This window comes from Nocardia sp. NPDC052112 (genome assembly GCF_040680135.1).
GTDB lineage: Bacteria > Actinomycetota > Actinomycetes > Mycobacteriales > Mycobacteriaceae > Nocardia.
On sequence record NZ_JBFAWD010000006.1, the window covers coordinates 415872 to 471915 of the forward strand.

Annotated in this window: 55 protein-coding genes and 1 pseudogene (2 of these 56 only partly in view); 18 read left to right on the forward strand and 38 right to left on the reverse strand. The window is 65.7% G+C overall.

What is annotated here, in order from left to right:
• On the forward strand, positions 1 to 403 hold the end of the coding sequence (locus AB0L58_RS14670) for an acyl-CoA desaturase (RefSeq protein WP_364386545.1). The gene continues 761 nt to the left of window position 1, outside the view; the window shows 403 of its 1164 coding nt (coding positions 762–1164); its start codon lies off the left edge, out of view; the stop codon is at positions 401 to 403.
• Here the strand turns inward: AB0L58_RS14670 and AB0L58_RS14675 are convergent.
• The 3 genes from AB0L58_RS14675 to AB0L58_RS14685 all read right to left on the reverse strand — a co-directional run bounded on the left by AB0L58_RS14675 (position 353) and on the right by AB0L58_RS14685 (position 4768).
• Positions 353 to 1672 (reverse strand): tetratricopeptide repeat protein, encoded by a 1320-nt coding sequence (locus AB0L58_RS14675; protein WP_364386547.1) that lies wholly within the window; start codon positions 1670 to 1672, stop codon positions 353 to 355. The two genes, AB0L58_RS14670 and AB0L58_RS14675, sit on opposite strands and share 51 nt — an antisense overlap.
• Positions 1673 to 1753: 81 nt before the next feature.
• Positions 1754 to 3394 carry a DUF4331 domain-containing protein gene (locus tag AB0L58_RS14680; RefSeq protein WP_364386549.1) on the reverse strand — a complete coding sequence of 547 codons (1641 nt, stop codon included), beginning with the start codon at positions 3392 to 3394 and terminating at the stop codon, positions 1754 to 1756.
• 237 nt (positions 3395 to 3631) lie between these two features.
• Positions 3632 to 4768, reverse strand: coding sequence for a LuxR C-terminal-related transcriptional regulator (locus AB0L58_RS14685; protein ID WP_364386551.1), 1137 nt, complete (start codon positions 4766 to 4768; stop codon positions 3632 to 3634).
• A 278-nt stretch (positions 4769 to 5046) separates the two neighbouring features.
• On the opposite strand from AB0L58_RS14685, the gene AB0L58_RS14690 reads away from it, so the two are divergent.
• Complete coding sequence (locus tag AB0L58_RS14690) at positions 5047 to 7260, forward strand: glycoside hydrolase domain-containing protein (RefSeq protein WP_364386553.1); 2214 nt, start codon at positions 5047 to 5049, stop codon at positions 7258 to 7260.
• 15 nt (positions 7261 to 7275) lie between these two features.
• Here AB0L58_RS14690 and AB0L58_RS14695 read toward each other — a convergent pair whose 3' ends face one another.
• A complete protein-coding gene (locus AB0L58_RS14695) occupies positions 7276 to 8160 on the reverse strand; it encodes an alpha/beta fold hydrolase (RefSeq protein ID WP_364386555.1) in 885 nt (294 codons plus the stop codon).
• A gap of 123 nt (positions 8161 to 8283) precedes the next feature.
• On the opposite strand from AB0L58_RS14695, the gene AB0L58_RS14700 reads away from it, so the two are divergent.
• On the forward strand, positions 8284 to 9255 hold the full coding sequence (locus tag AB0L58_RS14700; RefSeq protein WP_364386557.1) for a PHB depolymerase family esterase: 972 nt from the start codon (positions 8284 to 8286) through the stop codon (positions 9253 to 9255).
• Positions 9256 to 9426: 171 nt separating this feature from the next.
• Positions 9427 to 10890 carry a TIGR00366 family protein gene (locus AB0L58_RS14705; RefSeq protein ID WP_364386559.1) on the forward strand — a complete coding sequence of 488 codons (1464 nt, stop codon included), beginning with the start codon at positions 9427 to 9429 and terminating at the stop codon, positions 10888 to 10890.
• 197 nt (positions 10891 to 11087) lie between these two features.
• On the opposite strand, the gene AB0L58_RS14710 is transcribed toward AB0L58_RS14705, so the two are convergent.
• Positions 11088 to 11999 carry an SDR family NAD(P)-dependent oxidoreductase gene (locus AB0L58_RS14710; RefSeq protein WP_364386561.1) on the reverse strand — a complete coding sequence of 304 codons (912 nt, stop codon included), beginning with the start codon at positions 11997 to 11999 and terminating at the stop codon, positions 11088 to 11090.
• Between the two features lie 177 nt (positions 12000 to 12176).
• On the opposite strand from AB0L58_RS14710, the gene AB0L58_RS14715 reads away from it, so the two are divergent.
• Both AB0L58_RS14715 and AB0L58_RS14720 read left to right on the forward strand, forming a co-directional pair.
• A complete protein-coding gene (locus AB0L58_RS14715; RefSeq protein WP_364386563.1) occupies positions 12177 to 13526 on the forward strand; it encodes a hypothetical protein in 1350 nt (449 codons plus the stop codon).
• Positions 13523 to 14986: an acyl-CoA reductase gene (locus AB0L58_RS14720; protein ID WP_364386565.1), complete on the forward strand. Its 1464-nt coding sequence runs from the start codon at positions 13523 to 13525 to the stop codon at positions 14984 to 14986. The genes AB0L58_RS14715 and AB0L58_RS14720 overlap by 4 nt, the downstream gene beginning before the upstream one ends.
• Positions 14987 to 15042: 56 nt before the next feature.
• On the opposite strand, the gene AB0L58_RS14725 is transcribed toward AB0L58_RS14720, so the two are convergent.
• The 17 genes from AB0L58_RS14725 to AB0L58_RS14805 all read right to left on the reverse strand — a co-directional run bounded on the left by AB0L58_RS14725 (position 15043) and on the right by AB0L58_RS14805 (position 30861).
• The gene (locus AB0L58_RS14725; RefSeq protein WP_364386567.1) at positions 15043 to 15783 is read right to left on the reverse strand and encodes a DUF6390 family protein; all 741 of its coding nucleotides are present in this window, start codon (positions 15781 to 15783) and stop codon (positions 15043 to 15045) included.
• Positions 15783 to 16868, reverse strand: coding sequence for a HoxN/HupN/NixA family nickel/cobalt transporter (locus AB0L58_RS14730; RefSeq protein WP_364386695.1), 1086 nt, complete (start codon positions 16866 to 16868; stop codon positions 15783 to 15785). The genes AB0L58_RS14725 and AB0L58_RS14730 overlap by 1 nt, the downstream gene beginning before the upstream one ends.
• A 68-nt stretch (positions 16869 to 16936) precedes the next feature.
• Entirely contained in the window at positions 16937 to 18025 is a 1089-nt protein-coding gene (hypE, locus tag AB0L58_RS14735) for a hydrogenase expression/formation protein HypE (RefSeq protein WP_364386569.1), read from the reverse strand.
• Positions 18018 to 19130, reverse strand: a complete 1113-nt coding sequence (hypD, locus tag AB0L58_RS14740) for a hydrogenase formation protein HypD (protein WP_364386571.1) — start codon at positions 19128 to 19130, stop codon at positions 18018 to 18020. Before hypD ends, hypE begins: the two co-directional genes overlap by 8 nt.
• Positions 19127 to 19492, reverse strand: coding sequence for a HypC/HybG/HupF family hydrogenase formation chaperone (locus AB0L58_RS14745; protein ID WP_364386573.1), 366 nt, complete (start codon positions 19490 to 19492; stop codon positions 19127 to 19129). Before AB0L58_RS14745 ends, hypD begins: the two co-directional genes overlap by 4 nt.
• A gap of 16 nt (positions 19493 to 19508) precedes the next feature.
• On the reverse strand, positions 19509 to 21809 hold the full coding sequence (hypF, locus tag AB0L58_RS14750) for a carbamoyltransferase HypF (RefSeq protein ID WP_364386575.1): 2301 nt from the start codon (positions 21807 to 21809) through the stop codon (positions 19509 to 19511).
• Entirely contained in the window at positions 21806 to 22051 is a 246-nt protein-coding gene (locus AB0L58_RS14755; protein WP_364386697.1) for a HypC/HybG/HupF family hydrogenase formation chaperone, read from the reverse strand. The genes hypF and AB0L58_RS14755 overlap by 4 nt, the downstream gene beginning before the upstream one ends.
• Before the next feature lie 2 nt (positions 22052 to 22053).
• On the reverse strand, positions 22054 to 22527 hold the full coding sequence (locus AB0L58_RS14760; RefSeq protein WP_364386577.1) for a hydrogenase maturation protease: 474 nt from the start codon (positions 22525 to 22527) through the stop codon (positions 22054 to 22056).
• A gap of 134 nt (positions 22528 to 22661) precedes the next feature.
• Positions 22662 to 23963, reverse strand: a complete 1302-nt coding sequence (locus AB0L58_RS14765; RefSeq protein WP_364386579.1) for a hypothetical protein — start codon at positions 23961 to 23963, stop codon at positions 22662 to 22664.
• Positions 23960 to 24604, reverse strand: coding sequence for a DUF6084 family protein (locus tag AB0L58_RS14770; protein WP_364386581.1), 645 nt, complete (start codon positions 24602 to 24604; stop codon positions 23960 to 23962). The genes AB0L58_RS14765 and AB0L58_RS14770 overlap by 4 nt, the downstream gene beginning before the upstream one ends.
• A complete protein-coding gene (locus tag AB0L58_RS14775; RefSeq protein WP_364386699.1) occupies positions 24604 to 25221 on the reverse strand; it encodes a DUF5947 family protein in 618 nt (205 codons plus the stop codon). Before AB0L58_RS14775 ends, AB0L58_RS14770 begins: the two co-directional genes overlap by 1 nt.
• An 8-nt stretch (positions 25222 to 25229) precedes the next feature.
• Positions 25230 to 26141: a NifU family protein gene (locus tag AB0L58_RS14780; protein ID WP_364386583.1), complete on the reverse strand. Its 912-nt coding sequence runs from the start codon at positions 26139 to 26141 to the stop codon at positions 25230 to 25232.
• A 29-nt stretch (positions 26142 to 26170) separates the two neighbouring features.
• On the reverse strand, positions 26171 to 27967 hold the full coding sequence (locus tag AB0L58_RS14785) for a nickel-dependent hydrogenase large subunit (RefSeq protein ID WP_364386585.1): 1797 nt from the start codon (positions 27965 to 27967) through the stop codon (positions 26171 to 26173).
• Between the two features lie 12 nt (positions 27968 to 27979).
• Entirely contained in the window at positions 27980 to 29035 is a 1056-nt protein-coding gene (locus tag AB0L58_RS14790) for a hydrogenase expression protein HypE (protein ID WP_364386587.1), read from the reverse strand.
• 112 nt (positions 29036 to 29147) lie between these two features.
• Positions 29148 to 29948, reverse strand: a complete 801-nt coding sequence (gene hypB, locus AB0L58_RS14795; protein ID WP_364386589.1) for a hydrogenase nickel incorporation protein HypB — start codon at positions 29946 to 29948, stop codon at positions 29148 to 29150.
• Positions 29906 to 30280, reverse strand: a complete 375-nt coding sequence (locus AB0L58_RS14800; RefSeq protein ID WP_364386701.1) for a hydrogenase maturation nickel metallochaperone HypA — start codon at positions 30278 to 30280, stop codon at positions 29906 to 29908. Before AB0L58_RS14800 ends, hypB begins: the two co-directional genes overlap by 43 nt.
• Positions 30281 to 30381: 101 nt before the next feature.
• Entirely contained in the window at positions 30382 to 30861 is a 480-nt protein-coding gene (locus tag AB0L58_RS14805; protein WP_364386591.1) for a hypothetical protein, read from the reverse strand.
• Positions 30862 to 31242: 381 nt separating this feature from the next.
• Between AB0L58_RS14805 and AB0L58_RS14810 the strand changes: the two genes are divergently transcribed.
• Positions 31243 to 31938: a TetR/AcrR family transcriptional regulator gene (locus AB0L58_RS14810; RefSeq protein WP_364386593.1), complete on the forward strand. Its 696-nt coding sequence runs from the start codon at positions 31243 to 31245 to the stop codon at positions 31936 to 31938.
• A gap of 111 nt (positions 31939 to 32049) precedes the next feature.
• Here the strand turns inward: AB0L58_RS14810 and AB0L58_RS14815 are convergent, their stop codons facing one another.
• Positions 32050 to 32205: a hypothetical protein gene (locus tag AB0L58_RS14815; RefSeq protein WP_364386595.1), complete on the reverse strand. Its 156-nt coding sequence runs from the start codon at positions 32203 to 32205 to the stop codon at positions 32050 to 32052.
• A 15-nt stretch (positions 32206 to 32220) separates the two neighbouring features.
• Between AB0L58_RS14815 and AB0L58_RS14820 the strand changes: the two genes are divergently transcribed.
• Positions 32221 to 32301 (forward strand): hypothetical protein, encoded by an 81-nt coding sequence (locus tag AB0L58_RS14820; protein ID WP_364386703.1) that lies wholly within the window; start codon positions 32221 to 32223, stop codon positions 32299 to 32301.
• Positions 32302 to 32304: 3 nt separating this feature from the next.
• Positions 32305 to 33105, forward strand: a complete 801-nt coding sequence (locus AB0L58_RS14825; RefSeq protein ID WP_364386597.1) for a crotonase/enoyl-CoA hydratase family protein — start codon at positions 32305 to 32307, stop codon at positions 33103 to 33105.
• Between the two features lie 68 nt (positions 33106 to 33173).
• Here AB0L58_RS14825 and AB0L58_RS14830 read toward each other — a convergent pair whose 3' ends face one another.
• Both AB0L58_RS14830 and AB0L58_RS14835 read right to left on the reverse strand, forming a co-directional pair.
• Positions 33174 to 34346 (reverse strand): lipase family protein, encoded by a 1173-nt coding sequence (locus tag AB0L58_RS14830; RefSeq protein WP_364386599.1) that lies wholly within the window; start codon positions 34344 to 34346, stop codon positions 33174 to 33176.
• A gap of 151 nt (positions 34347 to 34497) precedes the next feature.
• The gene (locus AB0L58_RS14835; protein ID WP_364386601.1) at positions 34498 to 36090 is read right to left on the reverse strand and encodes a GH1 family beta-glucosidase; all 1593 of its coding nucleotides are present in this window, start codon (positions 36088 to 36090) and stop codon (positions 34498 to 34500) included.
• 454 nt (positions 36091 to 36544) lie between these two features.
• Between AB0L58_RS14835 and AB0L58_RS14840 the strand changes: the two genes are divergently transcribed.
• Complete coding sequence (locus AB0L58_RS14840; protein WP_364386603.1) at positions 36545 to 37177, forward strand: TMEM175 family protein; 633 nt, start codon at positions 36545 to 36547, stop codon at positions 37175 to 37177.
• Positions 37178 to 37237: 60 nt separating this feature from the next.
• Complete coding sequence (locus AB0L58_RS14845; RefSeq protein ID WP_364386605.1) at positions 37238 to 38128, forward strand: DUF427 domain-containing protein; 891 nt, start codon at positions 37238 to 37240, stop codon at positions 38126 to 38128.
• A gap of 48 nt (positions 38129 to 38176) precedes the next feature.
• Here AB0L58_RS14845 and AB0L58_RS14850 read toward each other — a convergent pair whose 3' ends face one another.
• The 4 genes from AB0L58_RS14850 to AB0L58_RS14865 form a co-directional block, all read right to left on the reverse strand.
• The gene (locus tag AB0L58_RS14850) at positions 38177 to 39874 is read right to left on the reverse strand and encodes an MOSC and FAD-binding oxidoreductase domain-containing protein (RefSeq protein ID WP_364386607.1); all 1698 of its coding nucleotides are present in this window, start codon (positions 39872 to 39874) and stop codon (positions 38177 to 38179) included.
• 219 nt (positions 39875 to 40093) lie between these two features.
• Positions 40094 to 41092, reverse strand: coding sequence for a hypothetical protein (locus AB0L58_RS14855; RefSeq protein WP_364386609.1), 999 nt, complete (start codon positions 41090 to 41092; stop codon positions 40094 to 40096).
• Between the two features lie 2 nt (positions 41093 to 41094).
• Positions 41095 to 42099 carry a hypothetical protein gene (locus AB0L58_RS14860; RefSeq protein WP_364386611.1) on the reverse strand — a complete coding sequence of 335 codons (1005 nt, stop codon included), beginning with the start codon at positions 42097 to 42099 and terminating at the stop codon, positions 41095 to 41097.
• 387 nt (positions 42100 to 42486) lie between these two features.
• Positions 42487 to 42939 (reverse strand): CBS domain-containing protein, encoded by a 453-nt coding sequence (locus tag AB0L58_RS14865; RefSeq protein ID WP_364386613.1) that lies wholly within the window; start codon positions 42937 to 42939, stop codon positions 42487 to 42489.
• 228 nt (positions 42940 to 43167) lie between these two features.
• Here AB0L58_RS14865 and AB0L58_RS14870 point away from each other — a divergent pair, with 228 nt between their 5' ends.
• Both AB0L58_RS14870 and AB0L58_RS14875 read left to right on the forward strand, forming a co-directional pair.
• Positions 43168 to 43935 carry a sigma 54 modulation/S30EA ribosomal C-terminal domain-containing protein gene (locus tag AB0L58_RS14870; RefSeq protein WP_364386615.1) on the forward strand — a complete coding sequence of 256 codons (768 nt, stop codon included), beginning with the start codon at positions 43168 to 43170 and terminating at the stop codon, positions 43933 to 43935.
• Positions 43932 to 44375, forward strand: a complete 444-nt coding sequence (locus AB0L58_RS14875) for a pyridoxamine 5'-phosphate oxidase family protein (protein WP_364386617.1) — start codon at positions 43932 to 43934, stop codon at positions 44373 to 44375. Before AB0L58_RS14870 ends, AB0L58_RS14875 begins: the two co-directional genes overlap by 4 nt.
• Here the strand turns inward: AB0L58_RS14875 and AB0L58_RS14880 are convergent.
• The 4 genes from AB0L58_RS14880 to AB0L58_RS14895 form a co-directional block, all read right to left on the reverse strand.
• On the reverse strand, positions 44372 to 44497 hold the full coding sequence (locus AB0L58_RS14880; protein WP_364386619.1) for a hypothetical protein: 126 nt from the start codon (positions 44495 to 44497) through the stop codon (positions 44372 to 44374). The genes AB0L58_RS14875 and AB0L58_RS14880 overlap by 4 nt on opposite strands.
• Entirely contained in the window at positions 44494 to 44967 is a 474-nt protein-coding gene (locus tag AB0L58_RS14885; protein WP_364386621.1) for a GNAT family N-acetyltransferase, read from the reverse strand. The genes AB0L58_RS14880 and AB0L58_RS14885 overlap by 4 nt, the downstream gene beginning before the upstream one ends.
• A gap of 310 nt (positions 44968 to 45277) precedes the next feature.
• Positions 45278 to 47017 carry a GAF domain-containing protein gene (locus AB0L58_RS14890; protein ID WP_364386623.1) on the reverse strand — a complete coding sequence of 580 codons (1740 nt, stop codon included), beginning with the start codon at positions 47015 to 47017 and terminating at the stop codon, positions 45278 to 45280.
• 37 nt (positions 47018 to 47054) lie between these two features.
• Positions 47055 to 47360: a hypothetical protein gene (locus tag AB0L58_RS14895; protein WP_364386625.1), complete on the reverse strand. Its 306-nt coding sequence runs from the start codon at positions 47358 to 47360 to the stop codon at positions 47055 to 47057.
• A gap of 128 nt (positions 47361 to 47488) precedes the next feature.
• On the opposite strand from AB0L58_RS14895, the gene AB0L58_RS14900 reads away from it, so the two are divergent.
• Entirely contained in the window at positions 47489 to 48376 is an 888-nt protein-coding gene (locus tag AB0L58_RS14900) for an NAD(P)H nitroreductase (RefSeq protein WP_364386627.1), read from the forward strand.
• A gap of 30 nt (positions 48377 to 48406) precedes the next feature.
• Here AB0L58_RS14900 and AB0L58_RS14905 read toward each other — a convergent pair whose 3' ends face one another.
• Positions 48407 to 48796, reverse strand: a complete 390-nt coding sequence (locus AB0L58_RS14905) for a DUF302 domain-containing protein (RefSeq protein WP_364386705.1) — start codon at positions 48794 to 48796, stop codon at positions 48407 to 48409.
• 30 nt (positions 48797 to 48826) lie between these two features.
• Positions 48827 to 49282, reverse strand: a pseudogene (locus AB0L58_RS14910) (GyrI-like domain-containing protein); the annotation flags it as partial.
• Positions 49283 to 49756: 474 nt separating this feature from the next.
• Between AB0L58_RS14910 and AB0L58_RS14915 the strand changes: the two are divergent.
• Positions 49757 to 50659, forward strand: a complete 903-nt coding sequence (locus tag AB0L58_RS14915; RefSeq protein ID WP_364386629.1) for a universal stress protein — start codon at positions 49757 to 49759, stop codon at positions 50657 to 50659.
• Between the two features lie 37 nt (positions 50660 to 50696).
• Here the strand turns inward: AB0L58_RS14915 and AB0L58_RS14920 are convergent, their stop codons facing one another.
• Positions 50697 to 53177 carry an ATP-binding protein gene (locus AB0L58_RS14920; RefSeq protein WP_364386631.1) on the reverse strand — a complete coding sequence of 827 codons (2481 nt, stop codon included), beginning with the start codon at positions 53175 to 53177 and terminating at the stop codon, positions 50697 to 50699.
• Positions 53178 to 53388: 211 nt separating this feature from the next.
• Here AB0L58_RS14920 and AB0L58_RS14925 point away from each other — a divergent pair, with 211 nt between their 5' ends.
• Together AB0L58_RS14925 and AB0L58_RS14930 are read left to right on the forward strand one after the other, a co-directional pair.
• Complete coding sequence (locus AB0L58_RS14925) at positions 53389 to 53682, forward strand: hypothetical protein (RefSeq protein WP_364386633.1); 294 nt, start codon at positions 53389 to 53391, stop codon at positions 53680 to 53682.
• Positions 53683 to 53918: 236 nt separating this feature from the next.
• Positions 53919 to 54239, forward strand: coding sequence for a hypothetical protein (locus tag AB0L58_RS14930; protein ID WP_364386635.1), 321 nt, complete (start codon positions 53919 to 53921; stop codon positions 54237 to 54239).
• Positions 54240 to 54296: 57 nt separating this feature from the next.
• On the opposite strand, the gene AB0L58_RS14935 is transcribed toward AB0L58_RS14930, so the two are convergent.
• Positions 54297 to 54851 carry a flavodoxin domain-containing protein gene (locus tag AB0L58_RS14935; protein WP_364386637.1) on the reverse strand — a complete coding sequence of 185 codons (555 nt, stop codon included), beginning with the start codon at positions 54849 to 54851 and terminating at the stop codon, positions 54297 to 54299.
• Between the two features lie 100 nt (positions 54852 to 54951).
• Positions 54952 to 55716: a DUF2267 domain-containing protein gene (locus AB0L58_RS14940; protein ID WP_364386639.1), complete on the reverse strand. Its 765-nt coding sequence runs from the start codon at positions 55714 to 55716 to the stop codon at positions 54952 to 54954.
• A gap of 181 nt (positions 55717 to 55897) precedes the next feature.
• Here AB0L58_RS14940 and AB0L58_RS14945 point away from each other — a divergent pair, with 181 nt between their 5' ends.
• Positions 55898 to 56044, forward strand: partial view of a wax ester/triacylglycerol synthase family O-acyltransferase gene (locus tag AB0L58_RS14945; RefSeq protein ID WP_364386641.1) — the beginning only. 1200 nt of this gene lie beyond the right edge of the window; only the first 147 of its 1347 coding nucleotides appear in the window; it begins with the start codon at positions 55898 to 55900; its stop codon lies beyond the right edge, outside the window.

Sequence of the window (56044 nt, forward strand, 5' to 3'; positions counted from 1 at the left end):
GAATCCCGGTTCAACCGACTTCCTACGTCGTCAAGTGCTCACATCCCGCAATGTCCACGGCGGGTGGCTGACCGATGCTGCCCTCGGCGGTCTGAACTACCAGATCGAACACCACCTTTTCCCGACCATGCCCCGGCCCAACCTGCGCCGAGCCCAACCGCTGGTCGCCGCATTCTGTGCTGAAATCGGTGTTCCCTATTGCCAGACAAGCCTTCTCGGCTCATATACCCAAGCGCTGCGTCACCTGCACACCGTCGGTCGGCTCGCCGGTCCGGATGCGAACCGACCACCCGGTGCGACTCGCGAAGCCTTGCGTGACACCGAGATCGGGGCGCTGGTGGCCCCGATCGATTCATCGGGCACCGAGCACCGCGAGGGCTTGTCGGGCACGGGGAGCGTGTAAGGGCGAGAAGTGCGGGTTGATTCGGAGCGCGTCGGCCAGTGCGGTGGCCGCCTGATCGGCCTCACCCAGCGCCGCGAGAATCATGCCGCGATGGTAGGCGAGAGTGGCGCTGCGCCAGCCCAGCGATGCCGCCCGGTCGGCGTAACCGATCGCCTCGGCATCGCGGCCCGCCTTGTGCAGCGACCAAGCGAGCACATCGGATGTGATGACACTTTGTCTGCGGTCGAACTCCAGTTGTGCCAGTCGCACCGCCTCGACGGGATCGCCGTGTTCGGCAGCGAGCTGAGCAGCGTCCACGTAGTCGGTGGCGCCCTGAGCTTCGAGTCGACGGAACTGGTCGGACACCTCCCGATACTTGGCGGCCGCCTGGTCGGGTCCGCCTGCCGCATCGAATAGTTCGCCCAACTCGATCAGGTATTCGGGTAGCGGCGCACGGTCGATCAGCGCGGTGTACTGGGCAATGGCTTGTTCGAGCTCGCCGCGGGCGGCATAGGTCTTGGCCATGCCCTGCTGCAGCGCCGCGTTGTGCGGGTTCGCCAGCAGACCGAGCTGATATTGGTTCTGGGCCTCGTCGAGGTCTCCGGTGTTGAATCCGAGCTCGCCGAGGTGGTAGCGGCAGAAGGCGATCTGGTCAGCGGTGTTCGCCGCGGCGAGCGCCATCTGCAGCGCGTGCCGGGCATCGTCGGTGCGACCGTGCAGTTCCAGGTCGTAGGCGGCGCGGGTGAATGCCGGCACACCTGGGCGCAGGTCGAGCATCCGCTGCACGGCCGCGGTCGCGGCATCGGCATCGCCGAGTTGGGTCAGCGCATCGATCAGGACGCCATAGACGTCGGCGCTGTCCGGTCGCACCGCGAGAGCTTGTTCGCCGTAGCGGCGCGCCGCCGTGAACTCGTGCCGGGCATTGGCGAGTGCACCGAGTCCGATCAGCGCCGCGGCATTGCCATCGGGCTGCAACTGCAGCGATCGCTCCAACGCCCGCTGCGCCTCGCCGTAGTTCTCGGGATTGCCGGTCACCCGGGCGAGCTCGACGTAGGAGGCACCCAGACCGGCCCAGCCGATCGCATTGCCGGGTACTCGGTCGAGTTGTCTTCTGGTCTGGGTGATCTGCGTGATCAACGGGTCGCTCGGATCGGTATGGACCGGCCCCGCCGTGGACGAATTGTCGGGCAGTAGTGCCGTCGTCCCCAGTGCGGCGGCGATCAACCCGGCCAGGACGACGAGCAGGATAAGCAAAGGTTTGCGCAAGATACGAGAACGAAGATCGGACATCACAAGTCCTTCGGGCATCGAGGTGAAGAAGGTAAATGATCGTGCCGGTGGCGGGACCGATCCCGCCACCGGCACGAGATGTCAGGCGCTCGGAGGTGGACCGGACGCCGCGGTGCGGCGCGCCCGACGGCGGATCAGCAGCCAGGCGCCGCCCACGACCACCGCACCCGCACCGACACCAGCCGCGATCAGCAGCACCGAAGACGTGCGGTCGGCATCGTCGGTTTGCGCCACCGTGACGGCCGCGTTGCTGGTCGCGGCCGTCGCCGTGGCCTTGGCCGTGTTCTTACCCGGCGACGGCAGCGCGACGTAGGGGAAACTGTCGGAGAACGATGCGTCGTTGGCATCGACTTTGTCCCCGGCAGCCAGCGCGTCGACCGGCTTACCGGTCTGCGCCGCGCCCACCATGGCCTGAAGCGCGATATCGACGACGTCGTCGCTCAGCCGCCGACCGTTGGGGAATCCCTGGAGATCACCGCCGATCACGCCGAGCCGATTCGGCTTCGCCGTGCTCGGCACCGACATATTCAGGCGCAACATCTCCGATGGCTGGAACGCCGCGGCCTGAGCGTCGGCATTCAGGATCTGCGAGTTCAGGTCGGCCTGAATCGGCGGCGTGCTGCGGTCCAGCGTCGGTGCCTTCTTCGCGATCCCGGTGAGGAAGATTTCCACGAGGTCGTTGCGCGGCGTCGCGGGCGCGGGCACCTTGTAGAGCGACTCGATCAGTTTCGGCAGCTCGGGATCGGTGACCCGTTGCACGACCTCGGGAATCGTCGCATCCTTGCTCGGCGACAGCCCGTTGAATGCGTCCTTCAAGCCGACGGGGACGACAACTTCATTGACGAGAGGGTTGCCCAGGCGCGACACCTGGACGAACTCACCAACCGATGACGCGGCACCCGGGCTCAGTTGCAGCGAGCGGCGCTCGGTGTCGCTCCACACCCCGATCACCGGATTGCGCGCCGGGTCGCTGCGCAGCGCGAGGTCGCGCTTCGGCACCTGCAGGACAACGGTGTTGACGTTGTATCCGGCCAGGGTGTCGGTACCTACCTCGGACAGGTCACCACCATAGAGCAGGTCGAATACGCGCAGATCGAGGAAGAAGGGATCCTCCGCACTCCCGACATACACCGAGCCGCCGCCCGGCAAAGCGGTGGTCGCCTGCTTGCGGAGCTGACCGTAGTCCGGCATCGAGGCCGGACCGGTGAAGGACGGAGCCGCCTGGCCGTGCGCGATCGGCCGCCAGTCGTTCACGCCGTGGCTGACCGACACCGCGTAGTTCTGACGGAACAGCAGGTTCTCGTCGTTCAGTCCGGTGACCGGACCATTGTTGTAGAGGAAGGTGCTGCCGCCGCGCCGATCATCGGTCGTGAAGGTGACTCGATAGGTGATGTCGGGCTTTCCATTTCCGTCGTTATCGATATTGATGTCGTAGTTGGCTTCGGTGGCCCAGGGGTAGAAGTTCGGGCCGCCGTTGGGTTCCTGCAATCCGAACCAATTGGCGACGATCGTCACCGTATCGGGGTTGTCGGGGCTGACGAACGAATAGACGTCGGTGTTGTCCACCGCCGGATCGGCGGCGACCAAGGGGGCCTCGCGGTGGCTCGAGGCGCCTGCGGGCGGCAGTGCGGGGCCGCCCACAGTGCTCAGCGCGATGACGCCGACACCCACGAGAATGCCGGCGGCCCGGCATCGAGAGCCGCGGCGGAGTAGACGGGACATGAGTTTTCCTTCGACAAGTTCGATGATGCTGCGCCGGGGGCGCGGTCGGACACGGCTCGAAAGGTGTATTGGCAAGCAAGGCAAGGCATTCGAATACGCCTTCGACCTCAGCTGATCGGTATTTATCGAGTCCGTGCTGCCAATGGTGAACCCGGACCAGCACGGCCACATCGGTCGATCGACCTATCTCGGACAGGTGCTGCCGCCGCACGGTGGTCGATCTTCGCCATCAGCGGCCTACTCCTCGCCGGGTTCGGCGAATTGACCGGTTCCGGACAGTACGGTTGTCAGCACTCGCACCAGTTCGGCCTGTCGATGCGTACCGGTCTTTTCGAAGACGCGTTGCAGGTGCGTGCGCACGGTGTTCGCCGATACCGCCAGCTCCTCCGCGATCGACCGCAACCCTTCGCCACGCGATGCCGCCGCCGCGACGCGTGCTTCGGCTCCGGTCAACCCGTACAGTTGCCGCAGTGCCTTCGGTCCTCCCGATGTTTCATGGTCCGGGTCGACGATGACGACGAGCGCCGCCGATGTCCGGTCCTCTGGGCGACCGACCTTCGGATCCAGCGGTAACACCAGCAGTGCGTACGAGCTGCGACCGCTGTGCCGGGGGATGAGCGTGCGCCCTCCGGCATACGGTCCATGCCGGCGGATCGCCGAATCGATCATGGCGCGCACCCCGACCGCGGTTCGGCTGTCCGATGATTCGAGGTGGCCGCGGCGACCGATACCGAGGCCGTCTCGCGATTCCAGAATCGACAATGCCGCCGGGTTCGCGTAGCTGACCGCGCCGCAACTCGACACGATCACCAGCCCGTGCCGATGCGCGTCGAGCACGGCGATCGCTTGGCTGTGCGCGTCGCGGGCATCGGTCAAGCAGGACTGCACATTCAGCGCGTTCCGCAGATGCGGGAGCAGCAGGCGCATTGCCGATGCCGCCTGTGCTCGGTCGAGATCGCGGCTCCCATCGGGATATACCCCGATCCACGTTGTGCTTGTGCCACTGGTGAGGAGCGCGAGGATCCCGTTGCCCAGCCGGTGTGGCACCATCCAGTCGCAGAAGAACGGATGGCGGTGCAGGTAATCCGACCCCAGCAGTTCTTCGTACGTCGTAATGACACCCGCGGGTTGATGTTCGAGCGCCCTCGCGATCGGATCGATTCGCCAGAATCTGGTGTTGTAGCTGTGGCGCAGCTCGTCCGCGCCGAGTGAACAGGCGGTCATCCGCCGGCTATTCGATTCCGAGACGACCAAGCCGCCGCGGTGCGCGCCCAGTGCGGTGACGATATCGTGCAGCGCCTGTGACCATTCACGCGGATGCAGCGCCGCGCGGTTGATTCGCGCGACGATCGCGGAGAACCTCTCGATTGTCATCGGCATATGAAATGACCTGCGACACAAGAGAAACGGGAGTCATCCTGGGCGGAGCATAAAGCTTCGAGAGGTGCTGCACACGAGTAGTCCGGCACTTGATTCTACCTGCCCACCTGCCGTCGACGTGGCCCGCTTTCTCATCGGTTTGGATGACGAACCGCGTCACGAACCCTGCTCTACTGAGTTGGGCAACTGCTTCGCTACAGCCGGTCGGCTGTGGCTTCCCGAGGGGGCACCGTGATCGAGACACTTCACACCCGGAATCGGGTGCGGCCGACATGACCAGATACTGGCCGTTGGCACACGGCCGCATCGTGACTTCTCGATTCGGTCCGCGCGACAACGGATTCCACTGGGGTGTCGATCTGGGCTGGCCGGGCGGCAGCGGCGGACTACCCGCCTATGCGGTTCAAGGCGGCACGGTGGTATTCGCGGGTCCGGCCTCCGGATTCGGCGGACCCGATCCGGCGGGCTGGGTCGTCGTGGACCATCCCGCCGAAGACGGTGGCGGCACAACCGTGTACGGCCACGTGGTCCGCGAGGTCGCCGTCGGCGACCGAGTCGAAGCCGGGCAGCGGATCGCCCGGATCAACCCCGATTCCGCATCCAATGGCGGCGTCGCCCCGCACCTGCACCTCGAGTGGCATCGGCATGTCTGGGTGCCACCCGGATCGGACCGCCTCGACCCGCTGCCGCTGCTGGCCGCAGCCGCGGACCCGCCACTCTCGACCAATGGAGGTTCTCGCATGTCGACGGCAGTCGATTTCGCCGCACGTTTCCTCGAACCCGAGGCCATCAAGGCGGCCGGACACAGTGCCGTCCTGGTCTACGTGGCACCGAGCCGACCCGGATCCAGTTTCGGCGCCAAGCCGGTGACCAAGGAGTACATCGATAGCCTGCGGGCCAGCGGACTCGAGATCGTTTCGATATGGCAGTACGGCAAGCCCGGTAATGCCCAGGCACCTTCGGATTGGACCACGGGCTACGACGGCGGGCACCGAATGGGCCTGCAGGCCAAGGAGATCCATATCGCGGCCGGCGGGCCGGACCGGTGCCCGATCTTCTTCGCGGTGGACGAGGATATTTCGCTGAGTCAATGGAACGACCTGGCGGTCGACTTCTTTCGCGGTGTCAACGACGCGATCGGTCGGGACTGGACCGGGGTCTACGGCTCGTCCAAGGTATGCGCCTGGGCCATCCAAGACGGTGTGCTCGGCCGGACTGCCGAAGGCAGGTCCTGGGCGTGGCAGACGCGCGCCTGGTCTGGCAATCGGCTCGACACCCCCGAGGCCGTCCTATATCAGCGCGTGATCGATACCCCATCGAACCCGGGCCCGCTCATCGACGGCAGCTCGGTCGACGTCAACGACATCTTGGCTGCCGACTTCGGGCAGTGGTCCATCCAACGCACTCAGGCACAAGGAGAAAACGCCGTGAACGCCCCCTTCTTCACCGAACTCGACCGAATGGGGGACTCTCGGTCGGAGCGCTGGGGAGCGCGCATCACCAATTTCCTGCTGCACACCGAGGAAGGCAACAGCACGGCCGAATCGCTGGCGGCGTATCTCGACAACACGGCCAACGGCGTCTCGTATCACTACACGCTGAGGAATGGGATCGTCTGCGATGTCGTCGATACGGATTACGCCTCGTGGTCGGTCCTGGATGCGAACGCGCAGACGATCAATCTCTGCTTTGCGGGCAGTCGGGCCGCTTGGTCGCGGGACCAATGGATGGCCATCGACGAAGACCTCCGGATAGCCGCCTGGCTGGCTGTTCAGGATGCGAAGAAGTACGGCTTCGCCACCGATGTGATCGCCCCGCCCTATACGCGGCGCGATGGGATCTCCGACCACAAATACGTGACGGAGTGCCTGGGGATCGGCACCCACACCGACGTCGGCCCCAACTTCCCGTGGGATGTCTTCGAAAACCACGTCCGAGAGTTCACCGGTGCCGCGCCGGCCGGAGAAATCGATGCGAAAGCGGCGGCTTCGCCGTGGCTGGGCCCGCGGCTCGGCACCGGAAGCGAGATGAAGACCGCCGACGGTGTCGGTCGATTCGCGCAGTTCGAGAATGGATACATCTACTGGCATCCCTCCACCGGAGCGCATCCGATCCCGTCGTCGTTGTTCGACAAATACGCGGAAACCGGTTGGGAGGCTGGGCCTTTGGGCTATCCGATCACTGATAACACGATACTGCTCGACCCGAAGGACGTGGAATGGGGCGAGGTGGAGGGCTTCCAGAACGGGGCGCTCTACCACCGCAACGGCCAGCCGGTGTACTGGGTACACGGCGAAATCCGTGACCGCTGGAATCGGAGCGGATTCGAAAACGGCCCACTCGGGTGGCCGACATCCGACGAAATCCCCTTCGACACCGGGAGTTACCAGGAATTCGAAAACGGCCGAATCTACTGGACACCGAAACAAACCCTCGCCCTCCGGTCGGTCAGCGGACATGACGAGCCGTTGCCGGATGGCCCCTGAGAACGGTCGGTTGGGCTATCGGTGTTTACTCCATTCGATGACCGCGGCGACGATCTCGTCGGCGGCGTCTTCCTGGATGTAGTGACCTGCCCCGTCCAACAGGACAGTTCGATGGTCTGGGAACTGTTGCTCCCATCGGCGACGTTCGGGGCCGCGGAACGCGACGTCCTTCGTGCCCCACACCAGCAACGCCGGGCGGTCGCGCAACACCGGCAGTCCCCGCTCGACGTCGGCGAGAAACGCTCTGCTGCAGAGGATTTCCCGCGGGAATACGTGCACCGGCCGACGTGATTCCGGCGTCGGGAACGGCCCACGGTAGGCATTCATCACCGACTCGGGCAGTTTCTTACGCCGGACACCCGCGGGGATGATCCGTTCGACGAAGAAGTTGCGGCGCAGGATCAGCCAGCCGCCGATCGGGCCGCCCAAGAACCGGGAGAATGCCTGGGTGCCCGGATCGGACTTGGGCCAAGCCCAGGTGTTTCCGATGACGAACGAGGCAAAACGGTCGGGGTGTCGCGTGGCGACCGCGAATCCGATCGGGCCACCCCAGTCCTGCACCAGCAGTGTCGCATCACCCAGGTCGAGTCGGATGATCAATTCCTCGACCATGCGGGCATGCTCGGCGGGGGTGAATCCGTAACCGGGAGCTGCCTGTGAAAGTCCGAAGCCGGGATAGTCGATGGCGATACAGCGGAACCGATCTCGCAATCCGAGGATCACGTCCCGGTAGAGGAACGACCACGTCGGATTGCCGTGCAGCATGATCAGCGGCGGTCCGCTGCCCTCGTCCACATAGTGCACCCGCGAGCCGTCGATCTCATCGAAGTGGTCCGCAAACGGGTACAGCTCAGCAGGGATCCAGGCCGGCCTGGAGGGGGTGTCGGCGTTGCTTTCCATCGCGCGTCAGCTCCTTCCCGCAGTGGTTGGTTCAACCAGAATTCTGCTCCGGTGCGTCGTGAAAGCAGGGTCGGTTCTTCGAGGAAATCGAGCAGGCGTGCGTACCCCGGTATCTTTGTCATTGTGACGGTTCCACACACCGAGGTCACCGCGCGGCGGACGCGCCGAACCGCATCGACGATCCTGTCGGCGATCGTGGCGAGTATTGCTGTCGTGTGTGCTGCCGTCTGGTGGCCGCGCACCGCATGGTCCGCACCCGGTGGAGATCCGGTCGGCGAACTGCAGTTCGGTGGGCTGCAACGCACCTATGTCGTACATGCGCCGGTCGGCGGCAGCAAACCGACCGGCCTTGTCGTGGCACTGCACGGCAGGGGTGGCACCGGTCGCGGGGAAGCGGAATTGACCCACTACAGCGATGTCGCCGACGCCCACGGTTTCGTCGTCGTCTACCCAGACGGTGTCGACAAGGGCTGGGCCGACGGACGCGGTGTCTCGGAACCCGATCGCCGAGGCATCGATGACGTCGGCTTCATCACGGCGTTGGTCGACAAACTCGTGCACGACTACGGGATAGACCCCGGTCATGTGTTCGCCACCGGCATGTCCAACGGCGGCTTCATGGCCAACCGCCTCGGCTGCGATCGCGCGGACGTGTTCGCCGCGATCGCACCTGTCGCAGGCACATTGGGCGTCGATGTGGCATGCCGCCCAGCGCGGCCGGTGGCGGTCATGGCGACCCACGGGACAGCCGACCCGATCGTGCCATTCGACGGCGGCACGATGACCGGCCGCGGTGGCCGCAGCGATATCGTCTCGGCAACCGACCTCGCCAGCCGCTGGCGCGATCTCGACGCCTGCCCCGGTCCGCCCGGTGAGACCGTTCTGCCCGGCGGTGCCGAAGGCACCGAAGTCCACCAGTTCAGCGCAACCGAGTGCGCGGCCGGCACCGCCGTGCAGTTCATGCAGGTCGACAATGGCGGCCATACCTGGCCCGGCGGATCGCAATACCTACCCAAAGCGGTCATCGGCGCGACAACACATGCTTTCGATGCCGCCGAGGCGGGGTGGCGATTCTTCGAAGCCCACGCCAGGTGACCCGCGCGTCTTCGGACGTTTGGGCAGTTTGTGCATTTTTGCAGACCATACCTGCGGATTTCTCTCTTGTCTCAACACAACGGCGACAGCAATACTCGCCGGGCGAGCCTGTGCGGTGCGTCACATGCATCCGGCGGCCTCGCATGCGAGAGAAAGATGAGGAACGGCGGGATGACGTCCACCAGTGCAGAAACCGGCACCGAAAACAGTGAGGTAACCAGCCGTGAAAAGGGGCTCGCGCGGGTTGCGCAGTCGCTGGCCAGGTGGACAGAGAAATGGTTCCCGGACGCCTATGTCGTCGCGCTGGCAGGCGTATTGATCGTGGCCATTGCCGCACTGGCCAACGGCTCGTCGCCGCGAACGGTCGCGAACGCGTTCGGCGATGGTTTTTGGGATCTGACCGCTTTCACTCTGCAAATGGCAATGGTGGTTCTCACCGGGTACGTCATCGCCACCTCCCCGCCTATCGCCCGCCTGATCGACCGGCTGGCCACCTGGCCGCAAACCGCCAGTGGTGCGGTGAGTTTCGTTGCGTTTCTTTCCATGTCGATATCGTTTCTGAACTGGGGGCTCAGTCTGGTTTTCGGCGGTCTCCTGGCCCGTGCGATCGCCCGTAGGACCGATCTACGCGTGGACTATCGCGCGCTGGGCGCGGCGGCGTTCATGGGGTTGGGCGCGGTGTGGGCGCTGGGCATATCGTCCTCGGCCGCGCAACTGCAGGCCACCGCCACCTCGTTGCCGCCGGCGCTGTTGCGAGTCACCGGTGTCCTCGACTTCGGACACACGATCTTCACGTGGCAGTCCCTGCTCATGTGCGCCATCATCATGGCGCTCACTGTGGTGATCGCACACTTCTCAGCGCCGAAGGACGCGGCGATCAAGACCGCTCAGGAGTTGGACGTCGACCTCGACGACCAGCCCGCGGAAGTGGCTCCGCGAGCGCGTCCAGGGGAGTGGCTCGAGTACAGCCGTATCCTGCCGATCCTGGCCGTCCTGATGACCGTGGGCTGGTTGATCTCCCAGCTCACCAGCAAACCAGTGCTCACCGTAGTAAGCAGCCTGAACGGTTATCTGCTCGTCTTCCTCATGCTGGGCTTGGTGCTGCACGGGACCCCGCGTAAGTTCCTGCAAGCCGTCTCCCTCGCCGTACCCGCAACCGCTGGCATTCTCGTCCAGTTCCCGCTGTATGCCGCCATGGCCGCGATCCTCACCAAGGCAAAGGGGAGGGGCGGTGTCACCATCTCCGAACACCTCGCGGACTTCTTCACGAATATCGGCGGCGGCGGAAGTTTCGCCATCGTCATCGCTCTGTACACCGTGGTGCTGGGCGTCTTCGTCCCGTCCGGTGGCGGAAAATGGCTGGTCGAAGCCCCTTACGTCATGCAGGCATCGACCGATGTGCACATGAACCTCGGCTGGACGGTCCAGATATACAACGTGGCCGAGGCACTACCCAACCTCATCAACCCGTTCTTCATGCTCCCGCTGCTGGCAGTGCTCAAACTGCGGGCGCGTGATCTGGTCGGATTCACGTTCCTGCAGTTCCTGTTCCACTTGCCAGTGGTACTGCTGCTCGTATGGCTGCTCGGCATGACGTTCGAATACGTCCCACCGATCCTGCCCACCACCCCGTGACCCCGCGAGGACGCGCAGCGGCCATCGGAGATCTTTCGGCATTCCCGGACCACCTCGCGGTTCAAGTCACCGTCAACGCAGGTCGTTGGCTGCGGAGATCCACCGCCGAGCCGTGATCGGCAGTGCGCCAAGGGGGGCGAGATCAGCTGCTCCATCCTGCGCTCGGCGGATATGGATGTCAGCGTTTGTTCGGGCCGCTAACCAGTCGGGGGCGTTGGCACCGACTCGACTGCTCCGAGCTCGTCCAGCAGTTGCTCACTCGCAGCCCACAGGCGCGCGGCCGCGCCGTCGTCGAGGGCGGCCGGGCTCGGCGTCTCCTCGGCCTTGTCGTGGAAATACCTCCCACCGCAACGCCCACCCTCCGGATCGGTGGCGAGCCACACCAGCGTTTCGGCCGGAATATCGGGGGAGACGGTGTTCGCCGCCGCCATATGCGCCCGCATCTGGCCGTCGCCATGGGAGGCGAAGTTGCTCGCGACGATGCCGGGATGCATGGCCTGAGCGACGATATGGTTTGGCGCACGCCGCGCCAGCTCGCGAGTGAACAGAATGTTGGCCAGTTTCGCCTGACCGTAGGCAACGGCCGGGTGGAACCGGCCCAGACTCTGCAGATCATCCCAGTCGAGCCCCTGGCTGATCCGGTGCGCACTGGACGACACCGCAATCACTCTGGCCGATCCGGCCGACGTGTCCTTCGCTGCCCGCAGCAGCGGCCGCAACTGCCGGGTCAGTAGAAATGGGGCGAGGTGGTTGGCCGCGAACGTGGCCTCGATGCCCTCTGCGGTGACGATGCGCCGATCGCGCACACCACCAGCGTTGTTGATCAGCACGTCGACGTGTGGAACGTGGACCCGGATTTCCTCGGCGAGGCGTGCCACCTCTGCCATCAGCGTGAAATCGCCTCGCAGCATGGTGAATCCGCCGCTACTACCCGCCGCGACACCAGCGAGCTCCGTCTCGGCCGCAGCGCAGCGGTCCGGGTCCCGGCCGAGGCCGATCACACGCCAACCGAGCTCAACGAACCGGCGCGCGGCGGATCGTCCGATCCCCGAACTCGCTCCGGTGACGATCACGACGCGGCTGTCGGAAACAATTCTCGCGCTTGCCATTTCAACTCCTCTTGCTGGGGGTGGGACGTCCGACTCGCCGTTTCCCTGCCACGTCGCCGCCGATCAACGGCCGCGTCGCGAAACCTCCCTCTTGCGCTCCGGCCGCCAGCCCGCTTAGAAATGATACGTATGAGTTGCCATTATTCCTAGGCGACGACAGCAGGGAAGGACACCCGAGTGAGTTCTGCCGTAGATCGATTGACCCGGCTGGTCGGTGCCGACGACCGCTTCGACTTTTCCCATACCGAGTTGCGCGATGCGCAGGTCGCGGCGCTCGATGAGCGCCTCCAGGAGCGAAAGGATCGCATCAAACTACTTGGTCATCGCGCACGCGAGGCCGCGGTGACGGCGGTGCGCGACCGCGCGGAGGTGGTGCCGCTGTTGTTCCCGCACACGGCCTACAAGAGCTACCCGGAGCGCTTCCTCACCGAAGGACGATGGGACCGCCTCGGCAAGTGGCTGGGCACCATCTCGCCCTATCCGATCGCCCCGATCGAGACCGCCGACATCGCCGATATCGACCAGTGGATCGACCGGCTACGAGCCGCGGGCCACTACGTGTCGTGCTCGAGCGGCACCACCGGCAAGTCGGCGATGCTGCTCGCGACCGAGGCGGACATGAACTGGTCACGCACGGATACCGTGAACGCGTTCTCCTGGGGATCGGGTGTGCGACCGATGCAGGATCGCCGGGTGCTGGGCATCGCGGCAACCGCGGCGGTGCCGAAAAACGCGATTGTCGGCCAAGCGCAGTTGGCAGCGTTCGGCGATCCCGATCGGGAACGCTTCGGATTGCCGATCCCGCCGATCACGGTCGGTTCGCTGACCTCGATGGTGGTGTTGCGCAAGAAGATCGCCGATGGCACCGCGCTGCCCGAGGAGGTGGCCGACTTCCAGCGCACTTCCGCGCAGCGACAGGAAGCGCTGGACAAGGCGCTGGTAGCGGCGGCGGAGGCGCTGGTCGAATACCGCACGGAGAAGCTTTACATCTCCGGCATGTGGAACGCGCTGTACCAGGTCGCCAAGTTGGTCCGCGACATGGGCTATGCCGCAAAGGATTTCCATCCGGACAATTGCATCTATGTCGGGGGCGGCCTGAAGCGCGCCCAATTGCCGCCCGACTACCAGGAATTCGTCTACCAGACGTTCAACATCCCCGCGGAGCGGGATTTTCAGAACTACTCGATGCAGGAGCTCAATTCTGCGATGCCCAAGTGCCACAAAGGCAATCGCTACCATGTGCCGCCGTGGATCGTGCCGTTCGTGCTGGACGAGGCGGGTGAAACATTGCTCCCGCATGCCGATGGCGAAGTCGAGGGTCGCGCGGCATTTTTCGACCTCGCGCTCGACGGGCGCTGGGGCGGCGTGATCACCGGCGACAAGATCGCGCTGGACTTCGACCCGTGCGCCTGCGGATGCAAGGGCCCCTCGATCCGCAACGACATCGTCCGCTATGCCGACCTGGCCGGTGACGACAAGATCGGTTGCGCCGGAACCGTCGACGCGTATGTGCGAGGCCTGTCATGACCACTACCGACACCACTGCCGTTGCCGCGCCGTTCTTCCTGCGCGGCGATCTGCACGAGGGACGCGACCTCACGCATCGCTCGCGCGATCTCGGCGTCACCTTCGCTACCCCGCGGCTCGCGCTCGACCGCGCGATACACCCGCGTACCGAGGTACCGCCGCTGCTCAACGTCCCGCTCGACGAGATCATCGACTTCCTGGTCGAGACCGGCGACCGAATCCGCCACCCGGACAACCCATTCCTGCGCGACTGCATCGACCGCATGGCCGCCACGCACGTGCTGCCCCGGCCCGTGCTGCAAGCACAGGTCATCGGCGCGGCCGACTATCTGGACCGACGGCTCTTGCGCACCGTCGTGGAGCAGAATTTCCCCGACCCCGCCGCGCTGGATCGGTGGGTCCCCAAACAGGACTTCACCGGCCGCAAAAGCTTCGTGCGCGCCTTCGCGCCCCGGCTGATCCACGTGCTGCCGGGCAACTCGCCAGGCGTCGCGGTGAAGTCCGTCGCGCAAGGCGCGCTGGTCAAAGCGGTCAACCTGTTCAAGATGTCCTCCAGCGACCCCTTCACCACCGTCGCCATCCTGCGCACCATGGCCGATATCGACCCCGAACACCCGATCGTCACCTCGATGTCGGCGGTGTACTGGCGCGGCGGCGACGACACCGTGGAGCGAGTGCTGTACCGACCGCAGTACTTCGACAAGATCGTGGCCTGGGGCGGCGGCGACGCCATCGACAATGTCGTCAAATACCTCGGCCCCGGCTTCCAGCTGGTTTCCTTCGACCCCAAGACCTCGATCTCCATGGTCGGCCGCGAGGCCTTCGACTCCGAGGCGAGCCTCGATCTGGCCGCCGAGCTGGCCGCCTCCGACGTCATGGTGCTCAACCAGGAAGCCTGCGTCGCAAGCCGATTCGTCTTCGTCGAAGCCGACCACGCCGACGCCGACCGGTTCTGCGAACGGCTGCACGCCCGCATTGTCGCCAAGGCCGCCGCCTCCGGCGACACCAGGCCGCTCGACCTGGACCTACGCGAGCAGATCGATACCCTTGCCATGCTCGACGACGAGTTCCGCGTCTTCGGCCACACCGACGGCACCGGTCTGGTCGTCCGCTCCGACGAACCCGTCGACTTCCACCCGATCAACAAGACCGCCAACGTGGTTCGGGTGCGCTCGCTCGACGACGCGGTGAAATACATCAACGTCGCGACCCAGACCATCGGCTTCTACCCGTTCACCCGCATGGCCGACTACCGCGACCGCCTGGCCAGCGGCGGCGCGCAGCGCATCGTCCGCCTCGGCGAAGCCGGACCCAGCACCATCGGCAACCCACACGACGCCATGTACCCGCTGCACCGCTTCGTCCATTGGATGGCCCATGAAGACGGCGTCGCGCCCGGCGACGGCGCTGCCGTGGACGTACCGTGCACCGCTGTCGGAGAGGAAAATTCTCTAATGTGAGAATAATGCTTCCGATGGGTGCGGCCGCTACCTTTCTTGCGATCCGCGATCGCCGTTCACTCAGCTGCGTGCGCGGGCGTTGCCAGACGTCGATTCGTCACGCGCAGTTGCTGTTCCGTGCTGTCGGTGAGGTCGTCGACTTGTTCGGCCGTCAACCGCCCGCACGGCTGCCCCCAGTGCAGCGCGATATCGTCACCCGGCGCCGCGTCCGGGAGCGCGGCATAGCCGTCGGTCCACACCGGGATGGTTCGCGGTGTCGTCTCCGACAGCGATAGCTCTGCGCCGTCCCAGCGCAACCGGCGGGTCCCGACGGTGAGCTCGTCGTGGTGGCGATCCAGTACGGTCGCGGCGGTGATTCGGCAGTTGTCGAGGATTTCCAAGGGCTGCTCGCCGCCGGTCGCGGCCAGCACCCTGGTCCACGGGTAGACACCGAAGACGTGGAAGCTGTGGTTCGCGGCCGCCTCCGGTGCGAGCGCGGGTCCCAGATGGGACCAGTACACACCCGCGACCGGGGCGATGAGGCGCAGCAACTCGGCGAGGAATTCGGGGCCGTCGAGATCGGCGCCGATGCCCCCACCCAGCCAATAGGATCCGACCAATCGCTCATCGAGCGGATCGGCGATGCCGGTCAGGTGCGACATGGCCCGTAGGTAGGGCCATGCGCCGGAAAAGCCGCGGGCCAGCACCCGCACTTGTTTGTCATCGCGTTCACGCAGGGCCGCGGCATGCTCGGGCCCGCAGTAGCCGAGGTGGTTGGGCGCGTACGCGTAGCGCGCGAACATCTCCACACCGTCCATCAGGTCGGTTCCTCCGACCGCGTTGTGCTCCAGCGACTTTCGATGTCACCGTAGTGCCAGATCGCGAGTGCCGCGACCCAGGTGAATGCGAAGAGGCCGACGATGATGAAGCCCATCGTGGCGAGGTCGAGGCCCCCGATCCAGCCGAGTACCCCGCTGGTGACATCGAGTTTCTCGGTGAGGATGGAGATGAGCTCCTGGACACCGATCAGCAGGGCCACCGCGACCGAGAGCCCGGTGACCACCAGGTTGTAGTAGATCTTGCGGATCGGTCCGGCGAAGGCCCACCCGTAGGCGTAGTTCATAAAGGAGCCGTCCAGCGCGTCGAACAGCGACATGCCCGCCGAGAACAGCACGGGCAGAACGAGAATCGCGTACCAGGGCAGTCCGGTGGCGGCCGCGCCGCCCGCGATCACCAGCAGACCCACCTCGGTGACGGTGTCGAAACCGAGGCCGAACAACAGCCCGACCGGATACATCTGCCACGGCTTGCGCACCGCGCGCATGACCGGCGCCAGGACCCGGTTGAGCACGCCACGGGAGTCCAGTGCGCGCTCGAGTTGCTGTTCGCTGTAGCCGCCACGCCGCATAGCGCGAAAAACCTGCCAGATCCCGATCAACGCGATCAGGTTCAGCAGTCCGATGAGGATGAGGAACGTGCCCGAGACCGATGTGCCGAACACCCCGGTCCACCGTTGCAACCGCGAGTCCTCGTTTTCCAGGTTCCGCGCCAGCGCGGTAACCCCGAAGGCCAACAGCGCGACGAGCACGAAGACGATGGTGGAGTGCCCCAGGGAGAACCAGAAGCCGACCGTGAGCGGTTTCTGCTTGTCCGCCACGAGTTTTCGGGTGGTGTTGTCGATCGCCGCGATATGGTCGGCGTCGAAGGCGTGTCTCATGCCCAGGGTGTAGGCGGTGACGCCGAGCCCGGTGCCGAATATCGCACCGTCCACCATGTACGCGTCGGGCACGACCAGCAACAGCAGCGTCCCCCATCCCACGATATGCAGTACGGCGATCGTTGCTGCCATGCCCACGATGCTGCGCCGCTGCCCGCCGTCACATCCGGCCCAGGCATCTCGCATCCTCGTGGTGACTGTTGCCATCCCCACGGTCCCAACTTTCCCACTCGTCGGCGGAGCCACCGCCGTGTTCAACATATGCGCGGTAGCTGTTCTCCTGCGGGCAGGTCGACGACGCGAGTACCGCCGAGGGCGGTACGAGCCACCACCATCCCCGGATGTTCGGCAACGCAATGACCGACGATTGCCGCGCGGGCGCCGAGCGGATGCGCACGCATGGCGTCGAGAACGCGGTCGGCGTCCTCGGGGGGTACGAACGCGACGAGCTTGCCTTCGTTGGCGATATACAGTGGATCGAGTCCGAGCAATCCGCAGGCATCGCGCACCCCGACGGGCACCGGGATGGCCCGTTCGTCGAGCTCGACACCAATGCTCGCGGCGCGGGCGATCTCGTTGAGGGAGGCGCCCATTCCGCCGCGCGTCGGATCGCGCAGCACGTGCACATCCGCGCCGGTGGCGAGCATGGCCGCGACCAATCCGTGCAGCGGCGCGGTATCGCTGCACAGGGTTGTGCCGAACTCGAGGCCTTCCCGGCAGCTCAGCACCGCGATACCGTGCAGTCCGATCTCACCGCTGACGAGCACGATATCGCCGGGCATCGCCCGCTGGGGCCGGATGTCGACGCCGTCGGGGACCAGTCCGATACCCGCGGTGTTGATGAAGATGCCATCGCCGTGCCCGGCGTCGACGACCTTGGTGTCGCCGGTGACCAGCCGGACTTCGGCCGCGAGCGCGGCGGTGCCGAGCGCCTCGGCGATGCGGGCGATATCGGCCAGCGCGGTGCCCTCTTCGAGGATGAACGCGGTGGACAGCGCCACCGGCCGGGCGCCGGACATCGCCAGATCGTTGACGGTGCCGTTCACCGCGAGGTCACCGATCGAGCCGCCAGGGAACACCAGTGGCTTGACCACGAACGAGTCGGTGGAGAACGCCAGCCGCACATCGCCGAGGGGCAGCACCGCCGAATCGCCGAGGTCGGTATCGGCGGCCCCACCGAACGCGGGCAGGAAGAGGTGCTCGATCAGCTCACCCGACATCGCGCCACCACCGCCGTGGCCCATCACGATATTGGGCGCGTCGCGCAGCGGCATGGGGCAGACCCAGCCGTCGATGTCGAGTGGGGGCGATGCGGCTGCTCCACTGCCGTTGGTGTCAGGCATGGGCGACCTCCGCGGGAAGATCGAGACGCCGGTACAGGTAGTACGCGGCGCAGGCGCCTTCGGAGGAAACCATTGTGGCACCCAATGGGTTTCGTGGAGTGCACTTCGTGCCGAACGCGGCGCACTCGTGCGGTTTGATCAACCCTTGGAGCACTTCACCCGACCGACATACCGAAGACTCTTCGGTATGCAGATCGCCGACGGCGAAACGCTGTTCGGCGTCGTAGTCGCGGTAACGCGGCGACAGTCGCCAGCCGCTGCGGGGGATCACGCCGATACCGCGCCACGCCCGGTCGGTGACCTCGAAGACGTCCTCGAGCATTGCCTTGGCCGCCGGATTCCCGCCCGCGGCGACCGCGCGTGGATAGGCGTTCTCGACCTCGTGGCGTCCTTGCTCGAGCTGGAGCACGGTGCGCCGAATGCCCTCGAGGATGTCCAGCGGTTCGAATCCGGTAACCACCATCGGAACCCGGTATTTCTCGGCCAGCGGTGGATATTCGCCGGTACCCATTACCGTGCACACGTGCCCGGCGGCGAGGAATCCCTGAACCCGGCAGCTGGGCGATTCCATGATCGCCGCGATGGCCGGTGGGACCAGCACGTGGGAGACCAGCAGCGAGAAATTCTCGATGCCGAGCCGCTGAGCCTGGTACACGGTCATCGCGTTGGCGGGCGCGGTGGTCTCGAATCCGATTCCGAAGAACACCACCTGGCGATCCGGGTTGTTCTTGGCCAGTTCCAGCGCGTCCAGTGGCGAGTAGACCACCCGCACGTCGCCGCCTTCGCTCTTGACCCGGAACAGATCCTTGTGGCTGCCGGGTACCCGCAGCATGTCGCCGAAGGAACAGAAGATCACCCCCGGCCGTGCGGCGATCTCCAGGGCCTTGTCGATCACCTCCAGCGGGGTGACGCACACGGGGCAGCCGGGCCCGTGGATCATCTCGATCTGATCGGGCAACAGCTGGTCGATGCCGTGGCGGATGATCGAATGTGTCTGTCCGCCACACACTTCCATGATCGACCACCGTCTGCTGGTTTCGGCGCGGATGCGGTCGAGCAGGTGCCGCGCCAGCTCGGGATTGCTGAATTCGTCCAGGTATTTCATGACTTCGCCTCCTGGTCGTCGCCGGTCGCTCCCGACGCGGATGCGTCGGAACTGCTCGCCCCTGGCTGTGGGGCATCGGGGTTGTCGACACCGGCCTGCTTCGCCGCGATCGCGAAACCGTCGCCGAACTCCTCCTTCAATACGCCGAGATGTTCGAACTCGGCGAGCGTCCGCAATGCGGATTCCTCATCCAGGCGTTGGATCGCGAACCCGACGTGCACCACCACGTAATCGCCGACCGCCACGTCCGGGATGTATTGCAGACACACGTCCTTGTGCACGCCGCCGAAGTCGACCTCCGACATCAGCGTGCCGTCGCGTTCGTGGACGTTGAGCACTTTTCCGGGAACCGCAAGACACATCGCTTGTCTCCTTCGCTTACACCGCACCGACTACCAGGAGCTGACCGAATGCGATCCCGCCGTCGTTCGGTGGCAATCTGCGGTGACTGATGACGCGGAATCCGTCGTGTCGCAGCAAACGGGTGCAACTCGACAACAACAGCGCGTTCTGGAACACACCGCCCGACAGCGCGATCACCGACTCCGGCGCGGCAAAACGCTGTGCCGCGTCGTGTACGAGGTCGGCGACGGCGGCGTGGAATCGGGCGCCGATGACCGCGGGCGGTATGCCGCCCGCGGCGTCGGCGACGACATCGGCGAGCACCGGGGCAGGGTCGACCTGGGCCGGATCGCCGTCGTGCCAAGCGAATCGGTACCGGCCCGCCGCACCGCGGGCGCCGCGGGCCAGACCTTCGAGTTCGATCGCGGCCTGCGCCTCGTAGTCGACGACGTGCCGCACCCCGGCCAGGGAGGCGACCGCGTCGAACAGCCTGCCCATGCTCGAGGTCGGCGCGCAGCCGAGTCCGGTGTCGAATTGGTGCTCGAGCACGGCCCGCTCGGCGGCCGGGCATGCGTCGACCGAGGCGATGCCGGGGGACCACTCGATGCCCGCGGCACGCAGATGCGACAGTGCCATCCGGTAGGGCTTGCGGACGCTGAGGTCGCCGCCCGCCAAAGGCACATAGGACAGGTGCGCCATGCGCCGGTAACCCTTGTATCCGGCGACGAGCACCTCGCCGCCCCAGACCGCGCCGTCGGGTCCGTACCCGGTGCCGTCGAAGGCGATACCGAGGACCGTCTCGTTCGCATCGATCCCGTGCTCTCCCATAACCGCGGCCAAGTGCGCATGATGGTGCTGCACGGTGCGCACCGGTCGGTCGTCCGCGTGCGAACGGGCCCACGCGGTCGAACGGTAGCCGGGGTGCGCATCGGCGGCGAGTTGGGTCGGGTGCACACAGGTGAGTTCCTCCAGGTGGGATCGCGCTGTGTCGAAAGCCCGCAGGGTGGCCAGATCGTCCATATCGCCGATGTGCTGACTGAGCCAGGCGTAACGTCCGTCGGCGACGGCGCAGGTGTTCTTCAGATCGGCGCCGACCGCCAGGGTCGGGGGAACCGCGATGGGCAGCGCCAGTGGCAGTGGCGCGTAGCCGCGCGAGCGGCGCACCGGCAGTTCGGCGCCGTCCACGACACGCACCACCGAGTCGTCGCACGGGACGAGAATGCGCCGGTCGTGGCCGAGCCACGCGTCGGCGAGCCCGGCCAGGCGGGTGCGCGCGTCGGCGTCGTCGTAACAGATCGGCTCGCCGCCGAGATTGCCGGAGGTCATCACCAGCACGTCGGGGCCCGGTGGGTCGCCGGGCAGGCCGAACAGCAGCAGATGCAATGGGGTGTAGGCCAGCATGACGCCGAGGTCCGGATTGCCAGGGGCGACCGCGTCGGCGACGGGCCGTTCGCCGCGCGGCAGCAGGACGATCGGCCGCTGCGGACCGCTCAGCAGGGCCGCGCCGGTGGGATCGATGGTCACGATCCGCGCCGCGGTGTCCAGGTCGGCGACCATGACGGCGAACGGCTTGTTGCCGCGGCGCTTGCGGCGGCGCAATTCGGCCACGGCCGTCTCGTTGTCGGCAGCGCAGGCAAGGTGGTAGCCACCGATGCCCTTGATCGCGAGAATACCTCCGGCGCACAGCAATTCGCGCGCCGCGGCGAGCGGCCGCGCCGGATTGCCGGGCCCGAGATAGGACAGGGTGGGCCCGCAGTCCGGGCAGGCGATGGGCTGGGCGTGGAACCGCCGATCGGCGGGGTCGGCGTATTCGCGGGCGCAGCGCGCGCACATGGCGAAATCGGCCATGGATGTGCGCTCGCGATCGTAGGGCAGCCCGGCGATGATGGTGAATCGCGGACCACAGTTGGTGCAGTTGACGAAGGGGTGGCGATAGCGGCGGTCAGCGGGATCGCGGAGTTCGCGCGCGCAGTCCGGACAGATCGCGACGTCGGGGGAGACCAGGGTGCGTCCGGCACCGCCGTGCCGCGTGTCCCCGATCAGGAATCCGGTACCGCCGCGGACATCGACCGTGGTCTGCTCGACCGACGCGACGACGGCCAGCGGCGGCGGGGAGTCGTGCACCCGACGAATGAACTCCCGCACCGATGCCTCGGCACCCTCGATCTCGATGACGACACCGTCCGTATCGTTGGCGACACTGCCGGTCAGTGCGAGCTCGACGGCCGTGGTGTAGACGAACGGCCGGAATCCGACGCCTTGCACCACGCCGCGCACGAGCAGGCGGCGGCGAACGCGGTCGGCGGTGTTTATCAGTCGCTCGCTACGCTCGCTCACGGCTGTTCTCCACTGCCGAGCAGACGCAGCCCGGCCATCGCCCGTTCCGCACCGTCGGCGTCGGTCTTCTCGACGACGAATCCCATGTGGATGATCACCCAATCGCCCGGCGCGGCAGGGTGGTCCTCGTCGAGCAGACCGATATTGACCTTGCGCTTCTCACCGGACACCTCGACCACGGCGATCTGCCCGTGGTAGCCGTCCGGAATCTCCACGACCCGCCCCGGAATGCCCAGGCACATCATCACACCTCCTGTCCAGCACGCAATTGCGCCGCGATCCGCGTGACCTCGGCCGCCGCCCGGTCGACGGCCGAGGCGACGGCAGGGCTGAGGCCGATTCCCTCGGCCACCGAATCGACCTGACAACCGACGACGACGGTCGGCGGCACGACACCACCGAGCGCGTGCACCGCGGCGAACACGGCCTCGGGATTCATCGCGTGCGCGTCCATGGCGGCTGTCGCACCGGTCTCCGGTTCGGCGCGCAGGATCTGCACGCGGCCTGGTTCGCCGGTGTTCGGCAGGGCGTCCACCAGCAGCACGGCATCCCACCCGTCGAGCAGGTCGTAGGCCAAGTGCAACCCGCGGATGCCGTAGTCGACGATCCGCTGGTTCTCCTCCGACGCCGTCGGTAGCCGACGGATCACTTCCGGGCCGAATCCGTCGTCGCCGAGGAAGATATTGCCGATCCCGGCAACGAGCACACGGGCGCTCATCTCACATGTGGCGAATCTTCAGATATCGCCGGAGGTCCGGGATCGACCGGACGCCGACAAACGCGCCGACCACGACAATGACTGCCACCACCGCGATGGCGACCACACCGACTGCTTCCATGACCGTATTCCTTTCACTCGTCGCCGTTGACAATCGGTTCGAGCTCGTCGGGTGCGAAATACAGGTAGCGCCCGTACCATTCGTGCAGATCTGCCGCCGGATCATCATCGATGACCACACCGACATGCGTTTCGCCGTCGACGTCGGCGTGCACCGAAGTGACGCGCGCCGCCCTGCCCTCGTAGAACAGATCGTGCGCGTCGGCGCGCCGCGTCGGACGCAGCCGAACGCGGCTGCCCTTGCGCACCAGCACCCCCGCGATCGGCACCGCGTCGGACTCCGGACGCACCGCACCGTCGGCGGCGGGATCCCACCAGCTCATGCCCTCGGGCACCTCGGGAACCAGGCGCGGCGCGGGCTCGCGCCACAGTCCGTGCAGATCGTGCATGGCCTCGGGCGTCATGTGATCGCAGCGGTCGATGATCTCGGCCGCTCGCGGGTCGGTGGCGCGGGCGCGTTCCTTCTCGTCGTCGGTCATCGTCATCACGCGCAGGGTGAGAATTTCGTCGATCTCGGTGGAGTCGAACAGCTGGCCCGCGCTCTGCTCGGCGATCTCGGGGTGATCGTAGAGGATGATCGGCGACACCAGGACAATGCCGTTGTCGGCGGGCGGCCCGGCCAACACCGGGAAACAGCGATGCTGGGTGCAGTGCTCGACGGCCGTCGCGGCGCCGGGTTCCGGGTCCAGCAGCGAGACGAACTCACCGCCGTCGAGTTCAGCGATCACATGGGCGCCGAGCATGGAGCGGGCGGTGGCGTCGTCCGAGCTGGTAGCCGCGCTGCCGTTGTTGCGCAACCGTATTCCGACGCGCCGATATTCACCCTCTGGGGCGACGGTCAGTTCGAGTGTGCCCTCGATCGGTGATCGGCTGCGCACTACCGTGCCCGCCGCAGTTCCCGGAATCGAATCGACAGCCTGCCAGCCCGATACGTCGATCGGCATCGTCGCATCCGCCAATGGCAATGGATCGCAGGGGATTTCGCATTCGACGGCCTCGTCCCAGCTGACCCATCGGCGACCGTCGACGATCAGCTCGGCGCGCGCGGTCCCGTCCATTTCGATCGTTCGGCGCTGCAACTGCAGGAACCGCGCGGTGAGCGTGATCCGCGTGGCCGGGAAGGCGCGGACGACGCATTGGGCGGCCAGCGAGTCGTCCTCACCGAATCCGGCCGCGGCCGCGCCGGGTGGGCCTAGCACACCGAACTGCCAGCGGGACTGGTTCTTTCGGGCGTCCGACCGGTACGGGTACAGCAGATACCCCTCGTACAGCACGGCGTCGGCGACGGCGCGGGCACGGGTCATGGCGGCGTTCACGGCGCGGACTCCTCGGTGAGGAGTTTGGCCACGGCGTCGTCGAATCCGAGCAGCCCGTGCGAGGACTTGTAGGCGGCCAGCGCTTCGACATTCTCGCGGCGCAACCGGACCCAGCCGGAGTTCGGATAGTGGGCGTCCATGAGATCGCGCCATACGCGTACCGGCATGTCGAATTTGTCCTCGCGGTCCCATGGCACCTGCTGAACCGCGAAACCCGTTTCCCCCCTGATGAATACGGTGCCGTTGAACAGGAAGATCAGCGGCACGGTACCTTCGCGCAGGGCGTGCAGATACTTCGAGCCGGTGACCTCGAAGTCGTAGGTGCACGGCATCGGCAGTTCCACCTCGGCGCCGCCGGAGAAGCCGGGCACCATGGTGGCACAGTGCATCCAGGAGAACGACTTCTGCGTTTCGTGCCAGCGTTCGCGCGGGCCGAAAAGATCTACCAGTCCCGCGCCCTCGGCGTCCGAGTAGCCGCGTCGGAAGGGTTCGATCCGCACCTGGGCGCGCAGCGCGATCGCGTGCACCGGCTCTTCGGCCAATGCGGCGATGCCGATGCGCGCCGACAGATTCGGGGTGGCAGCGTACGGTTCCGGCCGCACCTCGAGCACCGCGAAAGTCATCGCATAGGCCGGACTCATCACGCCACCCCCGGCCGGGCCCGAGCCGACATCGCGCTGAAGAATTCCGCGATGAAGTCCCTGGCTTCCCTGCCGCCGTCGAATCCGCGCCACAGCATTCGCATCCGTCCGACGAACTCGTAGCAGGCATCGATCGGCAGCAGCAGCACCGCACCGGGACCGCCGCGCTCCGGCATCCGGATGAGCAGCGCCTCGACATCCGGCGCGAGCCGCGCGAGTTCGGGATGCCGATCCAGAATCGCCCGCCAATCCTGCAGCGGCAGTTCGGATTCGGTGGCCCCTGCCGGTCCCGGATAGAACGCGACGGTGCGCCCGAGTGCCGAATTGACGAAGAAGAACGCCAATCCGACCGGGATATCGAGGGCGTCCCATTCACCCTGACCGATCACACAGTCCGGGAACGAGACGTAGTGGTCGGGCACCGCCCGGTAGCGCAGCGCGGCATGCTCATCGGTGAACAGCAGATAGCAGCCCACGCACACACACATCAGTTGTCTGCCTTCGATGTCCACCACATGCCGGTGCTGCGCACCGACCGGTTCGGCGCACATTTCGCACCGCTCTCCCACCGCCGCGGGCGGGGTCGTGTCGGTCGCGATACGACGCAGTGCGCGCATGCCCTGGTTCATCCGCGCACCTCCGCGGGCACTGCCACCGAGATCTCGCCGGACCGCACCAACACCGGAAACGGCTCCATATGCCCTTCACCGTCCAGCTGCGCTCCGGCGTGCACCACGTCGAAATGGGCCCGGCACCCGGGACAGCGCAGCACCGCCGAACCTGCCGGGGCACCCATCCCGCGGTGCAGCGCGGCCCCCGCCATCGAACGCCCACAGGCCGCGCAGCGGTCGCGATAGACGAACAGGTCTGTGCCGACCCGGCAGGCCAGTACCGGTATATCGCCCACCGTGAACCCGCCGACCTCGCCCGCCGCCAAGTCCGCGAGCTCCGGGACGGAGATCCAACTGCCCGCCGGCGCATCGCCGGTGTGCACCCGCGCGAACAGTGCGTCGGCCGGTATCACTCCCGGCTGTTGCGCCGCCGCCGCGACCACCTCGATCGACTCGATTTCCGGCGCGGCCGCGCGCACGGCGTCCTCCACCGCCAGTTCCAGCGTCACCGACGACGAGGGGCATGTGCGGCAGCTACCGGACAGCTCGAGCCGCACGACGCCGTCGGCGACATCGATGAGCGTCACATCGCCGCCGTGCGAGCCGAGGTAGGGGCGGACGCTGTCGAGTGCCGCCGCCACCCTCGTTCGCACATCGTGCGGGTGCAGGCCGTGCACCAACAGCAGGCTCGCGACCAGGTCGTCGCGGGTCAGCTCCTCGACGGTCTGGTCGTCGAGTACGGCCATGACGTGGTCGAGTGCTGCGCCGTAGAGATCGACAACCTCACGCACGAGACGCTCGGCGCGCTCGCGCGACACCGGGCCGGCTGCCGAACAGGCATCCAGCAGGGTGTCGATCCGATCACCCGCGCCCCGCCACTGGTTGTCGTCGGTCGGTCTGGCTCGCTGCTGCGGGCGACCATCCACGCTGTGCCTCCCGTCGTCGGCCGGACCCGTCATTCCGCGGTCAGCGTCTGCGTGGGTGAATGCACCTTGTCCAGGGTCACGCCATTGCCCAGATACATGTGCACCCCGCAGGGCAGGCATGGATCGAAGCTGCGCACAGTGCGCATGATGTCGATGCCCTTGAAGTGCTCCCGGTCGTTCTCCTCGAAGATCGGCTGCCCCTGCACCGCATCCTCGTAGGGGCCCGCCGTACCGAAGGAGTCACGCGGACTGGCATTCCACGGCGTCGGCGGATAAGGGTGGTAGTTGGCGATCTTGCCGTCCCGGATGACCATGTGGTGCGACAGCACACCGCGCACCGCCTCGGTGAAACCACAGCCGATGCTCTGGTCGGGCACCTCGAAGTGTTCCCAGGTCTTGGTGTTGCCCGCCCGGATCTCACCGAGCGCCTGCTCGGCGAAGTGCAGCGCGCACGCCGCCGCGTAGGCCTGGAAGTAGGTCCGCGCCCGGTTGCGTTCGATCGTATTGCTGCCGTGCGCCGGAATCTTCCATTCCAGTGTGACCGGACCCTTCAACGCGGTCTTGGGCAGATTGATCTGCACACTGGATCCGGTGGATTTGACGTAACCGATGTCCACCAACCCGGCCAGCGCCGTCGTCCACAGGCGAGCCAGCGGCCCACCGCCGGTGTCGAGCGCGAGATGGTCCTTGCCATCGAACCAGCGGGGGGACATGACCCAGCTGTACTTGTCGTCCAGGTCGCGCTTCTGCGGTTTGGGGTTGGTGTGCTGATTCCACGGATGGCGCCGGTCGACCGGATTGCCGAGTGGATCGTTCTTGACGAACATTTCCTGATCGGTCCAGTCCTCGTAATACGAACTGCCCAATAGGATCCGGAGGCCGAGATTGATATCGACCAGCGAGGTGGTGATCAGCTTCCCGTCGACGACTACGCCGGGGCTGACGAACATCCGCCGACCCCACTGCTCCATATCCTTGTAGTCGAAGTTGCACACCGCCGGATCCTGGAACGATCCCCAGCAGCCCAGCAGTGTGCGGCGCAGACCCACCTGCTCGTAGCCCGGCAGCGCCTCGTAGAAGAAGTCGAACAGGTCGTCGTGCATCGGCACGACCTTCTTCATGAACTCCACGTAGCGCATGAGCCGCGACATGTAGTCGGTCATCAGCTGAATCGTCGCGACCGTGCCGACCCCACCGGGATACAGCGTCGACGGGTGCACGTGCCTGCCCTCCATGAGGGAGAACATTTCGCGCGTGTACCGACTGACCTGCAGCGCCTCCCGATAGAACTCACCGCTGAACGGATTGAGCGCACGCATGATGTCGGCGATGGTGCGATAGCCGTGGTCACCGGCATGTGGCGCCTCGGTGCGCTCGGCGCGTTCGAGCACGCCCGGATTGGTCTCGGCGACCATCTTCTCGCAGAAGTCCACTCCGACCAGATTCTCCTGGAAGATGTTGTGGTCGAACATATACTCGGCGGCCTCGCCGAGGTTGACGATCCACTCGCCGATAGGCGGTGGTTTGACCCCGTAGGCCATGTTCTGGCAGTAACACGAGCAGGTCGCGTGGTTGTCTCCGCAGATGCCGCAGATGCGGCTGGTGATGAAGTGCGCGTCGCGCGGGTCCTTGCCCTTCATGAAAATCGAATAGCCGCGGAAGATCGATGAGGTGCTGTGACACTCGACGACCTCGCGACTCGAAAAGTCGATCTTGGTGTAGATGCCGAGGCTGCCGACGATGCGAGTGATCGGATCCCAGGCCATCTCTACCAGGGCATCGGGTTCGATCTTGCGAAGCGACGGATCGGGAATGATCTCTGTCATCGAAATATCTCCCTACCAGGTGCGTGTCGCGCCGGATTCGAGCTTCCCGCCCTTGTGCCGCCAGCGCGGTTCCTTGTCGACGGTGCGGCCGGTGATGTGTCGCAGACTGCGGATCACCGACCCGTAAAGCCCGGAAGCGGTCGAGGAGATCTTGCCGCCCGGCGGTTCGTCCATGAACGGCATGAACTTGTCCGGGAACCCCGGCATCGTGCAGCCGATGCAGATGCCACCCACGTTCGGGCACCCGCCCACGCCGTTGACCCAGCCACGCTTGGGCACATTGCATTTGACGACCGGACCCCAACAGCCCAGTTTCACAATGCATTTCGGCGACCCGTACTCTTCGGCGAAATCACCCTGCTCGTAGTAGCCCGCCCGGTCGCAACCCTCGTGCACAGTGGCGCCGAACAACCACTTCGGGCGCAGCACATCGTCGAGCGGGATCATCGGCGCCTGGCCCGTGGCCATGTAGAGCAGGTAGGTCAGGGTCTCGGACAGATTGTCGGGCTGGATCGGACAACCGGGCACGCAGACGATCGGAATGCCCGCTTTGCTCTTCCAATCCCAGCCGAGATAGTCGGGGACACCCATCGCGCCGGTCGGGTTTCCCGCCATGGCGTGGATGCCTCCGTACGTCGCGCAGGTGCCCGCGGCGACCACCGCGGTCGCCTTGGGTGCCAGCCGATCGAGCCATTCGCTCGTCGTCATCGGCTGACCGGTCGCAGGATTGTTGCCGAAGCCGCACCAGTAACCCTCTTCGTGCAACTGCTCATTGGGGATCGAACCCTCGACGACCAGAACGAACGGGTCGAGTTCGCCACGATCGCCCTTGAAGAACCACTCCAGGAAATCGTCGGCGCCGCCGGTTGGACCGCATTCGAAATCAATGAGCGGCCAATGCACAGCGATCTTCGGCAAACCGGGGAGTGCTCCGAGTGCGATCTCTTCGATGCTCGGCTGAGTAGCGGCGGTGAGGGCCACCGAATCGCCGTCACAGCTGAGTCCCGCATTGATCCAGAGGACGTGGATGAGCGTGTCTTCGGCTTTTACTGCTTCCTGAGTTGGCATCGGACTGCCACCTTCCGCAGCGGGGGCACGCGGATGCCTCTCCGGTCAGTTTCAGCGACGCATCCGCGTGTGACTCTGATCACATGAGTCTAGGTCTGAGAGCCAACGGCTTTCAAGGCATCGGTATGCCGACAGATAGCCGGGCGGTGAGCCAGTCGTACCAGCGAGCCAGCCCGTCGCCGGTGGTCGCCGATACCGGATGGATAGTTACGCCGGGATTTACCGACCGCGCGTACTCCACACATCGCGCGAGATCGAAGTCCACATACGGCAGCAGATCGGTCTTGTTGATCAGCACCAGCTCCGCCGCGGCAAACATGTGCGGGTATTTCAACGGCTTGTCGGTCCCCTCGGTGACCGAGAAGATCACGACCTTGCCCGCCTCACCGAGATCGAACAATGCCGGGCAGACCAGATTCCCGACATTCTCCACGAACAGCAGGCTGCCCGGGGCCGGTTCCAACGCGTCGAGGGCGCGCCGCATCATGTCCGCGTCGAGATGGCAGCCCGCGCCGGTATTCACCTGCACGACCTTGCATCCGGTCGCCTCGATGCGCCGCGCATCCAGCACGGTGGCCTGATCGCCCTCGATGACCGCCACCGGAACAGATTCGAGCTCGCGGATAGTTCGCTCGATCAGGGTCGTCTTCCCCGCGCCCGGCGAGCTGGTCATATTCAGTGCCAAGATCCCGTGTTCGCGCAGCCGCACACGATTCGCGGCGGCGAGCTCGTCATTCTTGGCGAGCACCCGCTGTTCGAGGGTCAGCGTGGTCAGACCGTGCTCATGGGGGTGCTCGTGTTCATGACCGGGACCATGGTCATGGTGGCCATGATCGTGCGGGTGATCGTGTTCCAGGTGTCCGACGGTGATCACAGCGACCCCGTCGCCTTCGCATCCGCAGGTTGCGCACATCGCTCACTCACCTCCATCGACACAATTCGAAGTTCCCGCCCCGCAGTGATCTCGACATCGCCGCTGCCGCAACGGCACAGCACGATGAGGTCGGGCAGAAGAAACTCCGCCCCGCAGTTCCGGCAGCGCGCCGACCCGTCGACTATACGCAGGTCCAGCCGCGCGCCGTGGGCGATCGTCCCCTCGGTGGCAAGCTCGAAACAGAACTGCATGGACTCGGGCACCACAGCACACAGCGCGCCGACCTCGACCGTCACATTGTGAACCGCACGCCCTTGCGCGTGCTCACAGACGGCGTCGACAAGGTACTGGGTTATCGCCATTTCATGCATCCCGACCTCGCCTTTCGACAAGCCCTGGGATGGATCCTACTCCGCGGGCGAACTCACCTCGGTAATGATCGTCCGCTGCTCACCCGCCGACCCACGACACATCAGCAGTCTTCTTGTGGGGCGTTTCGGATGCCTCGCCATCCCAGTGGGAGTTGCACGCGGCCTGCCCGAATATCGCCGATGAGGTGTTCGTAACCGTCACGGACCTCGCTGAGATGGACCCACGCCGAGTGCCGAAGCTCCTCGCAGTCGCTGTGCAGCACCGTCCACCATGCCTCGGCGTAGGTTTTCGCGACATGACTGATCACCTCACCGAAGGTGTGCGTGTGGCGGCGGGCGCACCGGCTGTGGCGGACGTAGGACGCCGCCCAGGAGTTGATCTTGTCGATGACCTTGGCGATATCCGCATACAGGGCAGCCTCGGTGACTTCGGATGGACGCCGATTCAAAACCGCCGAAATCAGCGCGGCGTGCAGATCACCCAGTTCTCTCGCCCAGGTGATCAGCGGAAACGGTTCGGCAAGACGCCCGGCGATCGCCGCCAATAGTTGATCCGGCGACAACAGAGCTGCCGCATCCATCGCCGGATCCTCTGGCACCGCTACGCCCGCGTCCACCGTGATCACTTGTCCTTCTGGCAGCGGGTGTTCACGGCGCGGGGGACCGCCGTCTGCGGTCAGTGCTGACGTAGTTGTCGCCACATCGGGCGATGCGCGTCGAAATATTGGTGGCCGTGCCAGACAGGCTGGTCATGCGGAATGTTCGCTGACGGCCTCGGCGGGACAGGTGAGTTGATCCATAGGAAGTTTGTCGACTATTTCGAGATGAATGGTTGATGCAGAGAACGCGCGAGGGCGACTCGGCGCATATGCTAATACTGACTGCGCACTCAGTCAACGACTGGTTACGCAGTCAGCGGGTGCTAGAGTGTCCGGAAATTTGGGCGAGGAGGGGCGGGACCAATGAGTGGGCGTGCGGCGGGACCGGGCAAGTCGGGCGCGATTCTCGACATCTTCACGCGCCATGTCGCCGAGAAGGGCTACGACGGGACCAGCTTCAATGATGTCGCGAGCGAGCTGGGCATCTCGCAGGGCTTGATCGTGCATCATTACGGCACGAAGGCGCGCTTGTTGGACGCTCTGCATATTTCCTACATGCGACAGCGTATCGATGAGGCGGAGCGAATTATTTCGGCGTTCGATACGCCGACCGAGCAGCTTGCCGGACTGTTGCACGCGGCCATGCTCTATCAGGTGCTCGATCGCAATCGGACCGTCGCATTCCAGCGCGAGGTCGCGCGATTCGCACAGCAGGATGAGAATTCCGAGGGGCGAAAGCTACGAAGGCAGTACATCGGAATCCTGCACGGCTTGCTCGATGCGGGTCTCACATCCGGTGAGTTCCGGCCTGTCGACACCAGTATCCGGAGCCTGCTCATCTTCGGTGCCGCGCAATGGGCGTGGACATGGTTCGAGCCGGAAGGGCGCAGCTCTGCCGAACAGGTCGGTGCCGAACTGGTCGATCTCACTCTCGGATCGCTGCTGGTGAATCGCAGAGCGCTGCCACGCCTCAGCGACCCCGACGGCCCAATTGTCGCAACAGTGATCGGCATCATCTCCGCTGCACCGGTAGCCCCGAAAGCGGCGTCGAAGAGATAACCATCCCCGAGGGTGGCGCGTCCGAGCTTGCCGCGGTTCCGAACCCGACGATATTCAAGCCGACCAGCTGTTGAATATGCCCCGAATCCGGGTAGACGTGGCAGCCGCTCCTCATGCAGCAGTGACGCGCGCCTCATTCCCGTGCGAGGTCGCCACCCCCGCGGTGAACGCCTGCACCAGCGAGGTGAACGCGGTCATCGAGCGCAGCACCGAGGCACTGGCCGCATCGACCCGGTCCGTCGCAGGGGTGAGCTGGTGGCAGCGCATCCCGAGATCGCGGAAATGGACCTGAATCCCGTCGTGGCCTCGGGTAACGGCATAGTTCCAGTGGATGTCCGGATCGTCATCGCACCTGAGGAGTAGACAGTGAGTGAGCCCGTCCTGATCGAGCGCACCGGCGACATTGTCGTCTGGACCCTCAACAATCCCGAGGCCCGCAACCCTGTATCCGATGCCGAGACGGTGGATGCGCTCGAGCACGCGGTGTCGGCCGCCAACGCCGATCCTTCGGTGCGGGTGGCGATCCTGACCGGTGCCGGCACCGCCTTCTCGTCGGGCGGCAATATCAAGCACATGCGCGACCGGACTGGCATGTTCGGCGGCGCACCCGCCGAGTTGCGGCAGGGTTATCGACATGGGATCCAGCGCATCCCGAAAGCCCTGTATCACTGTGAAATTCCGACCATCGCCGCGGTCAACGGCCCGGCCATCGGTGCGGGCTGCGACCTGGCACTCATGTGCGATATGCGCATCGCCGCCGATACCGCGATATTCGCCGAGAGCTTCGCCAAGGTCGGCATCATCCCCGGTGACGGCGGTGCCTGGCTACTCCCGCGCGCGGTCGGCATGGCACGCGCCAGCGAGATGGCGTTCACGGGCGAGTCGATCGATGCGGCCACGGCGCTGGACTGGGGGCTGGTCTCGACGGTCGTCGCACCCGACGCACTGCTCGACGCGGCCCACACGCTGGCCGCCAGGGTCGCCGCCAATCCACCCCACGTGCTGCGGATGACCAAGAAGCTGCTGCGCGAGGGGCAATGGCAGAGCCTGGAAAGTCTGCTCGAACTATCCGCCGCCCTGCAGGCCATCGCCCACCAGACCGACGACCACCACGAAGCGGTCTCCGCCATGCTCGAACGTCGGGCACCCGAATTCACGGGCCGGTAGGCACGCGAGCGTGTACAACGGCCGTCAGATTGCCGAGCGGGTCGAGGCGATGATCCGAGCGAACAGGCTCAACGGTTTTCACTGGACTGGACGCGGGCCATGAACTGCTCGATAGCGGTCCACATCTGGGGGTTGAGTTGTGTGTGCTTGCCGGTGCTGAAAACGGTGTGGAAATCGACGCCGGCGGCGGCGAGCTGGGCGACGAGGGCAGCGTGTAGTGGAGAGGGAACGGTGGTGTCGGTGACGTTGACGCACAACAGGATCGGGGCGTCGTAGCCACTGGTGGGAACAGCCATGTAAGCGTCCGCGGCGGCAGGCATGGGTGCGACGGACAGCGGCTTCGCCAGCAAGTCGCCGATATTCAGGCCCCGGACGGCGTCCATGATCTGAGGCGTGCACATCGCGCCGACGCTGTCGAGCACGGACCGGCCCCCGGCGGTCAGGTATTCGTCGACACTCACTTCCGGCCGGTCGGCGCGGAGTCCGGCCAATATGCTGACGAACAGATCCATGAAACCGTCCGCAATGACGGCGGGGGTTGGCGTGCCGGGTCCGAACAGCGGCGCGAGCTTCTCCACGTCGGACTCGGGGTCGATCGCGACGGTGCCGCGGAAGTCCAGGTCCGGGGCGTCGGTGACCTGCCGGTGGGCGGTGCCGAGCGCGGCCTGCCCGCCCTGCGAGGTGCCGATGACCGCCCACGTCCGCGACAGTTCCGGGTGGGTGGACCGAGCGGCGCGCACGAGGTCGATCGTGGCAGTCGCCTCGGTTTCGATCCCCAGATATGGATGCGTTCCGGTGTCGAAGACGCCGAGGCCGAGGTAGTCCGGCGCGACCACGGCGAATCCCCGCGACGTCAGGAATTGGAGCAGCGCATCTTCATCGCCCGCAACCGTCTGGGCGGGGTGCGCGAGCGGATCGGACTGGCCACCGCAGCGCGGTCCGAGTCCGCTGGTGCCGTGGTCGTAGGCGATGATCGGCCAGCCGGACGGCGGAGGCGTGCCGGCAGGTATGTACAGCGCTCCGCTGGCTGGCTGCGTCATCCCACGCGAACCACGCATCCAGTACTCGATCACTGAGCCGGTGGCATCGGATATCCCACGCGAACCTTCCGGTAGCGGGTACTCCGTGATCACGGTTCCCGGGGTTTCCGGATGTGCCGCAACGGTATGCATCGAGAGTGCGGCGCCGACCGACAACGTCAGCACCGCCACCACTCGCCGACATGTACGGACAACTCGCATCGAACACCTCAATCCGATCCGACACCGTCACAATCGTGAACGAGCGTATAGATCGGAACGCGACAGCCCGCTGCAACACGCTGCTGTGTCCCGGCAAAAGGGGCAGCAGCCAGCGGCGTCGGTGGGCCTTCGCACCGAGGTTCGCGACAGTTCAGGAACGCGGTGCCAGACCATTGCGCGCGATCACGTCGCGGTACCACGCTGCGCTCTGCTTCGGAATCACCTGTTGACTGACGAAGTCGGTCCAGGCGAGGCCGAACTTGATCGAGTAGCCGTTGGTCGAGGCGAAGTTGTCCTGGAAGCACCAGACGATCAGCCCGCGCAGATCCACGCCGTCGGCGATCGCGTCGTGGGCGGCGCGCAGGTACGCATCGAGGAACGCGATGCGGTCGCCATCGCGGATCTCGCCGGAGGGGTCGACATAGTCGTGGTAGGCGACCCCGGTCTCGGTGAGGTACAGCGGGATCCTGGTGTAGTCGTCGCGGACCCGGCGCAGTACCGAAATCAGTCCTTGCGGCGCGACCCGCCACCCCATTGCGGTGATGTCGGGTCCGCTCGACCCGAGACCACTCGACGAGACCGGGGGAACGATTCGGTAGCCGGGTGGCTTGGCGTCCGCGGCGACGGCGTTGCTTGTGTAGTAGTTGACGCCGAGAAAATCCAGTGGGCTGCTGATCGTCGCGAGGTCGTTTGCCTCGATCACCTCGGCGGTGTCACCAAGCTTGCCGTAGTAGTCCAGCACGTCTTCGGGGTAGGCACCCTTGAAGATCGGTGCGAGATAGGTTCGGTTCCAGATGCCGTCGAAGAGGTTCGCGGCCGCCATGTCGGCCGAGCTGCCACTCGCCGGATGAACATCGATGATGTTGATCGTGGTCCCGATCAAGGCGGCCGGGTGGTTGACCGCGCGCATGGCTCGCACCGCCAGTCCCTGGCCGAGCAGTTGGTGGTGCGCCGCGGGGAAGATCGCATGCGGGTCGGCGATTCCAGGCGCGATCTGCCCCGTTCCATAGCCGAGCAGCGCCTGCGAGTTCGGCTCGTTGAGACAGAGGAAGTATGGCACTCGATCGCCGAGCGTCTCGTAGACCGTTGCCGCGAAATCGGCGTAGCGCTCGGCGGTGTCGCGCGCCGTCCAGCCGCCGGAGTCCTGCAGCGCCTGGGGCAGATCCCAGTGATAGATCGTGATGACGGGCGATATACCGCGCGCGAGCAGGGCGTCGACAACGCGCTGGTAGTGATCGAGCCCAGCCGGGTTGATAGGTTCCGCGCCGGTCGGCATGATGCGCGACCAGGAGATCGAGAAACGATAGGCTCGCAAACCCAGGGTGGCCATCAGATCGAAATGCTGCTCATACCGGCGGTATTCGTCGCAGGCGACGTCGCCGGTGTCGCCGTTGACAGTCTTGCCGGGCGTGTGGCTGAAGGTATCCCAGATCGATGGTCCGCGCCCGTCCTCGGTGATCGCGCCCTCGACCGATTCGGCCGAGGAGGAGGTTCCCCAGAGGAAGCCATCGGGAAATCGAACCGACCCCGCAGGACCGCTGGGTCCGTCCGGTGGTGCGGCGACACCTGGAGCGGCGATCCGCCCGCCGAAACCGAGCGCCGCGGCCAATCCGCCTGCCGCCGCCCCCAATCCGCGCCGCGACAAACGAGGCATCGCATCGTCGGCCGCGCGCGACGCGTCCTTGTCACTCATCGCGCCCTGGTCTCGGTTCATTTCGTCCGCGATGCTGATCCGTGACGACATCCCGCGCCACCCTGACCTCGCCCTAGCCGATCACGGGGATGTCGATGGCGGCGCGGGCCCTGGTCGGTGAAACTCCGATACCAGATCCGCGCAATACCGTTCACAGTTTCCACCGCATCCCAACCCTTCCGGGACGGTTCGGGCAGGCGATTGCCGCGATGAACATCCCGTTGGTGCCGTTGTGTGAGTGAGCGGTTGCAGCGTGCCGGCCGAGCACCTGGAGGTCTGGAGCCCTTGTTGATCGATACGCCTCCATGGGGAGGTTAGCGCGACAGGACTCTCGGTGACTGCCCGTTCGTCCGAATTGATCTAGATCGGCCCCGAACGGCATCTTCCGAGATGTTCTGCCGCGCAGCAGGTGCTGACTGATTCCTGCTGCGGTAGACGGCCGATGCCGCACACTTGGGCAATGACTGACCCCGTGGGTGAGCCAAGGAATTCGACACCGTTCGGAATGGAGCGTGATCCATTGCGAACCGTCGTATTCAGCGATGCGGTCATCGCCATCGCCATCACTCTGCTCGTTCTGGAGATCCGGGTACCGCAAGATGCCCAGGATCTGCTCCACGGCCTCATCACCCTCTGGCCGTCATACCTGGCCTACGTCGTCACATTCATGTTGATCGGACAGATATGGGCCAATCACCACGTTATGTTCGATCAGATCCGTCGTGTCGACCGAGTGGTGCTGTTCCTGAACACCGTCCTCCTGATGGACATTGCGTTTTTACCGTTCGCCGCATCCGTTTTGGCCCAGGCATTCCATGAAGGACACGGGCAGCGCACCGCCGTGGTATTCCATGGCCTTACGTTCGAATTGGCAGCCATTCTGTTCAACGTCATCTGGGAATACGCGCGTCGAAATCACCGGCTGCTCGCCACCACGATCGACTCTGCTGGCGCACGAGCCATCAGCTGGCGTTTCCGGCTCGCACTCGTGTGGATCGCCACCGGAATCCTGCTGGGTCTCCTGGTTCCCGCACTGGGCCTAGCAGTGATCGCCGCGTTCATTCCCTTCTACTGGCTGCCGATCCAGGGCGAGATTGCCAGGGTGAAGCGTCGGCGCGACAGTGGCGGTCAGGCATAACCACGAATGATCCGAACCGATGCGCACAGAAAAAGGACCACAACAGCGAAGGAGAAGGCGATGGGTCTGGCATGGCAACAAGGACCGTTGGCGACCAGGTCGGTGGGGCAGTTCTTGGTAGCACAGCCGCTGCCGGATCGGCTGCTGTTCGCCGAACCGCTCCGTCGGCGGATGCGGGTGCAGTTCGGCGGGCAGTGGGTGGCCGACAGCGAGGATGTCGTCCTGCTTCATGAGCCCGACCGCTACCCGGTCGCGTTCTTCCCGCTCGCCGATGTCCGCGCGGGTGTTCTTGTGCCGGAGACCCGAACGACCACCCATCGCGACCTCGGGGCGACGGCGTGGTTCGACGTGCACGGCGGCGACACGCAAGCGCGGCGCGCCGCTTGGCAGTACACCGACCTCCCGGCTCATGCCGCTGTCCTGCGAGACCGGGTCGCTTTCGCTTGGCGGTCGATGGACGCGTTCTACGAAGAGGACGAGCGCATCGTGGGTCACGCAGCCGACCTGTACCACCGTATCGACATCCGCCGGACCTCGCGGCACCTCCACGTCCGCGACGGCGACCAGCTCGTCGCCGAGACACGGCAGCCGATCGCGCTCTACGAATCGGGCTTCGCGCCCCGCTGGTACGTCGCACGCGAGGATGTCGTCTCCTCGGCGCTCACCCGGGTCGAGGGCCAGACTTTCTGCCCGTACAAGGGCCTGGCCAGCTACTACGACATCGGCGAACGAAAGCGGGCCGCGTGGTCGTATCTGGAGGCATGGCCCGAGGTCGCCGCGGTGTCCGGGTGGGTGTCGTTCGAACCCGACCTCGTCGACGTGTACCTCGACGACCGCAAGCTCACCCTGGAGCCAGGCCAAACCGTCGTGCCGCACGGCATCGACCGTGGCCTCGACCCCGACGAGCTGCGGCAGCGCAGCGCGACAGCCGCCCACCCCGGAAACTCATGATCATTCCGACTGCGATGCACTCCGTGTGACAGCGAGTCGGCCGGCCTCTCACAGATCCAACACGATGTCGCCGTCCGGGCGAGCGCAGCAGATGAGCACCTCATCGTTGTCGGGGGCTTCCAGTGGGTCCGGCAGGTAGCTGGTGGCGCCAGCGAGTAGCGGGGTTGTGCAGGTGTGGCACACGCCGGTGCGGCATGACCATCGGGTGGGCACGCCACAGGCCTCGGCGAGTTCGAGCAGTGATCCCGCGGTGCGCTGCCACCGGGTCGACAGTCCACTGCGCGCGAAGGTGACCGAGGGGCCGGTGCCGGAAGGACCCGGTGGCTGATGGGGTGGGGTGCTCGACACGGTGGTCACGCCCGGATTGATCGGTGTCCGTGTTCCGAACAGTTCGGTGTGGATGCGCGTGATCCCCAGCGCGGTCAGCGATTCGCACATGGCGGTCATGAACCGTTCCGGTCCACACACGTATGCCGTGGCGCCCGACGGTAGACCGAGGGTGGCGAGTGTTTCAGCGGTCAATCGGCGGGGTGGCACTCCATTGGCGGGGGCAGTGTGGAATACCTGCTCGTGGGCGTTGGGTAGTGATTGCAGCAAGCGGTGCGCTTCGTCGGCGAACGCTTGCTGGTCGCTGTTGTGCGCGGTGTGCAGCCACCACACGTCACGGTCGCTGCGTTGGGCGGCGAGTTGGTGCAGCATCGCCAGTACCGGTGTGACGCCGACACCCCCGGATACCAGCAGCACGGGTCCGGCACCCGCGGCGAGGACGAAGTCACCACGTGGTGCGGCGACCTCGACGATGGCGCCGATGCGCAATCGGGTGTGCACGTAGGTGCTCGCCAGTCCCTCACGTTTCACGCTGATCCGGTATGTGTCGCTCCCGGGCGCCGATGACAACGAGTAGCTGCGGACCGGGGCGGGGTCACCGGCATCGGTGAGGCGGAGCGTGATGTATTGGCCGGGCAACGCGCTGGGCGGCCTGGCACCCTCAGCTACCGCGAGGTACACCGAAGTAATGGTCGAACTTTCACGAACGATATCGACCACCCTCATGCCACGAAAACCGCTCCAGCTCGGTTCGGCAGCTACAGCCCGCGCAGCGGTTTCGCCGGCCAGCAGCTCCTGGAAGGATTGCCGCCAACCGGGGCTGAGTGCCGGGATGTCGAGTGCGGTCTTCAGGTCGTGCGGATTGCGGTGGGGCAGATAGAGCATTGCGTCGACGGCGGCGACGCTCATCCGGTGCGCACCGCGTCGGGTGCGGGTGATCCCGTCGCCGGCCCGCACGCGCCCCTCGGTGATGACTCGGAAGTAAAAGCCTGGCCGGTGGTGCGCCACCAGCAGGGCTGCCAACGTCGGGACACCGAGCCGCATGCCGACCCGAAAACATGTCACCCGGGGCTGGGTCACCTCGAACTCGGCCTCACCGATCCGGTACCGGTCGCCGATGCACACCTCTTGGTCGCTGAGCCCCTCGACAGTGAAGTTCTCGCCGAATTGTCCGAACTCGAAACTGCTGTGTCCGAAAAAGCGCTGCCAATACCGGATCGAGTCGATCTGGTATACGAGCACGGCACGCTGCTCTCCACCGTGGCCGTTCAGGTCCCCCTGGCCGTCACCGTCGATATTCAGCCTGCGCACCAGCACAGAATCACTGACAGGGGATTTGAAGATTCCGGTGTGAACAGTGCGTCCCTGCCAGGCGACGTCTTTCGGCATGCCGACGTTGACCGAGAGCAAAGAAGCCATTGGTCATGTCTCCTTGGTCGCTGCTCTGGTGAGCGGATCGCGTTCGTCCGCTCGGCGCATCGCGGCTGTGGGAGCGGGCTGATCGCACTGGAAAGCGCGATCACAGTGCACTATCCCGGTACCAGCAGCTGCCGATCTCTACTTCCAGACCTGTTCAAAATACCCCCGTTCACCGCCGTGCCCGAGCTGTCGGCGCAGCGGGGCGGTCCGCGATCGGTCTCAGGGGCGAAGCGAGCGCACCTCGAGTACCTCCTCGAGTGGTCGGCGTGGTGTCCGGACCGGGTCGGTGTCCTCGGGCGCGATGCCGATTCGGATCACGACCTGGGGCACGCCCTTGTCGGGAAGCAGATCGGCGATGACCCAGCGGCTGGCGACGAGCTCGGTGATATGGGTGAGTGCACAGGTGGCGAGGCCACGGGCGGTGCATTCGAGCAGCACCTCCGACAGTGCCTCGCCGGTACGCAGCCATTGTGCGGGCGTCTCACCGAGGGTGCTGAGCACGATCAGTCGGGACTGGTCCTCGAGTTGCCCGCGACGCAACGAATACGGTGCGGCCGGAAAGCTGCGGCCGACGTCCACCCTGGCCCCCTCGGCATCGGACACCAGCGCCGCAACGGGAATCCCCTCCTTCGCATCCGAATGTCCACTCCACCAATGCAATTCGTTCTGATACGGCATGTCGTAACGGCGCAATGCGGTGGCATGGTCGGTGGCGGCTGCCAGCCGGGGACGATCACTGTCGCAGACCTCGTCGACCGCCACATGATGTGGTCTCGCCAGTTCGCGAATGGCGTCGAATACCTCGATCCAGCCCGGCGGAGCCAGCATCGGCAACCGGTCGGTGCGGCGTTGGCGAATCGCGCGGATCCGGGCGGCCGTCGTGTTCAGCGAGCCGGGCCAGGGCCGGAACTCGAGCGTGGCCAAATGCCCCGGCAGATTCGGATCGGGGGTCCGGATGACATCGGCGAACCAGCCCATCGACAGCAGGGCCAAGCGCGCGTGATCGAGTACGGCGCCGCAGCTGATCACCAGTTGCCTGCCGAGAGGATCGGCGGAACGCAACAGTCGATCGGGATCGCTGAACAGATGCAATCGGGTCCCATCGAATATCCAGCGCCACGGCTGGGTGTTGTGCAGTGATGGCGCCCGGCAGGCGAGCATCAGCGCCGTTCGCACCGTCCGCAGCTCGGGAGTGTCAGCAGGATCGCTTGCGTTCATTCCTATTCGTGCTTCATCGTCAGGATGTCGGAGAGCGGGCGGCGGGAGGTTGGCGGGAATTCGGGCTCGCCGTCGGGCACGGTGCCGACTCGGATGAGTACCTGGGGGATTCCGGGGTGCGGGAGCATGTTCGCGATGACCTTTCGGGCCGCGGGTATTTCGGTGATGTGAGTCATCGAGCAACTTGCCAGGCCGCTGGTGGTGCATTCGAGCAGAACGGCGGAGAGTGCTTCACCGGTGTGCAGCCACATGGTGACCGATTCGCGGGGTGAGCTCAGGACCAGCAGGCGGGCATGGTCTTCGAGCGGGGCGCGGCGGGCCGAATGCGGTGCGGTGGGAAAGGTGCGGCCCACGCCGACGCGGGCGAATTCGGCATCGGAGACAAGGGATTCGCGCGGGATGCCTTCCGGGTCACCGGAATGTCCCGCCCACCAATGCAATTCGGCCTGGTACTCCATGTCGTAGCGGCGGGCCGCGGTGGTGTGCTCGGAGGCGGCGGCGAGTTTCGCGTGAGCGGTTTCATCGAGGAGATCGAGTTCGAGGTCATGGGGTGCCACCAGCATGCGCCCGGTGTGCACGAGTTGCGGTAGGCCGGTCGGCGCGTACAGCGGCAGTCGGTCGGTGCGCCGCTGGTCGATGGCGCGGGCACGGGCCAGCACGCCGATCGGTTGTTCGGGCCACGGCCGGAACTCGATAACCGCCAAGTAGTCGGCGCGGCTGGTGTCGGGTAGGCGTGTGGTGTCGGTGTGCCAGCCCTTGGCGGCGAATGCGGTACGTACATGGTGCAGCATCGCCCCACAGCTGATTACCAGTTGCCGACCCAGCGGGTCCGCCGAGGTCAGCTGGCGATCGTTGTCGCGGTAAAGGTGCAGCCGGAGTCCGTCGAACACCCAGCGCCACGGTTGGGAGTTGTGCAGTGACGGTGCTCGGCTGGCCAAGCGCATGGCCGCCAGCACCGTCGGATGGTCCGGCACGGAACGTACAGGGGAGGGGCTGGTATCGGTCATACTCTCGAGTGTCGTCGGGCGCTGTGCCGGTCGATATGGGCCTTGCGCCCGTTCTCGAAGGTCCATGGTCCTCAGGACCTGCACAACAGGAGCGAGCGGGTGCGGGCGGTCCTTGCGCTCACCACGTCGATGCGGGTGTGTACCCGGTGTCACCAGCGCTTCGGCGGGCGGCCCCCTGGGCACTACCGCACCGACGGACAACTCCGGACCGCAGGTGTGCACGACCGGCGGATGCGGTCGCAAGCTGCGCGGGCGGCATCCGATGATGGCCACCAAGCTATTGCCAGGCAGTCCACTTCGCGCCGTGCGGTCGGCCCGGTGAGGACATCGGTGCGCGGTGTCGAGATCCTCGATCACCCGCGCCCGGCGCTTCGACGCGGGCTCTCGCTATTGTGAACTTTCGTCGGCCGATGCCGGAAGATGTTGTGCGCATACGGCTTCCACGAATTCACCGACCGTGCTCTCGGGTAGGCGACGGGAAAGATCGGCCTCGGTGATGATGCCGACCAGCTTGCCCGCTTCGGTTACCGGGAGTCGCCGGATCCGACTCCGCTCCATCAACGCCAGCGCGTCGTCGATATCGGTGCCGATGTCGACGGTACGCAGGTCGTCGCCCTGGGCCATTTCCCCCGCGGTGGTCGTGTGCGGATTCGCGCCGGTGGCAACGCATTTGACGACTATGTCGCGGTCGGTGACGATGCCGACCGGATGCCCCTCGCCGTCGCAGATCGGCAATGCGCCGATATCGAGCTGACGCATCCGCTGCGCCGCGGTTTCCATGGTGTCGCGGACCGTAATGCTCGCGACGTCGGGCTGCATGATGGCCTGTGCGGTAGTCATGGCTGGCTCCTTTCCGAATAGACCCTTGGCGCTCTTCATCGACATATCGAAGTGGATCAGCGAGGGCCGAAAGTCACCCTGGCAGGGAATCGGCGGTCGTAGCGATCGGCGCCCGCCTTGTCGATATGACAAAGCCGGAGTCCTCGATTCATAGGACCTTCGGCCCTGTTCGACGCTGTCGCGGCACGGTGAAACTGCTGAGGTTATCTGCCGAGGAGAGGTTGTCTGGTGAGTATATCCGAGCTGTGGTCGACCAGGACAGTTACGGAGGGGGAATGCACCACCCGGGGCTCGGTGGAGCCCATCCAGATCAACCGAGTCATGCGTGCGATCGATAGAGTGCTGCGCTGTCACCACGTCGATGAACCTGCGCGGGTGCGGCTGACCGGAGCGCCTTGCTCGGGCGGACCGATGCTGGCACAGGCGAATGTGGTGTTCCGGAATCGCCCTGTGCGAGTTCAGGTTCCGGGGCCGAGCGGGTTCATCGCCACTTTCCTCGCCGACCGGCTCGACCGCGGGTTCGCGCGGCTGAACTCCGACGCGGTGCCCCGGTATTGGCCCGATCCTGCCCGCCCGCCACTGGCCGCGCCGTCCGACGAAGAGCCGATCGTCCGCCGCAAACACTGCGCATTGCTGATCGGAACCCCGGCCGACGCGGTCCGTGTGATGGACGCGATGGATTACGACGCGTATTTGTTCACCGATGCAGAGACCGGCGAGGACGCGGTCGTCTACTGGGCGGGCCCACTCGGAGTCCGCATGGCGCGCCAACAGCAACGGCAGCTCCCCGAGGTGCTTTCGGGGTTGTCGCTCACCATGAATCCGCTTCCCACACCGCGCCTTACCGAGGCCGAAGCGGCGGCCCGGCTGTGCCGGTACGGCCTGCCGTTCCTGTTCTGCACCGATCCGAGCGGTGGGCGGGGACGACTGCTGTATCGCCGCTACGACGGTGCGCTGACGATCGTGCTGCCCGCAACCGGGGGTGAGCCAGCGTGAGCGATCTCGCCGCGACCGGCTACCCCGGGCACTCGATTGTCGAGCTCGATCGGGCGACGGCATTGGACCTGCTCGCGACCGTCCCGATCGGTCGAGTGGTGTTCAGCCACAACGCATTACCGGCGATTCGTCCGGTCAACCATCTGGTCGATGCGGACGGCCGCATCATCGTGCGCACCCGTCTCACAGCCGTGCTCACCTCGGCCGTGCGCGGCAACTCCGATGTGGTGGTCGCCTACCAGGCCGACGAGATCGACCCACACCGGCGCACCGGCTGGTCGGTCGTGGTGACCGGCCTCGCCCGCCCGGTCACCGATCCCGTGCGCATCGCCCGATACGAGCCCCTGCTGCACCCCTGGGTCCACCAGGTCATGGATACCGTCATCGAAATCGAGCCCTCGATCGTCTCCGGCATCCGGCTTGTCGACAAGGCCGCCTAGACTGCCGGTGCGGGAACGACGGCCAAGTGGCCGCGCAGGGTTTCCAATCGGCTCACGTACTCTTCGTGGTCGAACCGTTCGACCACGCGCGCGGTGCCGATGATCAATGGATCGATGATCACAGGCGAACGCTGACCCGGGCGATATCGTCTTGGCGGTGCGCGGTGACGGGGAAATCGGCATCGATGATGAGGCGCATCATCTTCGAATTCGTCGGCATGACCTCGGCGACGAAACGCTCGATCCGCCGTTCCCGAGCCAGCGCCGCCAACTGGTGCAGCAAATCCGTGCCGATGCCGTGCTCCTGGACATCGTGGGCGACCACCAACGCGACCTCCGCCGCCTTGGTGCCCGGCAACATCACGAAATTCGCCACCCCGATGAGCCGATCGCCGAGGAATGCGCCCACCGCCCCGTGCGCGGAATCGTCACGAGCGATCGCCGCCGCGACCTTGTCCAAATGCTTCGGCGCGGGGGTGAAGAAGCGAAAGATACTGTCCTGCTCATCCATTCCGGCGTGCAGGTGCCGAATCGCGGGGGCGTCGTCGGGGCCGAGGCGGCGGACAGTGACGGGCGGGGCGGTGGTGGCCATGGCCATGTTCCTCTCGGGCGAGATTCGCCGACCTGTCCGGCGGGTGCCCACGTGGGCCTGCCGGGCATCGACGGTCGTCTTTCCAGGGTCGCTGTTGCGGGGCGGGTCACCACAGTGCCGAAAGACCCATCCGGGGGGCCTTTGGTCGAATGCGCGGGACCGGCTTCGGTTTCCGCACCGTGGCCAGCGACCTGGAAATTGTCGCGCCACACAGCACCATGGTTCGCTCGATCGGACATCGCAGGCTAGATGCCTCAGGTCTGGCCACGGGGCCGCTGAGCGAGGACGAATGCCCTACCGCGGACCATGGTCAGGGCAGTGGCGCCGACCAGCGCAAGACTGTGCCACCACCGGGGCGGTTCTCGATGCTGAACGTGCCGCCCGCTTCCTCGGCCCGCGCCGCCATATTGGCCAATCCACTGCGTCGCGCGATGTCATCGGGGACGCCGACGCCATTATCGGTCACCTCGATGCTGACATCATCACGCACTTTCAACTCGACCGATACGTTGCTGGCCGATGCATGCTGCACCACATTGCTCACGGCCTCGCGCAGCACCGCCTCGACATCTTCGGACAGCGGCGGCGAAAGTACCGTCACCGGGCCGGCCAACCGCACAGTGGTGCGCAGCCCGGTGTCCGCCGTCATGTCGACGATGATCCCGTGCAGGTGCTTGCGATATTTCGAGGAATCCGCGGCGGTATTGCTTTGCAGATCGAAGATCGAATGGCGGATGTCCTGGACGATCGCCTGGACGTCATCAATCGTCTCCAACAGCCGGGACCGCACCTCGGGTGCCCTGGCTCGCTGCGCGGTGCCCTGCAGGGACAGCCCGACGGCGAACAGCCGCTGGATGACGTGATCGTGCAGGCCCCTGGCGATCCGATCGCGGTCGGAGAGCACGTCGAGTTCGCGCATCCGCTCCTGGGTGTCGGCCAGCTGCAGGGCGAGTGCGGCTTGGTCGGCGATGGCGGCCATCATCGTCTGCGCGGCGGTGTCGAGCGGGGTGGTACCGACCGGCCGCAGGGTGGTGAGCACCCCGATGACCGTACGTCCGGCTCGGAGCGGAAGTATCAGCGCCGGGCCGAATTCGACAGGGGAATCGGGGAATGGGTTGAATGACAGTTTCTGGACCGACAGCACCCGCCCTTGGGAAAATACCTCGCCGGAATTCGATGCCGAGACCGGTAGCCGTTGACCGGTGAGTGCGTCGGCGTCGACGCCTGCCGCCGCGACCACCACCAACTCCGCCACCTCCTCGGCCGGGATATCGGGATCTTCGGGCCGGGCGATGAAGGTGCACGCCGATGCGGTCAGGTTCAGGGCGCGCTGGACGACGAGTGCGAGGACTTCGCTCGATTCACCGGCGACCAGCAGCTCGGTAGCCACATCCCTGGTCGCCTCGAGCCACCGCTGGCGGGCGCGCGACTGCTCGTAGAGACGGGCGTTCTCGATGGCAATGCCCGCTGCCGCGGCCAGCGCCTGCACCACTACCTCGTCGTCCTCGGTGAACTCCAGCCCGCCCGCTTTCTCGGTGAGATAGAGGTTGCCGAACACTTCCTCACGGACCTGGACCGGAACACCGAGGAAGGTATGCATCGGCGGATGGTGTTCGGGAAAGCCGACCGAGGAGGGGTGAGCCGAAAGATTGGTCAGCCGAATGGGTTTCGGTTGCTCGATGAGCAGGCCGAGCACACCGTGCCCGCGTGGCAGATCGCCGATCATGACGCGGGTACGGTCATCGATGCCCTCGTACACGAATTCGGCCAGCTGGTTGCTCGTCGGATCGGTCTCGCGGACACCGAGCGCGCCGTATTCCGCGTCGACCAGTTCGATGGCGGTGTGCACGATCGTACGCAACGTGTTGTCGAGGTCCAGACCGGCCGTGACGACGAGCATTGCCTCCATCAACCGGTCCATCCGGTCGCGCACATCGACGATCTGCGCGATGCGGTCCTGGACCTCGATGAGCAGTTCACGCAGCCGCAGCTGAGACAACGTCTCTATCACCGGTGGCCGACTGCCGTGAGCCGACGCCTGGCCTTCCATACCAGACATTCTTTCACGATCCACCGACCGAGTTCGATCATCGGCCGAGCCGGACCGGTCGGTCGCGTTGTTTCGACCGATTCAGTATCGAGGCCGATGCCGCTGCCTGCGTGCCGCGTTCTTCGTCTCCGCCTCGATGCGCGGCGGCCGTCAGCGCCGCCGCGGCCCGGTTGTCGAGCAGGGATTCCACCGCACCGACCTCCCGGATCGCATCGATCGACTCCAGGCTCGCGATGTCCTTGACGACACGGCCACTGGTTCCGGCCAGGATGGCATCGAGCATGACCCGCTCGTTGGTGGCCGAGATCGGGATCGGACAGCGCAATCCCGGATCGGCAGTCATAGCCCACGGTGTCGGCCGGTGGGCGGTCATCCAATGGCGTCCGAAGTCCCGTCAATAGGGGCCGTCGTGCTCTTATCGGTGGCGTGCCGTCGGTGGGACTGTGGTCGAAATCGACCAAGGAAGGCGACATGGACCACGGACTGCCCGATGACAGCACCGTCAAGACGGCACTGGCGCTCGCGGTGCGTGCGCCATCGGTACACAATGTTCAGCCGTGGCGGTGGCGGATCGATGACCGCTACGTCCACCTGTACCTCGACCCCACGCCGACACCGATCTCGACCGATCCGGAGCAGCGCGATCTGGTGCTGAGCTGCGGCGCGGCATTGCATCATCTGCGCATCGCGTTCGCAGCCCTCGGCTGGTCGGCGGTAGTGCACCGACTGCCGAATCCGGTGGATCCGAACCACTTGGCGGCAGTCGAGTTGGTACGCCACCGGCCGACACCGCTGGATATCGCGCTGAGCGCGGTGATTTCGACACGCCAGACCGACCGCAGGCACTACTCGTCGTGGCCGATCCCGCACGGATATCTGGGGCTGGTGAACGAACGCGCCGCAGCACTGGGTGCCACCGTGACGCAGGCCCGTGACCGCCCCCGCGACGTACTGATCGAGACAATGCGGACCGCCGCCGCCCGGCCGCACGAACCGCAGGCCCGCGAGTTCGCATCGCCCGCTTCGGCCGGCGATGCGCACGAACCCGATTACGCCGAACTACTGATGATCAGCACCTCGGCCGACGATCGGCTGTCGCGGTTACGCGCGGGCGAGGCGATCAGTGCGGTGCTGCTGACCGCCACCAATATCGGCCTGGCGACCTGCCTGCTCACCGAACCGCTCGAGCGCGCGGACCTGCGCCGCAGGGTGCGCGTCGAGGTGCTCGACGAACTCGCCCATCCGCAGGCGGTCCTGCGGATCGGCTGGCCCCCGACCAGTGCTCTGCCGTTACCGATGACGCCGCGGCGGTCGGTGGATGATGTGCTCGACCCGTTCGAGTCGGCTGTTGCCAGCTGATTCTCGACCACCGAGCCGATTCGGGCGCCGCTAGACCGGTGCGGCGCAACGCTTTACGACCGCGGCCAAGGCGGCGGCCAAACCGGCACGGGCTTCCTGCGCGATCTGCCGCAACGCGGGCTGCTGCGTCTGGTTGACGAGGATGTCCGGGTCGACGGCTTCGACAACTGTGGCATCGTTGTCGGTGCGCACCACGACATTGCAGGGCAGCAGCAGACCGACCTGCCGGTGGATATCGAGCGCCTGGTGCGCGAGCTCGGGGTTGCAGGCGCCGAGGATCAGGTAGTCCTCCATTTCGACATCTAGCTTCGCCCGCAGGGTGGCGCGCACGTCGATTTCGGTCAGCACGCCGAACCCCTGTTCGGCCAGGGCCGCGCGCACGGCGGCGACGGTGTCGGCGAACGAGGTCGGCACCCGCACGAGGAGTTCGGCGGATGCGACCGGAATGCGGATCTCGGTGACCAGGTCGCGCGCATCGACAACCTCGTCGGGTGCGATCAGGTAAACCTCGGTCGGCGGTCCGATGGGTTGGAACGACGAGGTGCGCAACCAATTCTCCAACGCCCGGTATGCATCGCCGATGTGCTGATAGTCGCCGCGATGGGTCGTGCGGACATAGCGGCCCGGCTCGGTTCGGTGCACTGAAGCCTGGTCACCCTTGTCCTCGACGGGCCCAATGGTGACCGGTAGACCGAAGTCGACCTCGGTCGAGGTTTCCGCGCGGAAGTGACCGAGGTAGGTGGTCGACGGCGGCCCGACCGGTGCCAGGCCGGTGGTGGCCGCCAGTTCGTACAGCGCTCGCATCCCGGCGTCGATATCCTCGCCCGCATGGTCGGCGCGGATGGCGCGCCGCAGTTCCAGCATGGTCTGCGGGTGCGCTTCATCGATCAGGATGCGGTAGGGCATCGTCGTATCCTTCGGTCTCGGACCCGATCGGTGATGCGATCGAGTTCGGTATGTGCCGAGCGTTCGGCCCAGGCTCGAATGATTTCGACGCTACGTCCGGGCCGCAGGCGCGCACAGAGCCGAACCGACGCTTCTCAGGTGACCTTCGACCGTCGGTGACCACGGGCGGACGGCGCCGCATCGCGATAGCGCGCCACCGAGGTACGGCGCGGCGAGTCCGAACGCGGCACCGATCGGCTGCAGCCAGCTGAGGCCACTCGACCCATCCGGAAGATGACCTTCTTCTCTGCTCGCGCCGCTGTCGAAACGCCATGCTCATTGATATCGAGCCTTCGGAAGAGCACCCGGTTCGTCGAATGGTTCCCGTGCGGGTACGCGATGGCTGCTGGACCACGGACGGGCCACCGGATCGGACCGCGAATGGGTCTCCCGGACGATCGAACAGGACCGACAATGACCGCGAAACGGTAGTACATGGCAGACGAAAGCGCTTCGCGCACCAAACAATCCGATGCGTCGATCCTCGTGGCCGTCGACGGTTCGGCGAATTCGTATCAGGCGGTCACCTGGGCGGCGGCCGAAGCCGCGTCGCGTCATCGCAGGCTGCATATTCTCACCTCGGTGGGGATCCAGACGGGTTACGGCCCCGGTGCGCTGCTGACCGAATCCGATACCGAGTGGCTGCGTCGCGACGGCGAGCGCATCCTGGCCGAGGCCATCCGCCTCGCGCAGGCAGCCGCACCCGGCGACAATCTCGCCATCACCACCGAGGTGACGTTCGACCTGATCATTCCGACGCTGATCGAGCGCTCCACGCACGCGCATATGCTGGTGGTCGGCAGCCGGGGCCGCGGCACGCTCCAGCGCGGATTGCTCGGCTCGGTGAGCACCGCCACCACTCATCACGCCCACTGCCCGGTCGCGGTGATCCACGGGATCGCGGCGATCGACGCGATATCGGCGACCCGACCGGTACTGGTCGGGGTCGACGGCACAGAGAACAGTGCACCCGCCATCGAACTCGCTTTCGAAGAGGCATCGCACCGGAACGTGGACCTGATCGCGTTGCACGCATGGAGCGACACCAGCGCGGTCGATCTGCCGCTGGTCAACTGGGAGAGCGCACGCGCTTCGGCGGAGGCGGTGCTCGCCGAAAGCCTCGCGGGCTGGGCCGAACGCTATCCGGACGTTAAGGTGCATCGGACCGTGGTGGCCGACAGATCGGTTCGCTCGCTACTCGACGCGTCGGCCGACGCCCAACTGGTCGTCGTCGGTTGCCGTGGTCGTGGCGGATTTGCCAGCATGGTCCTCGGATCCACCAGCAATGGACTGCTGCACTCGGTGGAGGTGCCGATGATCGTGGTGCGTTCGAACTGATCGAGAGCACCGGCGCTGAGCACGGCCTTCGGCCGCCTCACGCAGTGATCTCCCCGCAATCGGACGAATCCTGCGGCGATGCCGTCACCATCCAGGTCCAGATGTGCTGGTTCGGTGCGGGTGATGTGGTCGTCAACGATACGGAGTAGGTGGGCAGTTTCGCGGCGAGCACCGCGAGCTCATCGCAGAAGGGTCCAGAAGCCACTGGTGCGCTTGCCGTTTCGCATACACTGATGCGCAGGTCGCTATCCGCGATGACCGTCACTTCGATTTCCTGGGCCACTTCGCGTGCGACTATCGTGGCCAGGATCGCATTCAGGGCTGCCAGGCTGACCTCGACGACTGCCGGCTCGACCCGGTGGGTGGGACCATCGAAGGTGACCTCGGATACCACCCCCAACTCGTCGGCCGCATCGCCGACCAGATCCTGCACCTGCACGCGCAAACCGTCCGGCGTGCCGGTTTCGGTTTCCAGTCCGGCGACGGTCGCGCGGATCTGTGCCATCACGGCATCGAGTTCGGCGATGGTCCCGTCGATGCGGGACGCCACGGCTGGCACACGCGCGAGCGGACGAACCGCTCCCAGTTTCAAACTGATATCGAACAGACGGTGCAGCACCGTCTTGTGCAGTTCCCGAGCGATACGCTCGCGTTCGTCGATCAACCGCACGGCCCGCGCCTGGTCTTCGGCCCGTCGTAACCGCACCAGATTGTCGACACGCGCACGGAGTTCAGCGACATCGAAGGGTTTCTGGAGATAGTCATTGGCTCCGGCGTGCACCAATTCCAATCGCGACTGGTCATCGGCGCGGGCGGTGACGATGAGGATCGGAGTATTCGCCAGATCAGGGTCGGAACGCACTCGCCCCAGCAGCTCATCTCCGCTCATCCGCGGCATCATGATGTCGCATACGATCAGCTCCGGTCTACCGGACTTCGCGAGTTCAAGCCCGGATTCCCCATCGAAGGCCGAGGCCACCTCGTAATTGTCCGAAAGTGATTCGCGGACAAGCTCGTTCAGGTCGGGATTGTCCTCGATCACCAGGATCGAGGGCCGCTGGTCGGTGCTCAGGGGCGGTCGGTTCATCGTGGATACGGACGTGTCGCCGACCGAGGTCGCCACCGCGGCGAGCACAGTCGCCGCAGCGCCGGCAGTGTTCGCCGGCGCCCCGGTCGCGAGCACGGGCATACCTGCCGGGGCGGCGCGCGGCATCTCCACGACGACGAGTGCGCCGTGCTCTGGGGCATCGGCGATCGTGACTGAACCTCCGTGTAGCCGGGCCAGATCCCGGACAATGCTCAGTCCAAGCCCGGTGCCACCCACGGACCGGCTCGCACCGCCGTCGACCTGACGAAATCGCTCGAATACCGCATCTCGCTGCGCGACCGGAATGCCGGGACCGCTATCGGCGATCTCGACAATGATCCGATCGTCGGAATCACGGATCGTGCACCGGACGCTGCCGCCGGACGGGGTGAACTTGAAGGCATTCGACAGCAGATTGACCACAATCCGCTGCACATGTTCCGGATCCAGCTCGGCCCACACCGGCTCATCCGCTGCCTCGACCTGGAACTCGATTTCCCGGTCCAGGGCGATCGTTTCGAAGAATGCCGCGGAAAGCCGCACCAGATCGGCCACATCGACATGCGCATATTCCGGCCGCATCGCCCTCGCTTCGAGCTGTGCGGCATCGAGCAGATCGTTGACGTGGCCGAGCAGCACCTGTGCATTGCGCACGATCACCTCGAGGTCTTTGTGTGACGGGTCATCGAATGCGACATGCTCGAGCAACTTGCGCGCCGGTGCCAGGACGAGCATCAGCGGTGTGCGCAACTCGTGGCTGACATTGGCGAAGAACTGGCTCTTGAGGTCGTCGAGTTCCTTTGCTCGCGCATACATACGTGCGAGTTCGGCATTGGCTTCCTTGAGTTCGCGACTCGTCTCGGCCACCTCGCGGGCCCTGGCGAATACTTCCTGTTCCATTTGTCGCGCCGACGCGCGCAGTGCCGAGGTTTCCTCCTGTTGCGCCGCGCCCGCGGCCTGTAACCGCATGAAGTCCGTGACGTCTTCGACCCGGTGGATGATGTATCGCAGCCGGCCTGATTCGTCGAGAACCGGCGAGTTGGCGGGACTCCAGAACCGCTGTTCGAATGATCCGTCGGGGCGGCGAATATCGTACTGTTGTACCGGCATGGCATCGACGATGCGATCGTGGACGACCCGCTCGAGCGAGACGCGCAGATTGCGCACGCCCTCGGCTTCCGGCTTCTTCGGATTGTCGGGAAAGACATCGAAAATGTCTCGGCCGAGGATATCCGAACGTTCGGTCATCGTGGCATGCACGTATGCGTCGGATACCGCGACAATACGCAAAGAGGGGTCCAGCACCAGGTAAAGACCCGGTGCCGCCTCGAAAAGGGCACGATAGTCGACAACCTCGACCACAGCGGCATTACCCCGATTCCCACTGGAAACGACGTACTCGGTACCGATGCGCCATTGCAACCTGTCCACTCAAAATAGCCCGCGCGAAAGACCTACACCACATGTCCGGCCGTCGCGGACCCTGGGCGTCGGAACTCCTGATCAACGAGCATCGATGGGGTGCGGGCGGTCACATATAGTGCCAATCGGCCCTTGAATCCAGGGACCGGCGGCCCTGCCCAGACGTGTCTACCCGGCAATACGGTGGCAACAATGTGACCCACTAGCAAGGCAGCCGCAAATGACATTGGTGAGATCCGAGAACTTCACGCCCGACGTCGACGACCAGCCGACCGATGCGGTCGTGCACCTCCGACAAGACTTTCCCGCCGTATCCGCCGAGGTACTCTCCGCCGCCGTCACCGGTGCACAGCGGGAGCTGAACGACGTACCGCCCGAATGGCTGCCCGAACTCGCCGAACGATTGGCGTGGTGGCGGATCAGCACAGCCACGGGAGCATCCCGTTCGTGGACACCGGGCTCGGCTACCAACGGCAGTTCGAGACCGTCGGCCCACAACGGGTCGGAGCGGTAACACCAGTACCGCAACTCTGGACGTTGCACAACACGCTCTCGGCAGCATAATGGGAGCGAATAGACGAAAGCTGCGGTGTGCCGACCATCGGTCTGTCGGAGCCGCGCCGGTGCCTGCTCGGAAGCCGGGGCAGTCCACCGCGCTGTAGTGGTGCCGGGATACGGCGCTATGACAATCGCCGCGACCAACGATATCGACTAGACGAACCGGCCCGGCGCGGTGAATCCCTCGATGAAATGGTCGCCGGGATCATCGAAACCCTCTCCCGCACAGGTGAACCGAATAACACCTACCTGATCTTCATTTCCGATGACGGCGGTAGCCTCGGCGCCCGGCGGCGCCCGCCGACTCACCCGGAAGATGGCACCGTACGAATAAACGATGCGTGTGCGGCTCGCGATCTCGGGCCCGACATCGCTCAGGAACAACTCCCCGGCACCGAAACTCCGGGCCCATACGCGCTCGACATACCGTCGTGGGGCGCCGTGCGCACTGAACGCGGACTTCGCCACCGCCTCGTCGAGCTAGCCGGATGTGCCGGATCGACTTGCCGTTGATCCGCATGGTCGATTCCCGCGCCCGTGGTCTCGAACGGCGATCGGGCTCGGCTCCGATTACGGGACAACGATGTTCGACTGCGCTGCGGGCAGACCGAGTGATTGCGCGATGGTCGCGGACCAAGACCGAATGGCGGCCCAATCGCGCAGATCGCCATAGCGGCCACCACCCATCAAGCGATACAGCACCCTGGCTTTCAGCGAGACCCCGACACACTCGTAATGTCCGGAGAACGCCTGGTAGTCCCGCGGCGTTATCGAGTCGCGCAGCGTGGCGATCTTCTTCGGCACGATCCGGCCGATGCGGCTTCCGATGCGCCCGCCGAGCGCGGGGCCGAGGCCGACGCTGAAGAGCCAGACATTCTTGTTCCGCAATGCCGCACGGTGCGTTCGTACGAAGGTGACGGCGGCGGGGAGCAGGTCCATATCGTGGATCGCGCTACCGAGCACGACGGTGTCGAAGCGCGACAGCTCCGGTGCGTGCTCGGCGTCGCTGAGCTCCACTTCGGCGCCCTGCTCGTTCAGCTCGGCGGCGATGAACTCCGCGATATCGCGGGTCGATCCCTTTTCGGTCGCGTAGACGACCGCGATGCGAGGTGCGTTCGATTCCATACCCTCAGCGTCGCGCAGCAGCCCGACCGCAGGTGAGAGCCGTGATGCCCGACGGTCGGGGACCAATGTCCCCATTCGGAGGGTGGTGGCGCGCAAGGTGTCAGTGTGCCTGCGAAGTGGTGTGGGCCGGTGCCTCGGTGAGCAGAATCCGGTGTGCCTCCTGGGCCGCGGTAGCGGTTCGATTCACATCCGAGGCATCGATGGGCAGCCGCTCGAGACCGTGCGCGAGTGCCGCGACCGCGTCGCCGAGCGCGCGCACCCGATCCTCGAGGGCGGTGAGCCGATCGATCTCCGGATCCTCGCCCTGTGACAGCAGCGCCGCTGGCTCGTCCGCGATGGGGCTTCGCGCGCCGCACAGCACCCCGTAGAGGTGCATCGGCAGCACCGCGAACACTCGGTTCAGCTGACCGGGGGCGAACAGATCCGATAGCGCAGCGGTAACAGCCCCCGCGACCGGTCCGACCTCGTCGGGGTCGACGTCGGCGGCCCTGGCGAACTGGGTGACGAATTCCGAAAGGCCATGGCGCACCGGCACATGGCCAGGCACCCAGCCCTCGTAGTAGACGCCGCGCAGTATCTCGGGCAGTTGCGCGCTCAGGTGAGCGGAGCCGGTGACACTGATCCGGTCGCGGACGGTGTGCATCCAGGCCCGCAACACCCGATAGGCGAAGGCGCGGTCGTCGGTGTCGAGACCGTCCGCGACGGCGCGCACCCATTCCCGGGCGGTGTGAACGGCGGATGCGAAAGGGTCATCGGTATGCGACATGGTGTGCTCCTCGGTGTTCACCCGGTGCGAATCGGGATGGCGCACCGCCCAGCCTGCGATGCCGGCGAGCCGGGTCCAAGAGGCGAAAGTTGCCGCCATGTGGGGCGATGGTCACGGTATCGGCAGGTCGCCGCCGGACATAGGGCAATTCGACGCTTCGACTGTCGACCTTTGTCTCTCACCCGCGACGGCACTGGCAGGCGACGATTGTCGAGTGGCAGTGCCACACTGTCCCAGCCGCGGGTACCGGCTGCCACCATCGAGCTGTTCGAGGTTGACCATGACCGAACTGCGACCGTTGGATACGGGATTCATGGAGTTGGAGGACACCGACCGCCATATCAGCCTGGGCATCGGCGCGGTGGCGATCGTGGTGGGCCCGCCGCCGACGCGCGAAGAGTTCGGGGCGAGAGTGGCCGAGAGGCTC

Excerpts from the sequence above, each read along its gene's own strand:
- AB0L58_RS14900 (WP_364386627.1), top strand. The coding sequence starts at position 47,489 with ATGGACCACGGACTGCCCGATGACAGCACCGTCAAGACGGCACTGGCG.
- AB0L58_RS14805 (WP_364386591.1), bottom strand. The coding sequence starts at position 30,861 with ATGGATGCGGCAGCTCTGTTGTCGCCGGATCAACTATTGGCGGCGATC.
- AB0L58_RS14775 (WP_364386699.1), bottom strand. The coding sequence starts at position 25,221 with ATGCGCGCACTGCGTCGTATCGCGACCGACACGACCCCGCCCGCGGCG.
- AB0L58_RS14860 (WP_364386611.1), bottom strand. The coding sequence starts at position 42,099 with ATGACCGATACCAGCCCCTCCCCTGTACGTTCCGTGCCGGACCATCCG.
- AB0L58_RS14820 (WP_364386703.1), top strand. The coding sequence starts at position 32,221 with ATGGACCTGAATCCCGTCGTGGCCTCGGGTAACGGCATAGTTCCAGTG.
- AB0L58_RS14925 (WP_364386633.1), top strand. The coding sequence starts at position 53,389 with ATGACATTGGTGAGATCCGAGAACTTCACGCCCGACGTCGACGACCAG.
- AB0L58_RS14940 (WP_364386639.1), bottom strand. The coding sequence starts at position 55,716 with ATGGCGGCAACTTTCGCCTCTTGGACCCGGCTCGCCGGCATCGCAGGC.
- AB0L58_RS14890 (WP_364386623.1), bottom strand. The coding sequence starts at position 47,017 with ATGGAAGGCCAGGCGTCGGCTCACGGCAGTCGGCCACCGGTGATAGAG.
- AB0L58_RS14835 (WP_364386601.1), bottom strand. The coding sequence starts at position 36,090 with ATGTCGTCACGGATCAGCATCGCGGACGAAATGAACCGAGACCAGGGC.
- AB0L58_RS14885 (WP_364386621.1), bottom strand. The coding sequence starts at position 44,967 with ATGGCCACCACCGCCCCGCCCGTCACTGTCCGCCGCCTCGGCCCCGAC.
- AB0L58_RS14845 (WP_364386605.1), top strand. The coding sequence starts at position 37,238 with ATGGGTCTGGCATGGCAACAAGGACCGTTGGCGACCAGGTCGGTGGGG.
- AB0L58_RS14690 (WP_364386553.1), top strand. The coding sequence starts at position 5,047 with ATGACCAGATACTGGCCGTTGGCACACGGCCGCATCGTGACTTCTCGA.
- AB0L58_RS14915 (WP_364386629.1), top strand. The coding sequence starts at position 49,757 with ATGGCAGACGAAAGCGCTTCGCGCACCAAACAATCCGATGCGTCGATC.
- AB0L58_RS14895 (WP_364386625.1), bottom strand. The coding sequence starts at position 47,360 with ATGACTGCCGATCCGGGATTGCGCTGTCCGATCCCGATCTCGGCCACC.
- AB0L58_RS14685 (WP_364386551.1), bottom strand. The coding sequence starts at position 4,768 with ATGACAATCGAGAGGTTCTCCGCGATCGTCGCGCGAATCAACCGCGCG.
- AB0L58_RS14730 (WP_364386695.1), bottom strand. The coding sequence starts at position 16,868 with ATGCGAGATGCCTGGGCCGGATGTGACGGCGGGCAGCGGCGCAGCATC.
- AB0L58_RS14830 (WP_364386599.1), bottom strand. The coding sequence starts at position 34,346 with ATGCGAGTTGTCCGTACATGTCGGCGAGTGGTGGCGGTGCTGACGTTG.
- AB0L58_RS14935 (WP_364386637.1), bottom strand. The coding sequence starts at position 54,851 with ATGGAATCGAACGCACCTCGCATCGCGGTCGTCTACGCGACCGAAAAG.
- AB0L58_RS14785 (WP_364386585.1), bottom strand. The coding sequence starts at position 27,967 with ATGACAGAGATCATTCCCGATCCGTCGCTTCGCAAGATCGAACCCGAT.
- AB0L58_RS14710 (WP_364386561.1), bottom strand. The coding sequence starts at position 11,999 with ATGGCAAGCGCGAGAATTGTTTCCGACAGCCGCGTCGTGATCGTCACC.
- AB0L58_RS14770 (WP_364386581.1), bottom strand. The coding sequence starts at position 24,604 with ATGAGTCCGGCCTATGCGATGACTTTCGCGGTGCTCGAGGTGCGGCCG.
- AB0L58_RS14865 (WP_364386613.1), bottom strand. The coding sequence starts at position 42,939 with ATGACTACCGCACAGGCCATCATGCAGCCCGACGTCGCGAGCATTACG.
- AB0L58_RS14855 (WP_364386609.1), bottom strand. The coding sequence starts at position 41,092 with ATGAACGCAAGCGATCCTGCTGACACTCCCGAGCTGCGGACGGTGCGA.
- hypD (WP_364386571.1), bottom strand. The coding sequence starts at position 19,130 with ATGAAATACCTGGACGAATTCAGCAATCCCGAGCTGGCGCGGCACCTG.
- AB0L58_RS14815 (WP_364386595.1), bottom strand. The coding sequence starts at position 32,205 with ATGCGCTGCCACCAGCTCACCCCTGCGACGGACCGGGTCGATGCGGCC.
- AB0L58_RS14800 (WP_364386701.1), bottom strand. The coding sequence starts at position 30,280 with ATGCATGAAATGGCGATAACCCAGTACCTTGTCGACGCCGTCTGTGAG.
- AB0L58_RS14680 (WP_364386549.1), bottom strand. The coding sequence starts at position 3,394 with ATGTCCCGTCTACTCCGCCGCGGCTCTCGATGCCGGGCCGCCGGCATT.
- AB0L58_RS14930 (WP_364386635.1), top strand. The coding sequence starts at position 53,919 with ATGGTCGCCGGGATCATCGAAACCCTCTCCCGCACAGGTGAACCGAAT.
- AB0L58_RS14760 (WP_364386577.1), bottom strand. The coding sequence starts at position 22,527 with ATGAGCGCCCGTGTGCTCGTTGCCGGGATCGGCAATATCTTCCTCGGC.
- AB0L58_RS14720 (WP_364386565.1), top strand. The coding sequence starts at position 13,523 with ATGACCACTACCGACACCACTGCCGTTGCCGCGCCGTTCTTCCTGCGC.
- AB0L58_RS14705 (WP_364386559.1), top strand. The coding sequence starts at position 9,427 with ATGACGTCCACCAGTGCAGAAACCGGCACCGAAAACAGTGAGGTAACC.
- AB0L58_RS14810 (WP_364386593.1), top strand. The coding sequence starts at position 31,243 with ATGAGTGGGCGTGCGGCGGGACCGGGCAAGTCGGGCGCGATTCTCGAC.
- AB0L58_RS14755 (WP_364386697.1), bottom strand. The coding sequence starts at position 22,051 with ATGTGCCTGGGCATTCCGGGGCGGGTCGTGGAGATTCCGGACGGCTAC.
- AB0L58_RS14790 (WP_364386587.1), bottom strand. The coding sequence starts at position 29,035 with ATGCCAACTCAGGAAGCAGTAAAAGCCGAAGACACGCTCATCCACGTC.
- hypB (WP_364386589.1), bottom strand. The coding sequence starts at position 29,948 with ATGTGCGCAACCTGCGGATGCGAAGGCGACGGGGTCGCTGTGATCACC.
- AB0L58_RS14695 (WP_364386555.1), bottom strand. The coding sequence starts at position 8,160 with ATGGAAAGCAACGCCGACACCCCCTCCAGGCCGGCCTGGATCCCTGCT.
- AB0L58_RS14850 (WP_364386607.1), bottom strand. The coding sequence starts at position 39,874 with ATGGCTTCTTTGCTCTCGGTCAACGTCGGCATGCCGAAAGACGTCGCC.
- AB0L58_RS14725 (WP_364386567.1), bottom strand. The coding sequence starts at position 15,783 with ATGGACGGTGTGGAGATGTTCGCGCGCTACGCGTACGCGCCCAACCAC.
- AB0L58_RS14745 (WP_364386573.1), bottom strand. The coding sequence starts at position 19,492 with ATGTGTCTTGCGGTTCCCGGAAAAGTGCTCAACGTCCACGAACGCGAC.
- AB0L58_RS14840 (WP_364386603.1), top strand. The coding sequence starts at position 36,545 with ATGGAGCGTGATCCATTGCGAACCGTCGTATTCAGCGATGCGGTCATC.
- AB0L58_RS14675 (WP_364386547.1), bottom strand. The coding sequence starts at position 1,672 with ATGTCCGATCTTCGTTCTCGTATCTTGCGCAAACCTTTGCTTATCCTG.
- hypE (WP_364386569.1), bottom strand. The coding sequence starts at position 18,025 with ATGCCTGACACCAACGGCAGTGGAGCAGCCGCATCGCCCCCACTCGAC.